The 55168-nt window shown below is 67.2% G+C and carries 57 protein-coding genes (2 of these 57 cut by a window edge); 38 read left to right on the forward strand and 19 right to left on the reverse strand.

Translation table 11 applies throughout. The annotated features are described in order from the left end of the window. Nucleotides 1-185, forward strand: the final stretch of a protein-coding gene (locus QOL57_RS17515) for a lytic transglycosylase domain-containing protein (protein ID WP_089238382.1). 592 nt of this gene lie to the left of the window's left edge; the window shows 185 of its 777 coding nt (coding positions 593-777); its start codon lies off the left edge, out of view; it ends in the stop codon at nt 183-185. A 7-nt stretch (nt 186-192) separates the two neighbouring features. Here the strand turns inward: QOL57_RS17515 and QOL57_RS17520 are convergent, their stop codons facing one another. Beyond that, nucleotides 193-1728 (reverse strand): hypothetical protein, encoded by a 1536-nt coding sequence (locus tag QOL57_RS17520; protein WP_089238383.1) that lies wholly within the window; start codon nt 1726-1728, stop codon nt 193-195. A 150-nt stretch (nt 1729-1878) separates the two neighbouring features. Here QOL57_RS17520 and QOL57_RS17525 point away from each other — a divergent pair, with 150 nt between their 5' ends. Further along, nucleotides 1879-3963, forward strand: a complete 2085-nt coding sequence (locus QOL57_RS17525) for an NHL repeat-containing protein (protein WP_089241158.1) — start codon at nt 1879-1881, stop codon at nt 3961-3963. Here the strand turns inward: QOL57_RS17525 and QOL57_RS17530 are convergent. Continuing rightward, nucleotides 3941-4348, reverse strand: coding sequence for a YciI family protein (locus QOL57_RS17530; RefSeq protein ID WP_089238385.1), 408 nt, complete (start codon nt 4346-4348; stop codon nt 3941-3943). The genes QOL57_RS17525 and QOL57_RS17530 overlap by 23 nt on opposite strands. Nucleotides 4349-5046: 698 nt before the next feature. Here QOL57_RS17530 and QOL57_RS17535 point away from each other — a divergent pair. The 13 genes from QOL57_RS17535 (at nt 5047) to QOL57_RS17595 (ending at nt 17604) form a co-directional block, all read left to right on the forward strand. Continuing rightward, nucleotides 5047-5463 carry a YciI family protein gene (locus QOL57_RS17535; protein WP_089238386.1) on the forward strand — a complete coding sequence of 139 codons (417 nt, stop codon included), beginning with the start codon at nt 5047-5049 and terminating at the stop codon, nt 5461-5463. Nucleotides 5464-5502: 39 nt separating this feature from the next. Continuing rightward, nucleotides 5503-5925: a VOC family protein gene (locus tag QOL57_RS17540; protein ID WP_089238388.1), complete on the forward strand. Its 423-nt coding sequence runs from the start codon at nt 5503-5505 to the stop codon at nt 5923-5925. Between the two features lie 37 nt (nt 5926-5962). Next, a complete protein-coding gene (locus QOL57_RS17545; protein ID WP_089238390.1) occupies nt 5963-6373 on the forward strand; it encodes a VOC family protein in 411 nt (136 codons plus the stop codon). A gap of 24 nt (nt 6374-6397) precedes the next feature. Next, nucleotides 6398-6754 carry a DUF1428 domain-containing protein gene (locus QOL57_RS17550; protein ID WP_089238391.1) on the forward strand — a complete coding sequence of 119 codons (357 nt, stop codon included), beginning with the start codon at nt 6398-6400 and terminating at the stop codon, nt 6752-6754. Nucleotides 6755-6799: 45 nt separating this feature from the next. Then, on the forward strand, nt 6800-8062 hold the full coding sequence (locus tag QOL57_RS17555; protein WP_089238393.1) for a sigma-70 family RNA polymerase sigma factor: 1263 nt from the start codon (nt 6800-6802) through the stop codon (nt 8060-8062). A 107-nt stretch (nt 8063-8169) separates the two neighbouring features. After that, entirely contained in the window at nt 8170-9366 is a 1197-nt protein-coding gene (locus tag QOL57_RS17560; RefSeq protein ID WP_025878385.1) for a hypothetical protein, read from the forward strand. Beyond that, complete coding sequence (locus QOL57_RS17565) at nt 9357-10457, forward strand: hypothetical protein (RefSeq protein ID WP_025878386.1); 1101 nt, start codon at nt 9357-9359, stop codon at nt 10455-10457. Before QOL57_RS17560 ends, QOL57_RS17565 begins: the two co-directional genes overlap by 10 nt. Nucleotides 10458-10590: 133 nt before the next feature. Next, nucleotides 10591-11268, forward strand: coding sequence for a hypothetical protein (locus QOL57_RS17570; protein WP_089238395.1), 678 nt, complete (start codon nt 10591-10593; stop codon nt 11266-11268). A 16-nt stretch (nt 11269-11284) separates the two neighbouring features. Continuing rightward, nucleotides 11285-12931 carry a CsgG/HfaB family protein gene (locus QOL57_RS17575; RefSeq protein ID WP_089238397.1) on the forward strand — a complete coding sequence of 549 codons (1647 nt, stop codon included), beginning with the start codon at nt 11285-11287 and terminating at the stop codon, nt 12929-12931. A 379-nt stretch (nt 12932-13310) separates the two neighbouring features. Further along, entirely contained in the window at nt 13311-14960 is a 1650-nt protein-coding gene (locus QOL57_RS17580) for a M28 family metallopeptidase (RefSeq protein ID WP_089238399.1), read from the forward strand. Between the two features lie 247 nt (nt 14961-15207). Further along, nucleotides 15208-16467 (forward strand): histidine kinase, encoded by a 1260-nt coding sequence (locus QOL57_RS17585; protein ID WP_089238401.1) that lies wholly within the window; start codon nt 15208-15210, stop codon nt 16465-16467. Continuing rightward, nucleotides 16457-17227, forward strand: coding sequence for a LytTR family DNA-binding domain-containing protein (locus QOL57_RS17590; protein ID WP_089238403.1), 771 nt, complete (start codon nt 16457-16459; stop codon nt 17225-17227). The genes QOL57_RS17585 and QOL57_RS17590 overlap by 11 nt, the downstream gene beginning before the upstream one ends. Nucleotides 17228-17259: 32 nt before the next feature. Beyond that, a complete protein-coding gene (locus QOL57_RS17595) occupies nt 17260-17604 on the forward strand; it encodes a hypothetical protein (protein WP_089238405.1) in 345 nt (114 codons plus the stop codon). A gap of 39 nt (nt 17605-17643) precedes the next feature. Here QOL57_RS17595 and QOL57_RS17600 read toward each other — a convergent pair whose 3' ends face one another. Next, complete coding sequence (locus tag QOL57_RS17600; protein ID WP_089241160.1) at nt 17644-18258, reverse strand: hypothetical protein; 615 nt, start codon at nt 18256-18258, stop codon at nt 17644-17646. A gap of 310 nt (nt 18259-18568) precedes the next feature. On the opposite strand from QOL57_RS17600, the gene QOL57_RS17605 reads away from it, so the two are divergent. Continuing rightward, the gene (locus QOL57_RS17605; protein ID WP_089238407.1) at nt 18569-19498 is read left to right on the forward strand and encodes an oxygenase MpaB family protein; all 930 of its coding nucleotides are present in this window, start codon (nt 18569-18571) and stop codon (nt 19496-19498) included. Nucleotides 19499-19679: 181 nt separating this feature from the next. Here the strand turns inward: QOL57_RS17605 and QOL57_RS17610 are convergent, their stop codons facing one another. After that, nucleotides 19680-20267 (reverse strand): TetR family transcriptional regulator, encoded by a 588-nt coding sequence (locus QOL57_RS17610; protein WP_089238409.1) that lies wholly within the window; start codon nt 20265-20267, stop codon nt 19680-19682. Nucleotides 20268-20400: 133 nt separating this feature from the next. Here QOL57_RS17610 and QOL57_RS17615 point away from each other — a divergent pair, with 133 nt between their 5' ends. Both QOL57_RS17615 and QOL57_RS17620 read left to right on the forward strand, forming a co-directional pair. After that, a complete protein-coding gene (locus QOL57_RS17615) occupies nt 20401-21612 on the forward strand; it encodes an MFS transporter (RefSeq protein WP_089238411.1) in 1212 nt (403 codons plus the stop codon). Continuing rightward, nucleotides 21609-22784, forward strand: coding sequence for an MFS transporter (locus QOL57_RS17620; protein WP_089238413.1), 1176 nt, complete (start codon nt 21609-21611; stop codon nt 22782-22784). The genes QOL57_RS17615 and QOL57_RS17620 overlap by 4 nt, the downstream gene beginning before the upstream one ends. A gap of 130 nt (nt 22785-22914) precedes the next feature. Here QOL57_RS17620 and QOL57_RS17625 read toward each other — a convergent pair whose 3' ends face one another. Further along, on the reverse strand, nt 22915-25026 hold the full coding sequence (locus tag QOL57_RS17625; protein WP_089238415.1) for a M13 family metallopeptidase: 2112 nt from the start codon (nt 25024-25026) through the stop codon (nt 22915-22917). Between the two features lie 174 nt (nt 25027-25200). Here QOL57_RS17625 and QOL57_RS17630 point away from each other — a divergent pair, with 174 nt between their 5' ends. Next, nucleotides 25201-28263, forward strand: coding sequence for an EAL domain-containing protein (locus QOL57_RS17630; protein WP_089238417.1), 3063 nt, complete (start codon nt 25201-25203; stop codon nt 28261-28263). A gap of 91 nt (nt 28264-28354) precedes the next feature. Here QOL57_RS17630 and QOL57_RS17635 read toward each other — a convergent pair whose 3' ends face one another. Then, entirely contained in the window at nt 28355-29236 is an 882-nt protein-coding gene (locus tag QOL57_RS17635; RefSeq protein WP_089238419.1) for a LysR family transcriptional regulator, read from the reverse strand. Nucleotides 29237-29330: 94 nt separating this feature from the next. Here QOL57_RS17635 and QOL57_RS17640 point away from each other — a divergent pair, with 94 nt between their 5' ends. From QOL57_RS17640 to QOL57_RS17655, 4 genes are all read left to right on the forward strand, one after another. After that, nucleotides 29331-29741, forward strand: a complete 411-nt coding sequence (locus tag QOL57_RS17640) for a DoxX family protein (RefSeq protein ID WP_089238421.1) — start codon at nt 29331-29333, stop codon at nt 29739-29741. Between the two features lie 43 nt (nt 29742-29784). Then, the gene (locus tag QOL57_RS17645; RefSeq protein ID WP_089238423.1) at nt 29785-30594 is read left to right on the forward strand and encodes a class III extradiol ring-cleavage dioxygenase; all 810 of its coding nucleotides are present in this window, start codon (nt 29785-29787) and stop codon (nt 30592-30594) included. Continuing rightward, on the forward strand, nt 30591-31247 hold the full coding sequence (locus QOL57_RS17650) for an alpha/beta fold hydrolase (protein WP_089238425.1): 657 nt from the start codon (nt 30591-30593) through the stop codon (nt 31245-31247). The genes QOL57_RS17645 and QOL57_RS17650 overlap by 4 nt, the downstream gene beginning before the upstream one ends. A 110-nt stretch (nt 31248-31357) precedes the next feature. Further along, nucleotides 31358-33001, forward strand: coding sequence for a Na+/H+ antiporter (locus tag QOL57_RS17655; protein ID WP_089238427.1), 1644 nt, complete (start codon nt 31358-31360; stop codon nt 32999-33001). Between the two features lie 110 nt (nt 33002-33111). On the opposite strand, the gene QOL57_RS17660 is transcribed toward QOL57_RS17655, so the two are convergent. Beyond that, nucleotides 33112-33363: a DUF3297 family protein gene (locus QOL57_RS17660; RefSeq protein WP_049466119.1), complete on the reverse strand. Its 252-nt coding sequence runs from the start codon at nt 33361-33363 to the stop codon at nt 33112-33114. A gap of 90 nt (nt 33364-33453) precedes the next feature. Between QOL57_RS17660 and QOL57_RS17665 the strand changes: the two genes are divergently transcribed. Further along, entirely contained in the window at nt 33454-33996 is a 543-nt protein-coding gene (locus QOL57_RS17665; RefSeq protein ID WP_089238429.1) for a hypothetical protein, read from the forward strand. A 103-nt stretch (nt 33997-34099) separates the two neighbouring features. On the opposite strand, the gene QOL57_RS17670 is transcribed toward QOL57_RS17665, so the two are convergent. The 5 genes from QOL57_RS17670 to msrB all read right to left on the reverse strand — a co-directional run bounded on the left by QOL57_RS17670 (nt 34100) and on the right by msrB (nt 37388). Beyond that, nucleotides 34100-34375, reverse strand: coding sequence for a DUF4031 domain-containing protein (locus QOL57_RS17670; RefSeq protein WP_089238431.1), 276 nt, complete (start codon nt 34373-34375; stop codon nt 34100-34102). A gap of 13 nt (nt 34376-34388) precedes the next feature. Then, nucleotides 34389-34898: a hypothetical protein gene (locus tag QOL57_RS17675; protein WP_089238433.1), complete on the reverse strand. Its 510-nt coding sequence runs from the start codon at nt 34896-34898 to the stop codon at nt 34389-34391. Nucleotides 34899-34986: 88 nt separating this feature from the next. After that, nucleotides 34987-35961 (reverse strand): flagellar motor protein MotB, encoded by a 975-nt coding sequence (gene motB / locus QOL57_RS17680; protein ID WP_089238435.1) that lies wholly within the window; start codon nt 35959-35961, stop codon nt 34987-34989. 3 nt (nt 35962-35964) lie between these two features. Then, on the reverse strand, nt 35965-36819 hold the full coding sequence (gene motA, locus QOL57_RS17685) for a flagellar motor stator protein MotA (RefSeq protein ID WP_089238437.1): 855 nt from the start codon (nt 36817-36819) through the stop codon (nt 35965-35967). A 101-nt stretch (nt 36820-36920) separates the two neighbouring features. Then, entirely contained in the window at nt 36921-37388 is a 468-nt protein-coding gene (gene msrB / locus QOL57_RS17690; protein ID WP_089238439.1) for a peptide-methionine (R)-S-oxide reductase MsrB, read from the reverse strand. Between the two features lie 137 nt (nt 37389-37525). On the opposite strand from msrB, the gene QOL57_RS17695 reads away from it, so the two are divergent. Both QOL57_RS17695 and QOL57_RS17700 read left to right on the forward strand, forming a co-directional pair. After that, the gene (locus tag QOL57_RS17695; RefSeq protein WP_089241162.1) at nt 37526-37900 is read left to right on the forward strand and encodes a classical arabinogalactan protein 4; all 375 of its coding nucleotides are present in this window, start codon (nt 37526-37528) and stop codon (nt 37898-37900) included. A gap of 412 nt (nt 37901-38312) precedes the next feature. After that, complete coding sequence (locus tag QOL57_RS17700) at nt 38313-38465, forward strand: lana protein (protein WP_089238441.1); 153 nt, start codon at nt 38313-38315, stop codon at nt 38463-38465. A gap of 57 nt (nt 38466-38522) precedes the next feature. Here the strand turns inward: QOL57_RS17700 and QOL57_RS17705 are convergent, their stop codons facing one another. Then, nucleotides 38523-39002: an Lrp/AsnC ligand binding domain-containing protein gene (locus QOL57_RS17705; RefSeq protein ID WP_089241164.1), complete on the reverse strand. Its 480-nt coding sequence runs from the start codon at nt 39000-39002 to the stop codon at nt 38523-38525. A 149-nt stretch (nt 39003-39151) separates the two neighbouring features. On the opposite strand from QOL57_RS17705, the gene QOL57_RS17710 reads away from it, so the two are divergent. Genes QOL57_RS17710 through QOL57_RS17720 form a run of 3 tightly spaced genes read left to right on the forward strand, consistent with a single transcriptional unit; the run spans nt 39152 to nt 41785 of the window. Beyond that, nucleotides 39152-40456: a D-amino acid dehydrogenase gene (locus tag QOL57_RS17710; RefSeq protein WP_025878410.1), complete on the forward strand. Its 1305-nt coding sequence runs from the start codon at nt 39152-39154 to the stop codon at nt 40454-40456. Continuing rightward, nucleotides 40435-41505: an alanine racemase gene (gene alr, locus QOL57_RS17715; RefSeq protein WP_089238442.1), complete on the forward strand. Its 1071-nt coding sequence runs from the start codon at nt 40435-40437 to the stop codon at nt 41503-41505. The genes QOL57_RS17710 and alr overlap by 22 nt, the downstream gene beginning before the upstream one ends. Before the next feature lie 43 nt (nt 41506-41548). Beyond that, complete coding sequence (locus tag QOL57_RS17720; RefSeq protein WP_089238444.1) at nt 41549-41785, forward strand: hypothetical protein; 237 nt, start codon at nt 41549-41551, stop codon at nt 41783-41785. On the opposite strand, the gene QOL57_RS17725 is transcribed toward QOL57_RS17720, so the two are convergent. Then, nucleotides 41769-42335, reverse strand: a complete 567-nt coding sequence (locus tag QOL57_RS17725) for a DUF3016 domain-containing protein (protein ID WP_089238446.1) — start codon at nt 42333-42335, stop codon at nt 41769-41771. The genes QOL57_RS17720 and QOL57_RS17725 overlap by 17 nt on opposite strands. Nucleotides 42336-42585: 250 nt before the next feature. Here QOL57_RS17725 and QOL57_RS17730 point away from each other — a divergent pair, with 250 nt between their 5' ends. Continuing rightward, a complete protein-coding gene (locus tag QOL57_RS17730; RefSeq protein WP_242629953.1) occupies nt 42586-44571 on the forward strand; it encodes an ATP-binding protein in 1986 nt (661 codons plus the stop codon). Nucleotides 44572-44630: 59 nt separating this feature from the next. Beyond that, nucleotides 44631-44924: a DUF3247 family protein gene (locus tag QOL57_RS17735; protein ID WP_089238450.1), complete on the forward strand. Its 294-nt coding sequence runs from the start codon at nt 44631-44633 to the stop codon at nt 44922-44924. Between the two features lie 85 nt (nt 44925-45009). On the opposite strand, the gene QOL57_RS17740 is transcribed toward QOL57_RS17735, so the two are convergent. Beyond that, complete coding sequence (locus tag QOL57_RS17740; RefSeq protein WP_025878415.1) at nt 45010-45273, reverse strand: hypothetical protein; 264 nt, start codon at nt 45271-45273, stop codon at nt 45010-45012. A 156-nt stretch (nt 45274-45429) separates the two neighbouring features. Here QOL57_RS17740 and QOL57_RS17745 point away from each other — a divergent pair, with 156 nt between their 5' ends. From QOL57_RS17745 to QOL57_RS17755, 3 genes are read left to right on the forward strand one after another with little or no spacing between them, the layout of a single operon-like run. Continuing rightward, nucleotides 45430-46500 (forward strand): class I SAM-dependent methyltransferase, encoded by a 1071-nt coding sequence (locus QOL57_RS17745; RefSeq protein ID WP_089238452.1) that lies wholly within the window; start codon nt 45430-45432, stop codon nt 46498-46500. Further along, nucleotides 46497-47198 (forward strand): pseudouridine synthase, encoded by a 702-nt coding sequence (locus QOL57_RS17750; protein WP_089238454.1) that lies wholly within the window; start codon nt 46497-46499, stop codon nt 47196-47198. The genes QOL57_RS17745 and QOL57_RS17750 overlap by 4 nt, the downstream gene beginning before the upstream one ends. Further along, the gene (locus QOL57_RS17755) at nt 47195-47878 is read left to right on the forward strand and encodes an HAD family phosphatase (RefSeq protein WP_089238456.1); all 684 of its coding nucleotides are present in this window, start codon (nt 47195-47197) and stop codon (nt 47876-47878) included. The genes QOL57_RS17750 and QOL57_RS17755 overlap by 4 nt, the downstream gene beginning before the upstream one ends. A 104-nt stretch (nt 47879-47982) precedes the next feature. On the opposite strand, the gene fabB is transcribed toward QOL57_RS17755, so the two are convergent. Continuing rightward, a complete protein-coding gene (gene fabB, locus QOL57_RS17760; protein WP_089238458.1) occupies nt 47983-49191 on the reverse strand; it encodes a beta-ketoacyl-ACP synthase I in 1209 nt (402 codons plus the stop codon). Beyond that, nucleotides 49191-49706, reverse strand: coding sequence for a 3-hydroxyacyl-[acyl-carrier-protein] dehydratase FabA (gene fabA / locus QOL57_RS17765; protein ID WP_025878420.1), 516 nt, complete (start codon nt 49704-49706; stop codon nt 49191-49193). The genes fabB and fabA overlap by 1 nt, the downstream gene beginning before the upstream one ends. 191 nt (nt 49707-49897) lie before the next feature. On the opposite strand from fabA, the gene dinB reads away from it, so the two are divergent. Beyond that, nucleotides 49898-50986: a DNA polymerase IV gene (dinB, locus tag QOL57_RS17770; protein WP_089238460.1), complete on the forward strand. Its 1089-nt coding sequence runs from the start codon at nt 49898-49900 to the stop codon at nt 50984-50986. Between the two features lie 318 nt (nt 50987-51304). Here dinB and QOL57_RS17775 read toward each other — a convergent pair whose 3' ends face one another. Beyond that, nucleotides 51305-52216, reverse strand: coding sequence for an MBL fold metallo-hydrolase (locus QOL57_RS17775; protein WP_089238462.1), 912 nt, complete (start codon nt 52214-52216; stop codon nt 51305-51307). 164 nt (nt 52217-52380) lie between these two features. Next, nucleotides 52381-53019: an NAD(P)H-binding protein gene (locus tag QOL57_RS17780; RefSeq protein WP_089238464.1), complete on the reverse strand. Its 639-nt coding sequence runs from the start codon at nt 53017-53019 to the stop codon at nt 52381-52383. Between the two features lie 105 nt (nt 53020-53124). On the opposite strand from QOL57_RS17780, the gene QOL57_RS17785 reads away from it, so the two are divergent. The 3 genes in view from QOL57_RS17785 to gph are tightly spaced (at most 50 nt apart) and all read left to right on the forward strand, a layout consistent with a single transcriptional unit that may run on beyond the window. Then, on the forward strand, nt 53125-54054 hold the full coding sequence (locus tag QOL57_RS17785) for a LysR family transcriptional regulator (protein ID WP_089238466.1): 930 nt from the start codon (nt 53125-53127) through the stop codon (nt 54052-54054). Beyond that, nucleotides 54051-54842, forward strand: a complete 792-nt coding sequence (locus QOL57_RS17790) for a class I SAM-dependent methyltransferase (RefSeq protein WP_089238468.1) — start codon at nt 54051-54053, stop codon at nt 54840-54842. The genes QOL57_RS17785 and QOL57_RS17790 overlap by 4 nt, the downstream gene beginning before the upstream one ends. Nucleotides 54843-54892: 50 nt before the next feature. Continuing rightward, nucleotides 54893-55168 carry the start of a phosphoglycolate phosphatase gene (gph, locus tag QOL57_RS17795; RefSeq protein ID WP_089238470.1) on the forward strand. It continues 393 nt past the right edge of the window, so the window shows 276 of its 669 coding nt (coding positions 1-276); the start codon lies at nt 54893-54895; its stop codon lies off the right edge, out of view.

The raw sequence follows: 55168 nt of genomic DNA on the forward strand, positions 1-55168 counted from the left end.
TGCGCCGCTACAACGGCGACCGCCCGCTGGCGGCGGCGGCCTACAACGCCGGCATCGGTGCGGTGGCACGCTACAAGGGCGTGCCACCGTATGCCGAAACCCTGGCCTACGTGGACAAGGTGATGGCCTTGTACACCCGCTATCGCGAGGCGATGGGCATCCGCATCGAAGTGCCGGCGAAGTAGCCAGCGCTCAGCGCGATGTGGTGCTGCCCACCAGGTCGTAACGCTCGATGCGACCGACGCGCGAGACTTCGGCCTGCACGTCGGCACGCTGCTTGAGTTCGCGCCAAGCCGCATCGATGCGTACATCGCCCGGCAACGAGGGATACACGCGCATGTCCTGCAGGCTGGCCAGCGCGTCGCTGCGTTCCAGCGGCGAGCGCAGCTGCTCGATCAGCACCGCTGCGGCACCATCCAGATCGCCTTCCTCCAGCAGCATCTCGCGGTAGAACAGGCGCGCGTCCTGGCGCTGGGCGACGATGACCGCACGTGCCGCGGCGGCAGCGCTGGAATCACCGCGCTGGCGGGCAGCGGCGAATTGGATCAAGGCCTGTGCGGCCTGGCCGTAGCCGCTCAGTTCGGTCAATGTGTGCATGACCGCGCCTGCTTCCTGCGTCTGGCCAAGTGAGTTGAGTACGAAGGCCAGGTTCATCTGGTGTTCCAGGCCATCAGGTCCGAGCGCGCCGATGCGGGCGGCAAGCTTTGCCGTCGCCAGCGCTTCGTCGGTGCGCCCCAGGCGACGCAGCGCGCCGATGCGGCTGTTGAGCAGCCACCCCAGCCACTCCGCTTTGGCGGCGGGTGGCGATTGTCCTTCCGCGGCGGCCTCGGCCAGGTCATTGGTCAGCGCCAGCACTTCCTCGTTGCGATCGAGCATCAACAGCGTGCTGCTGAAATCCACCAGGCGTGCATCCAGGTCACGATCGAGCAGGCCGGAGACGCGCAGGGCGTCCAGATGGGCCTGCGCGGCCTTGACCGGATCGAAGCGAGCATCGGTGCGGTCCACATAGCGGTCGAAGCGCTTGTCGCTGCGCAAGCGGATCAGTTCGGCCGGGGTGTCGATGCGGGCCAGCGTGGTCGGGATGGCGTCGCCGCGACCGTTGTCGGCCTGCAGCGTGGCCAGCGCCAGCCACAGGCCGGTGGGTTCGATGCCGCCACTCTTCCAGCCGTTGTCGAACAGCGCCTGCAGCAGCGCCATGCGTTGCACAGGCTGTTCGCGCAGGTCGTGCTGCAGGTAGCTGATGACGTGATGGTCGATCGGCAGCGGGCCGTTGGCACGCGCCAGCGCCTGTGTCAGATGCTCGACCGCCGCTGCCGGCTGGTCATCGTTGAGGTCCATCGACACCAGCGTGGCCAGGATCTGTGCATCGCCCGGCAATGCCTGCAGTGCCTGCTGCAGATAGCGCCGCGCCAGTGCGGGCTGCTTCTGCCTGGCTGCCGTCCAACCGGCGAAATGCGCGGCGCGGCCGCGGCGCTCGGCGTCGAAATCTGCCAGCAGTGGGCTCTCCATCAACCGTTCCATGGCGATCAACGCGGCCAGTGTATTGCCGCTGCTGGACTGCTCGATGGCCGTATCCCACTGCTGCGCGTACGCCGCATGCGCAGCGTCCATCGTCACATCGGACGGAGGCTGCGAAGGGGAGGTGGATGCGCGCGGCACGTTCGCCAAAGCGGTGGCGCTGGCCAGGGCGGTAAACAGCAGCAGGAAAAGTGGGGTACAGCGGGGCATGGTAGACCTCCGTCCATGGAACGGACATTGAACCCGCTGTGGCAGCGCAGGACAAGCGCTGTGAAAGGGCCCTGACCATCGGCCATGGCGCTGCACGGGCGCAGCGATTATCGTTCGTGCCTCTTCATGCAAGTACAGGCAAACGGGACGATGGCGCGGTGGCAAGGGAGGGCGGTGGGTGCGGTGGTGGTGGCAACAGCGGTGGCTCTGGCGGCAACCTGGTGGGAATTCCCCGCCTCCGGCCCGCAGGTGCCGGCTGGCCCCGTACCGACGCCGCTGGCGTGGACCGCACAGATCGAGCTGCTGGCCGGCGACGGTCATCCGGGTGATCGCGATGGCGCCTCGGCGCAGGCACGCTTCGCCGACCCCTACGCGCTGCTGGGCAGCGCCGATGGCAGCGTCTATTTCACCGATGCCGGTGACAACAACCGCATCCGCCGCCGCCTGCCCGATGGCCGTATCGAAACGGTAGCGGGGCAGGGCGAGGGGCGTGTTGATGGGCCTGCCCTGCAGGCAAGTTTCAACACACCTTCGGGTATTGCCGCCGATGCACAGGGCAATCTGTATGTGGCCGACACCGGCAATCATGCGATCCGGCGCATCAGCACCGATGGACAGGTGACGACGTTGGCCGGTGGCCAGCAGGGCTTCGCCGATGGTCCGGCTGCACAAGCGCGTTTCGATGGGCCGATGGGCATCGCCGTGGATGCGCAGGGGCAGGTCTATGTGGCCGATACCTGGAACGACCGCATCCGGGTGATCGGTACCGATGGCAACGTGCGTACGCTGGCCGGCGGCGACCGCCCGGGCTTCGCTGATGCACCGGGTGCTGACGCGCGCTTCGACACGCCGGTGGCGCTCGCCTTCGATGCGCACGGCGCACTGCTGGTGGCCGACCTGTTCAACAACGCGATCCGCCGTGTCGGTGCCGATGGCACGGTCAGCACCGCGGTCGGCAAGGGTGAGGTCATCAATGGTCCGCTGTCACTGGCCACCACGCATGACGGTGTGCTGTATGTGGGCGATCTGGACGGGCGCATCGTGCAGGTGACCCCGCAGGGCCATCAACTGGCGCTGCTGGGCAATGATCGCCTGCCGCGGCTGGCGCGGCCCAGTGGCCTGGCCGTGGAGGCCGACGGTGCTCTGCTGGTCGCCGACTCCGCAGGTTATCGCCTGCATCGCCTGCGCCCGCTGCCGGTGGGTGAACTGCCTGCACCGGCGCTGGTGGGCCCGGCCTCCGACGCGGCGCTGCCGGACAGCGGTGGGCGCTGGCCACTGGCACCACAGGACGGCTGGCATGAAGTGGTCGGCACGCTCGGCGAAGTGCGCGGCACCTTCCAGGGCGAGAGCCGCCACCACCTGCATGGCGGCTTCGATGTGCGCGGCGATGTCGGCCAGACCGTGCTGGCGATTGCCGAGGGCAAGATCAGCAGCCCGATTGCCGCCTGGAGCTTGGGCGGGCAGGCTGAGGGCTTGGCCGTGGACCGGTTGAAGTACATCCACATGCGTGTCGGTCGTACGCCACGCGGCGAACCGTTCGACGCGCGCTGGCAGCCGCTGTACGCCGAAGACGGCACGCTGGAGCGCATCCGCGTGCGGCGTGGCACGCGCATCCACGTAGGCGACCGCCTGGGCAGCATCAACAACCAGGCGCATGTGCACCTGGCCGTGGGCAACGGTGGTTTCGAGACCAACGCAGTGGCACTGGGATTCAAGGACTACGCTGACCACTTCGCGCCGCGCATCACCGACGTGGCGCTGCTGGACGACAACGACCAGCCACTGGCCGCCGGCACCGATGGCGTGGTGATGCTGGCCCGGCAGGGGCGCGGCGTGCAGATCGTGGTGGAAGCCTGGGACCAGGTGGACAACAACCTGCCGCGTCGCCGGCTGGGGCCGTACCAGGTGGGCTACCAGATCCTGGATGCCGCCGGGCAGCCGCTGCAGGGCTACGAGCAACCGCGCTGGAACATCGTCTTCAACCGCATGCCACCGCAGAAGCAGGCGGTGAAAGTGGCTTATGCACCGGACAGTGGTATCACCGTGCATGGCAGCGCGGTCACCCGCTTCCGTTATCTGGTGACCAACACCGTGCGCGATGGCCTGATGGAAACCGGTCGCTGGCAGCCGGCGGCGTTGCCGCCGGGCGAGTACATCGTGCGTGCCAGTGCGCGCGACTACAGCGGCAACGAAGGCGTAGGCCCGCGCGAGATCAGGGTACGGCTGCTGCCATAGCCGCAGCGGGGGCGCCGCAGCGTTCGCGCTCGGCGTCCATGTCTTCCAGCGGTCGCACCTCGATGCTGCCGAAGCGGGCCCACGGGAACCCCTGCGCGATACGCATGGCCTCATCGCGGTCGTGGGCGACGATGAGGTTGAAGCCAGCCAGCAGTTCGCGGGTTTCGGCGAATGGGCCATCGAGCACCCGGCTGTGGCCATCGCGCACGCGCAGGGTCTGCGCCGATTCGATCGGCTGCAGTTTCTGCGCGGCCAGCAACGTGCCTTCGGCCTGCAGTTTGTCGGCGTGGGCGAGGCAGTCGCGCATCAACGTATTGAAGTCGTCGATGGGTAGTGTGCGCAGCAGTGACGGGTCGATGTAGATCAGAAGCAGGTACTGCTGCATGGCGGAGTCCTGGCGGGGGGGCGGGGGCCCATGATCGCGCAGGTTTGCGCGGCGGCATGCTGCACTGCGAAAGGCAGAGCGGGGATCGGCGAACGGCGGAGCCCCTCCGTGGTGGAAGCTCAAGCATGGGTCATGGGATTGGCCGGGTGGGTAGGCGGGTCGGGGGACGCCGTGAACCCATCCCTGGGGGCTTGGCCGCGGCATCCATGCCGCGGACACCCCCGCCCCGCCTACCCACCCGACCTTGGACAGTTTCCTGCGGCGTCCACCACGGGAAATCACAAGCAAGAGCAAAAGCGGGTCGCTTCGCTCGCAAAGCCAAGGCAGCCAGCCGACTGCTTTCGCTGTTGCTGTTGCTTATGCCTTTTTTCTTGATCTTCACGTGGTGGATCGGAGGCAGGAACCTGTCCGTGGCCGGGCGGGTGGGTTGCGCAGGGGCGTAAGCGCCATGGATGGCGCGCCCGAGCCTACAGGGATGTATTCACGGCGTCCCCTGCGCAGCCCACCGGCCCGGCCAACCCGCAGAGATGCAGCTCTTCACGACAAACCGCCACCACGGAGGGGCCCCGCCGTTCGCCGATCCCCGCCGAAGGCGCGCTCTCCGCGACAAAAATAATTTCCCGGAACCTGTCGATCCCCGCACCCCTGGTTCGTTGTAAGAGGGAAGGGCACGCACCCGCAGCCCAGCGGAGACCGCAATGAAAGTGATGGTGATCGTCAAAGCCAACGCCGATTCCGAAGCCGGGCGCATGCCCAGCGAACAGGAACTGGCCGCCATGGGCGCCTACAACGAACAACTGGTGGCCGCCGGCATCATGCTCGCCGGGGAAGGCCTGCATGCCACCCAGCGCGGCCGGCGCATTCATTTCGGCAGCGGTGCGCCGCGGGTCGAGACCGGCCCGTTCGGCCCGGCCGGCGAGCAGATCGCCGGGTTCTGGCTGTGGGAGGTGCGCTCGCTGGACGAGGCCACCGAATGGGCCAGTCGTGCGCCCTTCAGTGCGGGCGGTGCGCTGGAACTGCGCCCGTTGATCTCCGCCGAAGACTTCGGCGAAGCCTTCACCCCTGAATTACAGCAGCAGGAACAGCGTCTGCGTGAGCAGCTCGACCGCGCCTGAGCGCAGCCGCCCATTCATCCCAATCGATGGAGCATTCCCATGAAACTGATTCCCTTCCTCGGCTTCAGCGGCCAGGCCCACGATGCAATGGCGTTCTATGCCAGGGCACTCGGCGGCCAGGTCACGTCGGAAATGAAGTACCGCGACATGCCGCCGTCCGACGGCTCGCCGGGCTGCAATGAGATGCCGGCCGACACGCTCGACCATGTGGCCCACAGCCAGTTGGAGATCGGCAGCGCGATCGTGATGGCGGCCGATGGTCCCGGCGGCGGCGACGGTGGTTCGACCACCATCAACGTCGACGTGGACAGCATCGAAGAAGCCGAGCGCGTGTTCGCAGCACTGGCTGACGGCGGCCAGGTGCAGATGCCGATCGCCGAAACCTTCTGGGCGCACCGCTGGGGCATGTTGACCGACCGCTACGGCAAGCCGTGGATGGTCAACTGCATGAAGCAGCCCTGATTCTCCTTTTCTCCATCCATCGCAAGGAACCGCACCGATGAGCGCACCGCAACCGCAGATGATCTTCGTCAACCTGCCCGTGCAGGATCTGGAAAAAGCCAAGACGTTCTTCGCCGCACTGGGCTACAGCTTCAACCCGGCCTTCACCGACGAGAACGCCGCCTGCATGGTGGTCAGCGAGAGCATCTTCGTGATGCTGCTGGTCAAGCCGTTCTTCCAGCAGTTCACCGCCAAGGGCATCGCCGATGCGCACACGCAGACCGAAGTGATCACCTGCCTGTCGGCCGACAGCCGCACGACGGTGGACACCATGGTGGACAAGGCGCTGGCCGCCGGTGCCAGCGAACCGCAGCCGGCGCGCGATTACGGCTTCATGTACCAGCGCGGCTTCCAGGACCTGGATGGGCATCTCTGGGAAATCGCACACATGGACGGCGAGCCGGGCTGACCGGTCGCCGCAGGGAGAATCCCCATGGCTTACGTGGATGCTTACGTGCTGCCGTGCCCGCAGGACAAGGTGGCGGCCTATCGCCGCCTTGCTCGCCAGGCCGGCGCGGTATGGAAGGACCATGGCGCGCTGCAGTACATGGAATGTGTGGCCGATGACGTGCAGCCCGGGAAATCGACGTCGTTCCCGCAGGCGGTGAAGCTCAAGTCGGGCGAAACGGTGATCGTGGCCTTCGTGGTGTTCCGCACGCGCGCGGCGCGTGATCGCATCAACAAGAAGGTGATGGCCGACCCGCGGCTGGCGCATATCGGTCCCAAGGACATGCCGTTCGATACCAAGCGCATGTTCTGGGGCGGCTTCAAGCCGATCGTGGACGCGTGAACGCCGGTGCTTGTGCAGGCCGGGCCCGCATGCTGTGATCGCCGCATGCACGAGCCCGCCCTGAGTCAGCGCTTGGACACCCTCTGGCGGATGGAATCGCCAGTGTTGATCGCGCGCCTGGCGCGGCTGCTCGGCGGTGATGTCGGCCGTGCCGAAGAGCTGGCCCAGGACACCTGGCTGGCCGCGCTGGAGCGTTGGCCGGTGCAGGGCATCCCGGACAATCCCGGAGCCTGGCTGATGACCACCGCGCGCAACCGTGCCATCGATGTGCTGCGCCAGCACCAGCGGGTGGCGCAGCAGCATGCGCAATGGGGAGACGCGCTGCATCCGGCCGCATTGCCCGCGCCCGACGACAGCCAGGCCCTGGAAGACGACATCGGCGATGACCTGCTGCGGCTGATGTTCGTGGCCTGCCATCCGGTTCTGCCTGCCGACGCACGGGTCGCGCTGACCCTGCGCCTGCTGGGCGGGCTGACCACGATCGAGATCGCACGCGCGTTCCTGCAGCCGGAGCCGACCATCGCCCAGCGCATCGTGCGCGCCAAGCGCACGTTGGCGCAGAAGCAGGTGCCCTACGAAGTGCCGCGTGCCGATGCATTGCCGGAACGACTGGCGTCGGTGCTGGAAGCGATCTACCTGGTATTCAACGAAGGCTACGCGGCCAGTGCGGGCGACGACTGGATGCGACCGGCACTGTGCGCCGAGGCGCTGCGGCTGGCGCGCATTCTGGCCCATCGGATGCCGGCGCCGCCGGTGCTGGGCCTGTTGGCGCTGATGGAACTGCAGGCCTCGCGCGCAGCGGCACGGGTGGATGCGCAGGGCGCGCCGATCCTGCTGGACCAGCAGAACCGGGCGCAGTGGGACTGGCTGCAGATTGAACGCGGTCAGCAGGCACTGACGCGCGCGGTGTCCGCAGGCGGCGGCGATGACCCCTACGTGCTGCAGGCACGGATCGCCTTCTGCCATGCCAGTGCGCGCCGCGCCGAAGACACCGACTGGGCGCGGATCGCCGCACTGTATGCGCAGTTGCTGCAGGTGATGCCGTCGCCGGTGGTGGCATTGAACCGGGTGGTGGCGGTGTCGCGCAGCGAAGGTGCGTTCGCGGCCTGGGCGCTGTTGCAGCCCTTGCTGGACGAGCCACGACTGCAGGGCTACGCACCGTTGATGGTGGTGCGCGGCGAACTGCTGCAGCAGCTGGGGCGGGAGCAGGACGCCCGTGACGCATTTGCCTCGGCAGCGGCCCTGAGCCAGAACCAGGCCGAGCGGACCCTGCTGCGGCAACGGGCCGGCCTGCCGCAGGAAAATTGAAGCCGGCAGGGTCAGCACTTGTCGGTTTGCCCCGGAGCGGCTATGTTTCGCGCCCAGCGGGCGTGTTCGCGCCTGTCTTTCGTGTGTCGTGACCGAGGAGCGGTTGGATGTTTTCAAGGACGAAGAGCGCACCGCGCGCTTTTGCGCGCCTGCTTGCCTATGCCCTGTGCCTGGCCGTATGGCCGCTGGCCAGCCAGGCCGCAGACAAATCGCAGCAGGCCTACTGGGCCGGTTTTGCCTATACCGCTGACGCCGCCGCCGTACAGGCGACCACTCCGCATGCGCATGCAGTGCTGGAGAAGCGTGGCCTGATTCCGCTCAACCAGACCCTGGCACAGGCGCTCAAGCGCCGCGCGCCGGCCAACCTGGAACTGATCGACCAGCCGGTGGCGATGCTCGACGGCACCACCAGTGCCGTGGTCCTGGCCGCCGCGCTGGACCGCGAACTGGTGTCGGTCGAACCGATCGGCGACCAGTACAAGGTGCTGGTGGAAGTGGCCCTGCAGGCGCTGTTCTTCGATTTCCGCGAGCGCCAGGTGATCGCCTCCTATCCGCTCACCCTGCAGCGTATCGACGTGCAGGAGTACCGCCCGGACAGCGACGATATCGACGCGATCGTCGCCGATCTGCTGTACGGCGGTGCCGATACCAGCCTGTCGCAGGTGCTGGCCACGACCCTGGCCCAGGCCAAGCTGCCGGAGGCGGCCACGCGTCGCCTGCAGGTGGGTGCGGTAACCCTGTCCGACGCCACGCTGGCCAAGCTGCCCGACCCGAAGTGGGCCGGTCCGCTGCGTGCCACGCTGGCCCATGAACTGTCCAAGACGCTGTCGTCCAATACCGGTGTCGGCCTGCTGCCGCCGGCCTCGGGCCAGGCGATCGGCGGTGCCATGGCGGCGCGGTTTGCCGACGGCAAGGTCTACCAGCTGAAGATCCCCGAAGCGGACTACGTCATCAGCCTGCAGGTGGATGCGCTGAAGAACGGCGTCATCAGTGAAACCCCGGCGATGAAGACGATGCTGTTCGGCGCCTTCTTCACCGCCAAGGTCACCGAGCCGTTCTCCGGCAAGGTGTACTTCGAACAACCGCTGCGCAAGGGCGCCACCAAGGTGGTGCCGGTCACGCAGTGGCAGGTCGACCAGTGGTCGGCCAGCTACGAAACCCTGCTGGCCGGCTTCGATGCCTTCGCCGGCGCCGCCGCCAAGCGTGCCGATTCGCGCGCCTGGCTGGACGAGCAGAAACCGGGCGGACGCCCGCTGCAGCAACAGACCCAAGCCCTCCAGGAGTTGATCAAATCATGTCGCTGATGCGTACCATCCTGCTCATCCTCATCGCCCTGGCGGTGGCCTCGCCGGTCGCCGCGCAGACCGCCAGCTCGCGCGGTACCGGTTCGGCCAGCTACAGCCTGCGCCTGAGTGCCGATACTCGTGCCCAGGCCCTGAACAAGGCCAAGGCCAATGCACTGGAGGCGTACATCGCCGAATCCGGTGCGGCCAAGCTGCGCCTGTTCGAATCGCGTCGCGCCGAATTCCTCGGCGAAATCGACCGCTACGTGCTCAGCGCCGTGCAGCTGTCGGACAACGAAGACAAGAAGGCCAAGACCTACAGCGTCACCGTCCGCGCCGAAATCAACACCACGCTGCTGCAGACCAAGCTGGATGCCGGTTCGGCCGTGGCCGGTGCGACCGCTGCACAGCGCTCGCTGCTGACCTTCCTGTTCATGGCGCGCTCGCAGGACACCGTGCAGTCGTTCCAGGACAAGGAATACCGTCGCGTCGATGCCAGCAGCAGCTACAGCGAGAACACCCGTGAAGGCGACAGCTTCCGCGGCAACTCGGTCAGCACCAACGGCAGCATCAACCAGAACGGCTCGGTGTCGGTCACCAGCGGCGGCAGCACCACCGCGCGCAGCGACAACATCAGCTGGAAGGTGGCCAACGCCGCCGAAGTCAACACGGCCATGACCGGTGCCTTCAGCGCCGCCGGCTACGAGGTGGTTGAAGCCGAATACGTGGAAGGCGAGTCGCGCGGCCTGCTCAGCATCGAGCGCATCCGCAAGGACTTCAGCACCGGCAACGATCTGTCCGCGGCCACCCTGCGTGATACCGCCAACGGCATCCGCGCGGCGAACATCCCGTACATCGCCGTCGGCACCCTCGACGTCGGCATGCGCGACCGTGATCCGGCCAGCGGCAACACCCGCGTGTTCGTCACTGTCACCGGCAAGGTGCTGGACGTGACCGGTCGCTTCCCGCGCACCGTGTCGTCGGTGGGCCCGGTGCAGTTCTCCGGTACCGGCCCGAACGAAACCGTCGCCCGTACCAATGCGCTGCAGCTGGCTGCCGAAAAGGCCGCCCAGCAGATGATCAACGAGCTGAACGTCAAGGCGGTCCGCTGACGTTACCGCTGCGCTCGCCGGGCATGGCCCGGCGCTACCGGCTCTGGTGGATGCCGAGCTTGCTCGGCATCGCCGCCAAATTCCCGTCTTTCCACGTGCCGCATCGCGGCCGTCTCTCCCAAAGGAATCTTCCATGATCCGCAATACCGCTCTCGTCGTTGCCATCGCGGCCGCTACCCTGTCGATGCCGGCGCACGCCCAGTTCGGCAAGCTGAAGGACATCGCCGGCGCCGCTACCGGCACCTCCAGCAGCACCAGCACCAGCGCTGCCGCCCCGGACGAAGCCGCGCAGGAAGCGCTGGTCCGTCGTTTCGTCAGCTCGCAGTCGCACTCGCTGCAGGCACAGACCTCCTTCGCCCGCGCCTTCGGCCTGGCCGAGCAGGTGCAGCTGCTGGAAGCCGAGCGCCAGGCACTGTCGTCGGGTTCGGTGAACGTTGATGCGATGAAGAAGTCGGTCTCGGTCAGCCAGGCTGCACAGGCCGCCATTGACGAGCGCCAGGCCGCACAGCCGGAACTGAACGCTGAATCCAAGCAGCACTACGCCGATGGCCTGGTCTCGCTGCTGTCCTCGGCTGCCGAAGCACAGAAGCTGAGCGGCGAAGCCAGCGGCTTTGCGGCCGGCATGAAGAACCTGGGCGCCACCCAGATGGCCACCGTTGGCCGCAAGCTGGCTGCGGGTGCCTGGGTTGCCAAGGAATCGCCGGGCTTCATCAAGGGCCTGTACGGCTCGACCAAGTCGGCCGTGACCTTCGCCAAGAAGAGCAAGGTAAAGGTGCCGTCCAACGCCGATTCGATGCTGGATTCGCTCTGATACGAGGCAACTCCGCATGCGTACGACGACTCGATTGATCGGCCTGGGCCTGGCCGCGGCCCTGCTGGCAGCCTGCGGCAAGCAGGATGCACCGGCAGAAGCCGCACCCGCCAAGGACAAGGCCGCCAGTGCACTGGCCAGCAACGCGCCGGTGCAGGAAGCGCCCCTGCGTGGCACGCCGGATTTCGGCGGCACCACCCAGGTCGCGCGCGAAGCCGACGGTATCGGCAGCACCCCGGAACTGGCGGTGCTGGCGGCATTGCAGTCGGCCGTGGCCCAGGTCAACGGCGTACGCGTGGCCAGCCAGATGCAGAGCCTGCGCGCAGGCCTGCATGTGGACGTGGACGGTGAACACGTCGGCGATATCCGCGCCGACGCGTTCTCCCAGCAGATGATTGCCGGCTCGCAGGGCGCGGTGCTGGGCTATGAAATCCTCTCGCAGGATGAAGTGAGCCAGCTCGACGAAGAAACCATTGCCCGCGTGCGCGCCAGCGACGAAGGCTGGAACTTCAAGGGTTCGGCCTCGGCCAGCGCCTCCGGCGAAGCTTCCGCCAAGGGCGGCTCGGCGTCGGCCAGCGTCAAGGAAAACTACGAAGAGCAGGTGAAGGTCGACGCCAAGCGCGGTGCCAGCTCCTTCGATTCGGACGTCACCCGGCGCAGCATGCGCAGCTACTGGAAGGTGCGTGTACGCGCGCAGATTGCCCAGTACCGTGCACCGGATGAAGAAGGCAAGCCGAAGATCGTGGTGGCCCTGCCGCGTACCAAGTCGGGCAGCTATGCGGTTGGCGATGGCCGGGTGAATGCCGACGAGGTCGCCCAGGCGATCCGCGCGCGGCTGTCCGACACGCTTACCCAGACCCAGCGCTTCATCGTGCTGGACCGCGAGTTCGGCGACGAACTGCAGGCCGAGATCGACCACATCAACAGCGGCAACGTGCGCCTGCAGGACACCGCACGCGTTGGCCAGCAGCTGGCGACCGACCTGATCCTGATTCCGACCATCGAACGTTTCGAGTACCCGCGCAGCGTGCGCAACCTGCGCATGTCCGATCGCCAGGTAACCTCGTATTCCGGTGGCGGACGCATCACCCTGCGCCTGGTCAGCGCCACCACCGGCCAGGTGGTGATGTCCGACAGCTTCGACCACCAGCTGGCCTCGACCGGCCCGAGCACGCTGCCGCGCGTGGTCAACGGCCGCAGCATGGCTGCCTCGATGATGGATTCGCTGTCCGGCCAGATCGGCAGCACGATCGTCACCACGCTGTTCCCGGTGTCGGTGGTGTCCGTCGATGGTGACCAGGTCGTGCTGAGCCAAGGCGGTGACACCGTGCAGGTCGGCCAGCGCTGGCAGGCCGTGCGCCTCGGCGAAGAGCTGAAGGACCCGCAGACGGGCCGCTCGCTCGGCCGCAGCGAGCATCCGTGCTGCACCATCCGCATCGACCGTGTTGCCGCGCAGACCTCCTACGGCACCCTGGAAGAGGGCGTGGACGCGATGCGCGGTGGTTTCCGCCCGGGCCAGATCGAACTGCGCCAGAAGCTGGGCAGCAAGCCCAAGGCAGCTGCCGGGGCAACCGCATCGGCCACCCCGGCCGCCGCAGCGCGCCCGGCCAGCAAGCCGAAGCCCAAGCCCGCCGCCGCCCCGGCTGAAGACCCGAACTGGTAAGAACCTCCAGTTCGATGCACGTGGGGGTCAGAGCCCTTTCCCGCCGGGAAAGGGATCTGACCCCTTCTTGTTTTCGTTCTCCATGGTGTCGACCAAGGTCGACACCTACCCGAGCAGACCGCCGTTCCGACAGACCGCGGGAGACTGTCGAAGGCGGGGTGGGTCCGGTTGCGGGGGTGTCCGCGGCATGGATGCCGCGGCCAAGCCCCCAGGGATGGGTTCACGGCGTCCCCCGCAACCGGACCCACCCCGCCATCCCACGGGTAGCCCGCGGTTGCTGTTGCTGTTGCTTCGGCTGTTGCCGTTGTTTCGGCGGGTCCCGGGCGCCGCCCGGGCGAACCCCTTACACTCCAGAACGATTTCCCTGCTGGAGAGAGCAATGAAGCGAGTAGTGCTGGGCGTGCTGGCCCTGTCGGTGTCGAGCGCACTGATGGCGGCCACTCCGAAATTCGATGGCGCGCGGATCTCCGCCGACGTCAAGGAACTGGCCTCCGACGCCTACGAAGGCCGCTCACCGGCCACCGCCGGCGAAGAAAAGACCATCGCCTTCCTCAGCAAACAGTTCGCCGACGCCGGCCTGCAGCCCGGTGGTGACCTGAAGGACGGCAAGCGCCTGTGGACCCAGGCCGTGCCGCTGCGCAAGGGCGACATCGTCGGCACCCCGCAGCTGTCGCTGCAGCAGGGCGGCAAGACCATCACGCTGGAACAGGGCAAGCAGATTGCCGTGCGTGCAGCCATGAACGGCGCCACCAACGTGGATATCAGCAAGGCACCGCTGGTGTTCCTCGGCTATGGCGTGAAGGCGCCGGAGCGCAACTGGGACGACTTCAAGGGCGTGGACCTGAAGGGCAAGATCGCCGTCGTGCTGATCAACGACCCGGACTTCGAAACCGGCAAGGGCGACTTCGATGGCAAGGGCATGACCTGGTATGGCCGTTGGCCGTACAAGTACGAAGAAGGCGCACGCCAGGGCGCACTCGGTGTGCTGATCGTGCATGAGACCGCACCGGCCTCGTATGGCTGGGCCACGGTGGCCGGTTCCAACACCAACACCATGTTCGACGTGGTGCGCGACAACCCGGCCGACAGCCACCCGCTGCTGGAAGGCTGGATCCAGCGCGACCTGGCAGTGGAGCTGTTCCGCGCGGCCGGGCAGGATTTCGAAGCATTGAAGAAGAAGGCGCAGCAGCGCGACTTCACTCCGGTAACGCTGACCGGCGCCAGCCTGGATGCGAAGTACGCGGTGAAGACCGAAGTGATCACCTCGCACAATGTGGCCGCGCGCCTGGAAGGCAGCACGCATGCGGACGAGACCATCATCTACAGCGCGCACTGGGACCACATCGGCGTGGGCGAACCGGATGCACGCGGCGACCGCATCTTCAACGGCGCGCTGGACAACGCCAGCGGCACCGCCTCGCTGATCGAACTGGCGCGCGGTTTCGCCAAGGCCCCGCGTCCGCAGCGTTCGGTCGTGTTCCTGGCAGTGACGGCCGAGGAGAAGGGCCTGCTGGGTTCGGAGTACTACGCAACGCATCCGCTGTATCCGCTGGAAAAGACCGTGGCGATGATCAACATGGATGGCATGGCGCCGTTCGGTCCGTCGCGCGATTTCGGCATCTACGGCGCGGCGCGCTTCGAACTGCTGGACCAGTTGAAGGAAGTGGCCAAGGGCTGGGACATCCGCTACACGCCGGACCCGAAGCCGGAGGCCGGCCTGTTCTTCCGCTCCGACCACTTCCCGTTCGCCAAGCGCGGCGTGCCGGCGCTGTCCTGGTCGGCAGGGCAGGACTGGGTGGACGGTGGCGTCGCGGCGGGCAAGAAGGCGTCCGAGGACTACACCGCCAAGCGTTACCACCAGCAGGGCGACGAGTGGCAGCCGGACTGGGTGTTCGCCGGCGCCGCGCGCGACCTGGAAGTGCTGTACACGCTGGGCAACCAGTTGGCCAATTCGCGTGCCTGGCCGAACTGGAGCAAGGACGAGGCGTTCCGCGCGGTGCGTGACGCCAGCGCTGACCAGCGCAAGTAAGGGAATGCGCCGGGTTCGCCCGGCGCCTCCCCGGTTGCCGGCCGCTGGCCGGCAACCCTGTGATGCCTGGTAGTGCCGGCCGCTGGCCGGCAACCCGGTGATGCTTCCGGAAGCAATGGGGAGCCGGCCAGCGGCCGGCACTACCAGAACCGGTTCCATCCACCCTTTCCCGGCCTTCGTCGCACATCGCTTGTTTGCCCGAAGGGCCGCTCTATGCTCGGCTCACCCCTTCCACCAAGGCGCCGCCGTGATCGCCAGCTTCTCCCTCATCATCCGTCACCTGTTGGCCTGGGCCGCGGCGCTGTTCGTTGCCGGCATGGTCTGGAGCGGCATCTTCAGCGGCATGCGCGATGGCCCGGGCTGGGTGTTCGGGCTGCTGGTGATGTTCCTGATGATCTCCGCGCTGGGCAGCGCGGTCACCCACGTGCGCCGGGTCTGGCTGGTGGCCGGTCGCCTCGATGGCGCCACGCTGTCCGGCCGCCAGCGCCGGCAGATCGAACTGCCGATGGATGCCGGCCAGGCGTTTGCGGTGGTCGAAGCGGCCGTGGGCGAACTGCCGCGGGTGGAAGAGGTGGAGAGCTCCGCCGGTAGCCTGCAGGTGCGCGCCTATGTGCGCCGCGTGGATGCCTGGAACGGCCGCCAGGCGTCGCGCTGGAACCTGCCGGCGCGGCTGGCGATCAAGCGCAACAGCGTGCTGGCCACGGTAACGCCGGGCCAGGGCACCAGCACCGTCACCCTGCTGTTCGAACCGGATGCTGGCTGGTGGGCCGATCTGCTGGCGCTGGATGAAGGCAGCAACTATGAGAACGCCGAAGCGGTGACCCGCGCGATCAGCCGCCGCGTGGCCGACCAGCGCCGCGACGAGCAGGCCGCCGCCGAACAGACCCAGGTGGAAAAGGAACTGTCGGTCGCGCGCTTGAACCTGCTGCACGCGCAGGTCGAGCCACACTTCCTGTACAACTCGCTGGCCAATGCGCAGGTGCTGACCCGCACCGACCCCGCGCGCGCTGACCAGATGCTGGGCCACCTGATCCAGTACCTGCGCAGTTCGCTGCCGCAGGTGGATGAGTCGGTGTCCACGCTGGGCGTGGAGCTGGAACGTACCCGCGCCTACCTGGAAATCCTGCGCATCCGAATGGGCGCCCGGCTGGCGGTGGAAGTGCAGGTGCCCACCGAACTGCACGAAGTGAAGTTGCCGGCGATGGCGCTGCAGACATTGGTCGAGAACGCGATCAAGCACGGTCTGGAACCCAAACCCGGTGGCGGTACGGTCTGGATCCTCGCGCGAGGATTCGATGACCACGTCACCGTGACCGTCGCCGACGATGGGCTCGGCTTCGGCCAGGGCACCAGCGGTACCGGCATCGGTCTGAAGAACCTGCGCGAACGTTTGCGCCTGACCTGCGGAGAGCAGGCTGGGGTGGCGATCGTGGCCAATTTCCCCAGCGGTGTAGCCGCCACCATGACCCTGCCGCAGTCGGCCAAGGAACCCCGCCATGCCGCTTGAAGCGTTGATCGCCGAAGACGAGGAGCTGCTGCGGCACTCGCTGGTCGAGCAACTCGGGCGGCTGTGGCCGGAGCTGAAGCTGGTGGCCGAATGCGAGGACGGTGCCAGTGCGCTTGAACAACTGGCCGAGAAACAGCCGGACATCGCGTTTCTCGACATCCGCATGCCCGGCATCAGCGGCATTGAAGTGGCCCGTGCATTGGCCGAGCTGAGCCCGCGCACCCAGGTGGTGTTCGTTACCGCCTACGACCAATACGCCATCGATGCCTTCGAGCAGGGGGCGATGGATTACCTGCTCAAGCCGGTCAGTGACGAACGGCTGCTGGCCACGCGCGATCGTATTCTTGCGCGGCTGCCATCCACGCGCCAGGACGATGCGGTGCTGGAGCGCCTGCTGCAGCGCCTGGGGGCAGGCCCGGTCGCCAACGATCGGCCACCGCTGGCCTGGATCACCGCCAGCAACGGTCGCGATACGCAGCTGATCATGCTCGACGACGTGATCTATTTCCGCGCTGACAACAAATACACCACGGTGGTCACTGCCGCCGGCGAAAGCCTGCTGCGCACACCGCTGCGCGAGCTGCTGGAAGTGCTCGATCCGCAGCACTTCCGCCAGGTGCACCGCTCCACCATCGTCAACATGAAGGCCGTCGCAGCGGTCAGCCGAGATGACACCGGCCGCGGTGTGCTGCGCCTGCGCCAGCGTGCGGAAACGCTGGTGGTCAGCCAGCCATTCATGAGCCTGTTCCGCGGCATGTAGCCGCAGCCTTCGCCATCCACCGAGGAACGAACATGCGCCGTATCCTGCTTGTAGGTGTCGCTGTGCTGGCCATCGCCGGCTGCGAAAAATCCAGCAACACCTCGATCACCCGCACCAATGCCAATGGCGTGGACACGCTGTACAGCAAGAGCACGGTGGTCGATGGCGTGGCGCGTTTTGAATGCATCGCCAGCAGCAGTGGGCAATGCCATTACCTGGTGCTGGCCCCGGGCTGCAGCACCGACGCCGCCTGTGCGACGCCACCGCTGCGCCATTTCGCGGTGGCCGCAGGCAAGACCGAGCAGGTCAGTGACCTGCCGAAGGACTTCCGCCAGTGCGTCAGCGACGTGCAGAAAGAACAATGCCACCGTGACTGAGCACGGTGGCATTGTGGCTCCCCCCGGATTGCGTTCGGCTCAGTAAGCCGGCTGCAGCGTCATGTCGTGATGGTGTTCGGTTTCACCGACATGATTCAGGCGACCCACCAGTTCGGAGTGCTGCTTCATGCGCCCGATCTCGGTCATGATGCGGATGTCCTCGTGGCGCAACTCGCGCTTGGCGGTGACCGCCTGCTTGTAGTCCAGCACTTCCGGATAGTGTTCAGCCAGGTCCAGCGCTTCGGCCACGTGCTCGACGCTGTCGGCCTTGGAGGTGATGCGGGCGCGGCTGTTGAAGGCCTTCATCCAGCGCTCGAAGCCGGCGGTGCGGTCGAACATGTTGGCCATGAACCAGATCACGAACAGGATCGAGATCCACGAGCCGAACACCACGACCACGCGGGTGAAGGTGATGTGGTAATCGTCGCGCCACAGGTAGTTGGTGATCAGGCCGAGGATCAGCAGCGAGGTCGCCTGCCATCCGACGATCGAAGTGATCAGCCACTGGCACTTGGCCTGGGCCAGCACCGCCACTTCATCGCGGATCTGCTGTTCGCTGAGGGTGCGCCAGTGCGCGACCTGTTTTTCGAACGGGCTGCTGTAGAGCTCGTTGTCGCGAAGCAGTAATCCCAAACCCTTGAACAAAGCAATCATGGCTGGCTCCTTGGTGGAACGTGCGGCGATCTGCAGTGGACGGTGTGGCGGGTTCAGTTCTAGCACTTCCAGCGAGCGGTGCAATGGCCTCAAGGCCACGCGGCACAAGGGTTCTGTCTGAACAGGTGAATATTGGTGCGGCGCAACATTGCTCGCGCGGCCTGCGACAAGATGTCGCAGGGTGAAACGTGCTGCGCGCGCACATGAAACCGATGCTGAGCGGCCGGGCTCGCCGTGCCTGTCGTGATCGCCCAGAATCGGGGTGGACCGCGCAGGACGCGGTCCGTCCCTCCGCCGATCTGGACCCGTGATGCCGCCGTTGCTGCACCGTCTTTCCCGCCCCGTCACCGCCCCGATCCGACGCTGGGTACTGGATGCGTTTCCGCGTGGCCAGAGCGGCATCGACTACGACCACCCGCTGGGCGATCCCGGCTGGTTCGGTGCGGACAGCGTGACCTGGCGGATGCACGCCGAACTGCCCTCGATGCTGGCCGGCGGCCTGTGTGCCCTGATGTTGCAGACCCTGCACCCGCGCGCGCTGGCCGGTGTCTACGATCATTCCAATTTCCGCCAGGACCTGGTCGGCCGCCTGCGCCGTACCACCGCTTTCGTGGCCGGCACCAGCTATGCGCCGGCAGGCGAGGTGGAAGCGCTGGTGGCCAAGGTGCGGCGCATCCACGCGCAGATCCGCGGCCATACCGCGCAGGGCGAGCCATATGCCGCTGATGATCCGCAGCTGCTGACGTGGGTGCATGTGACCGAGGCCTACGGCTTCCTGCAGGGCTATCGCCGCTACGGGCGTGAAGTGCCTGCCGCGATCGCCGACCGCTACTACGACGAATACCGCTGCGTGGCCGAAGCGCTGGGCGCGGTGGATGTGCCACGCAGTGCGGCGGAAGTGGATGCGTATTTCTGCGCGCGGCAGCCGGAGCTGGTGGTGGACGAACGCTCACGCGAAGTGCTGCAGGTGCTGTCCGGCGTGCGCCTGCCGGTGCCGGTGCCCGGCCTGTCACGCGAAATCTTCCTCGGTGCCGGTGCCGCGCTGCTGCCGGACTGGGCCGAGGGCATGCTCGAGCGCAGCACGCGCCAGCGTGCGCAGGCCGCAGCCTCGGCCAAGCTGATGCAGGGCATGGCGCCGCTGTTCCGCCGCGCGCTGCCCGATGGCCTGGCGACCCGCGCCTGCGCACGGGTGGGGGTGCCGGTGGACGTGTTGCGCGAGTGGCCGGCATTGCCCCGGTAGATGCCGACCTTGGTCGGCACGCCGCAGCGCGGCGCCGCATCCACGCATGGCGTGGATCTACTGTACGCCGGCACCATGCGCCGATGACATGGCGCATCCACGCCATGCGTGGATGGCCCACAGTAGATCCACGCCATGCGTGGCTGGCCCACAGTAGATCCACGCCATGCGTGGATAGGCCTTACCCGGTCGACTTCAGCCCACGCAACAGCATCTCCAGTGCCGCCGTTGCCTGGCGAAGGCGCGCATCGCCATCCTCGCCTTCGGCGATCCAGAACGCTGCTTCGGCCAGGCTGCCGTAGATCAGCGAAGCCAGTGCCTGCGCATCCACCGGCGCGACCACGCTCTGCGCGATCAACCGTTCGATCAATCGCTGCATCGAGTGCACGCAGTGCTGCTGCGATTCCGGTGATGCACCACCGAGCACCGCACGTGCGTCGCGCAGCACGATGCGCTGGATCTCCGGTTCCAGCGCCATCTCCAGGTAGGCACCACAGCGCCGCGCGAAGCCGTCCCAGGCATCGTTGGCGCCATCGCTGATCGCCTGCAGCCGCGCATCCGTCTCGGCGTCGAGCTGGGCGACTACCGCCGCCAGCAGCCCCTTCTTGTCGCCGAAGTGGTGATACAACGCACCGCGGGTCAGCCCAGCCTGGGCTGTCAGATCGTCCATCGAGGTGGCGGCATAGCCTTGTTCGCTGAACACGCGGCGGGCGGTGGCCAGCAGCTTGGCGCGGGTTTCTTCCATCTCGGCGCGGGTGCGACGGACCATCCGGAACTCCTTACATACGAGGTGCATGATTATTTACATACGTCGCGTATGAATGTAGGCTCTTATTCATACGCTCTGTATGTATTGTCGTGGCGCCGCGTGCGCCAGGCAAGTCGCTGCCTTGGAGATTTTGATGGCCACCCCGTACCGCGACCTGTTCGCAGCCCCCGGCACCACCGGCCTTGCCCTGGCCGGGCTGCTGGCACGCCTGCCCCTGCCGATGACCGGCATCGGCTTCATCACCTTGCTGTCGCAACTGCGCGGCAGTTATGCGTTGGCCGGCGCGGTGTCGGCCACCTTCGTGCTCACCTATGCATTGCTGTCGCCGCAGGTGTCGCGCTGGGTCGACCGCCATGGGCAGGGCAGGGTGCTGCCGTGGGCCACCGCGGCCAGCGCGACAGGCCTGCTGCTGCTGGCCTGTACGGTGCTGCGGGCGCCGGACTGGACCTTGTTCGCTGCGGCGATGCTGGCCGGCTGCATGCCGAGCGTGTCGGCGATGGTGCGGGCGCGCTGGACCGCGATCCACCGCGGCCGCCCGCAACTGCAGACGGCCTATTCGCTGGAGACGGTGTTCGATGAGGTCACCTTCATCGCCGGGCCGCCGTTGTCGGTCGGGCTGTCGGTGGCGGTATGGCCGCAGGCCGGCGTGCTGGCTGCCGCCCTGCTGCTGGTCGTCGGCGTGGCTCTACTGGTGCTGCAGCGTGGCACCGAACCGCCACTGCAGACCTGCGAGGGCGCCGCACCTTCGCGCTCCCTGCTGCGACAACCGGAGATCTGCCTGCTCGCATTGCTGATGCTGGCGATGGGTGTGATCGTCGGCACGGTCGACATCACCAGCGTGGCCTTTGCCGAACAGCGAGGGCAGCCACTGGCAGCCAGCGCGGTGCTGTCGGCCTACGCGCTTGGCAGCTGCGCGGCAGGCCTTCTGTTTGGTGCGCTGAAGCTGCAGATGCCGTTGCAGCGCCTGTTGCTGCTGGGTGCAGGAGCCACCGCGTTGACGACATTGCCGCTGCTGTCGGTGGGCACCCTTCCTGCACTGGCCGCTGCGGTGCTGCTGGCTGGGCTTTCCTTCGCGCCGACGATGATCGTGGCGATGTCGCTGGTGGAACAGCGCGTGCCCGAATGGCGCCTCACTGAAGGCATGACCTGGTTGCTGGCTAGCCTGAACATCGGCGTGGCACTGGGTGCTGCGTTGTCCGGGCAGAGCGTCGATGCCGGTGGTGTGCGCAGCGGCTTCTTCATCGCGCTGGTGGCAGGCAGTGTCGTGCTGCTGGTCGCCCTGCTCGCGCAAGGTGCGCTACGCACTTCTGCTTCGTCCACTCCCTCTGCAGGAATGGTCCCGTGAGTGCTTCATCGCTCCCGCACGCGGTGCCTGCGCCCCGTCATCCGTGGTGGGCGGTCTCCGCCGTCGGCCTAGCCACCTTCTCCGTGGTCACCACCGAAATGCTGCCGGTCGGACTGCTGACCTCCATCGCCGACAGCCTCGGCGCGTCCGTAGGCACCGCCGGCCTGATGATCTCGTTGCCGGCACTGCTGGCGGCGCTGTTCGCACCGCTGGTGGTGATTGCAGCCGGTGGCATTGATCGTCGCCGCATCCTGTGCGCGTTGCTCGGCCTGCTGCTGGTGGCCAACGTCGCCTCGGCACTGGCGCCAGGCATCGCATGGTTGCTGGCCGCGCGTGTGTTGGTGGGCTTCTGCATGGGCGGCATCTGGGCCATCGCCGGCGGACTGGCGGCGCGCCTGGTGCCGTCAGCGCGCATCGGCTTGGCCACCTCGATCATCTTCGGTGGCGTAGCCGCGGCCTCGGTGCTGGGCGTGCCGCTGGGTGCGTTGATCGGCGAGGCGCTGGGATGGCGTTGGGCCTTCGTGGTGATGGCCGCGTTCAGTGCAGCCGTCCTGCTGTTGCACCTGTGGGTGGTACCAGCGTTGCCCGTGGACGGCTCGGTGCGCGCGCGCCAGTTCGCGCAGCAGCTGGGCAACCGCGGCCTGCAGCAGGGGCTGCTGCTGACCCTGCTGCTGGTGGCGGGGCACTTCATCGCGTTCACCTACGTGCGGCCGCTGCTGACCACGCTGGCAAACATCGATGCGGCATGGATCGGAGGCCTGCTGTTTGCCTATGGCATGGCCGGCATCGTCGGCAACTTCATCGTTGGCCTGCTGGCGGCGCGACGTCCGCGCGGGCTGCTGCTGGCCATTGCGCTGGGGTTGCTGCTGACACCGCTGTTGTTCCTGTGGACCGGCGGCACGCCAGCCAGCGGTGTGGTGGTGTTGCTGTTGTGGGGCCTGGCCTATGGCGGGGTATCGGTGGGGTTGATGACGTGGATGATGACGGCGGCCCCCAAAGCCGTGGAGATCGCTACGGCGCTTTACGTGGGCGTGTTCAACATCGGCATCGCGCTGGGCGCGTGGGGTGGGGGACTGCTGCTGGATGGCATCGGGCTGCACGCCAATTTGTGGGCGGCGACCGGGTTCGCGGCGGCGGCGACGTTGGTCGTGGCGGGTATGCGCAGGCAATAGATCCACGCCATGCGCGGATGGCGGAAAGTGCCAACCAAGGTTGGCACCCACCAGCGGAAAAGCGCCAACCAAGGTTGGCATCTACCGATCCAAACGAAACGGGCGCCTTTTGGCGCCCGTTCGCGTTACATCACCAGACCTTGACCCGCTTGTCCGGGGCCAGGTACAGCTTCTGGCCTTCCTTCACGTCGAACGCCGGGTACCAGGCGTCGATGTTGCGCACCGTCAGCGCGCGGAACTGGCCCGGTGCATGCACATCAGTCAGCAGCGAATTGCGCAGCGCCTGCTCGCGGCTCTTGCTGCGCCAGGCCTGGGCGAAGCCGAGGAAGAAGCGCTGGTCGGGGGTGAAGCCTTCCAGGGTCTGGCCCGGCTTGCCCTGCAATGACAACTGGTAGGCGTCGTAAGCGGTGCCCAGGCCGGCGACGTCGGCGATGTTCTCGCCCAGGGTCAGCTTGCCGTTGACGTGCACGCCGGCGAACGGCTCGTAGCTGCTGAACTGCGCGGCCAGCGCATCACCGGCAGCGTTGAACTGCTTGAGGTCTTCGGCCGTCCACCAGTTGTGCAGCTTGCCGGTGTCGTCAAACAGCGCGCCCGCGTTATCGAAGCCGTGGCTGATCTCATGGCCGATCACCGCGCCGATCGCACCGTAGTTCACCGCGTCGTCGGCGGCGCCGTCGAAGAACGGCGGCTGCAGGATCGCCGCCGGGAACACCAGGCGGTTTTCCAGCGGTACGTTCATCGCATTGATGGTCTGCGGCAGCATCGCCCACTCGCTGTGGTCGACCGGCTTGCCCAGCTTGGCGATGTTGCGCTGGTACTCGAACAGTTCGGCGCGCTGTGCATTGCCCAGCGGATCATCACGGCGGATCTCCAGGCCGGTGTAGTCGCGCCACTTGTCAGGGTACCCCATGCCCACGGTCAGGCCGGCGACCTTGGCCTTGGCGCTGGCCTTGGTCTGCGGTGACATCCAGGCCAGTGCATCGATGCGCTTGGCGAAGGCGGCGATGATGTTCTTCGCCATCTCGTCGGCACGTTCCTTGGTCTTGGCATCGAAGTGCTTTTCGACGTAGCGCTTGCCGATGGCCTCGCCGACCGCATGGTTGGCGTCATCCACCGCACGCTTCCAGCGGTCGCTCTGCTGCGGCGTACCGCTCAGCGCGGTGCCGTGGAAGGCGAAGCGCGCATCGGCGAACTTCTTCGGCAGGTAGGCGGCGGCGCGGTCCAGCGCGTGGAAGGTCATGTAGTCCTTCCAGGCATCCAGTGGCTCGGTGGCCACCAGCTTGGACAGTCCGGCCACGGCCTTCGGCTGCCACACGATGAAGTCCTGCTGCTTGCCGAGTGCGGCTGCGTCCAGGAACGCAGCCCAGTCCATGCCCGGGGCCTTGGCGTTGAAGTCGGCCTGGGTCCAGGGGTTGGCACCCTTGGTCACGTCATTGGTTTCTTCCTGGGTGGCGTGCGCCTGCGCGATCTTCGTTTCCAGAGCGAGGATGCGCTGCGCCTTGCCGGCCGGGTCGGCCACGCCGGCCAGCTGCAGCACCTGCGCGATGTAGGCCTGGTACTGCTTGCGCAGGTCGGCCATGCGGCCACCCCCCAGGTAGAAATCGCGGTCCGGCATGCCCAGGCCGCCCTGCACCAGGTACGGCGCGGTGCGGTCGGGCTGCAGCAGGTCCACCGAGACCCAGAGGCCGAACAGGCGGTCGGTGTAGAAGTTGGTGGCATTGAGCAGGTCGACGTCGGCGCGCACGTCGCCGCCCAGGGCGCGGGCCAGGCCGGCCTTGTCAGCGATCGCATCGATGTTCTTCAGCTGTGGCTGCACCGGCGCCAGGCCGCGCTGCTCGATGCCTGCCTCATCCATGTAAGCGGCGTAGTAGTCGCCGATCAGCTTGTCTTCGCCGCTGGCCTGGGCGTTGCCGGCGGCGCCTTCCAGGATCGCGCGGGTGTCGGCCTGGGTCTTCTCGGCGATGACGTTGAAGCTGCCGAAGCGCGAGCGGTCCGCCGGGATCTCGGTGTTCTTCACCCAGCTGCCGTTGGCGAAGCCGAAGAAGTCGTCACCGGCGGTGACGCTGCGGTCCATGCCACTGGCATCGAAACCAAAGCTGCCCAGCATCGGCTTGGCGGCAGCGGGTGTCGCCTCTGCCGGTGCGGCGGTGCCGGCGGCCGGATCGGCCGGGCGGTCGCAGGCGGCCAGGGACAGGCTGGCAACGATGGCCAGTGCCAGGGTGGGGCGGCGCAGCTTGGACATGGACTTCTCTTGCGGCGGAAAACTCCAAGTCTAATCCGCTGCGGGCCGGCTGGACGTGCCCGGCAGGGCCAGCACTGTGCGTGATCTGGCTGAACACGCTGCAGCGACCTTCACGCGGTCATCGGCGTGGTGCATGCTGCGGGTTGGATGTCTGCAGCACCCGGGGGAGGGCGCATGCAGGACGGGTCGAGGCGTCAAGAATGGCGTCCGCCGGCCGTTGAGGTCGGGGATGTGGAGGAATCGTTCGCGCATGAAGCCAGCCGACTGCACAGGGAAGACCGATCGATGCCGGCGCTGAGACACGCGCTGGCCCGGCCGTTGCGTGCCATTACCTGGGGCGGCGTGGTGCTGGGCGTGCTGCTGGCGCTTGGCCTGGCCGCAATGCTGGCCAACGATTACCAGCGCCGGCTGGAAGCCGCGCAGCGGCAGAGCCGGGCGCTGGCGATAGGCAGCGAGCGCCTGCTGGCATTGGAGCTGCGCAACCTGGAGCGGGCGATGGGCGGCATCGCCGCCGATGCGGCCGAGCTGTTCCGCACGGTGCCTGCGCAGGCACCCACACTGCTGGACGCCGCCATTGCCGGCGTGCTGCGTCGGCATGCCGAGCTGCACAGCATCGTCGTACTCGATACCTACGGCCGCGCCCTGACGGCCGGCAAGGGCGACCTGCAGCTGCCGCTGTGGACCGATCCGCAGCGACGCGGGCAGGGAAGCGCGCTGTACATCGGGCCGCCGCAGCGCGCCAACGACGGCGGCTGGGTGGTGCCGCTGGCGCTGCCGATGGAGGGTGATCGCTGGCTGCTGGCGCGGCTGCGCTGCGGCGAACTGCAGCGGATCGTAGGCGGTCTGGATGTGGGGCCGAATGGCCTGGCCTCGATCAGCGACGCCGACGGCTACATGCTGGCCCGTGTCCCCGATCCGCGTGGCACCGTCGGCCGCCGCTACACGCTGCCGGCACGCAAGCTGCTGGGCCGGCAGGCCGTGGTTGAACTGGGCAGCATTCCCGGCGCGGTGGACCGCATACCGCGCATCTCCACCATCAGTACCCTGGAACGCAGCCCATTGGCGGTGCAGGTCGGCCTGGCCAACGAGGATGTGCTGAAGCCGTGGTGGCCGTATCTGCAGGCGGCGATCGTGATCGTGCTGGCGTACGTGGCGCTGCTGCTGGTGCTGCTGTACGCAGTGCGCCGCAGCACGCACCGGCAGCAGTCGATGGCCGAAGAGCTGCGGACCGGCCACGCCGAGCTGCGCCTGGCCCATCAGGTGGGCCGCGTATGCACCTGGTACGTCGACGAAGACGCTGCGCTGCTGCGCTGGTCACCGCTCGCGCGTGAGATCTTCGGTGTGCAGACCGATGCGTTGCCGGTGGCTGATTTCTTCGCCCGCGTGCACCACGATGACAGCGCACGCATGCAGCAGGCCTTTGACCAGGCCTTCGCCGGCACCGCGGTACTCGACGAAGAATTCCGTCTGGTGTTGCCCGGCGGTGCAGTGCGCTGGGTTGCCGCGCGTGGCCAGCGGGTAGCGGTGGCCGATCGGCAGCGGCGCATGATCGGCGCACTGACCGACCTCAGCGAGCGCTACCAGGCACACGAACAGATGCGCCAGGTTGAGCGCCGCTTCCGCCTGCTGTTCGATCGCAACCCCGCACCGTTCTGGGTGTTCGATCCGGACACGTTGCGCTTCATCGAGGTCAACGAGGCGGCCGTGCAGCAGTACGGCTACAGCCGTGATGAATTCCTGGCGATGAGCATCCTCGACATCCGCCCGCGCGAGGGCTGGGACGAGGTCAAGGGCGCCATCGCGCAGGTGCGCAGTGGTGAACTGCAGGACGCTGCGGTGCGCCTGCACCAGCGCAAGGATGGCACGGTGTTCGAAGTGCGCGTGCACCTGTCGCAGCTGGATTTCGATGGCCAGCCCGCATGCCTGGTGCTGGCCGAGGATGTCAGCGAGCGCCTGGCCTACGAACGCGACCTGGCCTATCACGCGCGGCACAACCCGGCCACGGGCCTGCTCAACGTGCGCGCGCTGAGCGAACAGCTGGACGAGCAATCCGGTGCCTACACCATCGCCTATGTGCAGCTGCGCGGCCTGCAGCTTGTGGCCGATACGCTGGGCCGCGAGATCGGCGATGCAGTTCTGCAGTCGATGGCCTCGCGCCTGGGCGGGCTGGGCGCGCGCTTCGGCCTGCTGGCCTTCCAGCCGGCGGAGGACTTCGTGCTGGCCATCGCCCCGGAACACAACACCCAGCGCGTGCTGGACGATCTGCTGCAGATCGTCTCGGCACCGATGCGCGGCCAGGATTCGCTGCACCAGTTCGAACCCCGCATTGGTGTGGCGGTACATGACGCCAATGCAGGCCACAGTGCGGAACAGGCGATCGGCATGGCCGCGCAGGCGGCGCACGCGGCCCGCGCCGAAGGCAACGTCGTGGCCTGGTTCGATGCGGCGGTGACCACCCGCCTGGCCGACCGCCTGCGCCTGGCCGGTCGTATCCACGCGGCCATCGACAACGAGTTCCAGCTGTACTTCCAGCCGATCCGGCACGCCAGCGATGGCAGCCCGGCGTCACTGGAGGCCCTGCTGCGCTGGCCGCAGGCCGACGGCAGTTTCATCCCGCCCAGCGAGTTCATCCAGTTGTGCGAGGACACCGGCCTGATCCTGGCGTTGGGACGCTGGGTGATCCGCGCGGCGGCACAGGCGCAGCGGCGTCTGGTGGAAGCGGGGTGGGGCGAGCTGTCGATCGCGGTCAACGTGTCGGCGGTGCAGTTCTTCAACAGCGATCTGGTGGCCGAGTTCGCCCGCGCGCAGCAGGATTTCGGCCTGGCCCGCGGGGCACTGCACGTGGAGCTGACCGAGAGCAGCCTGATGCGCAAGCCGGCACAGGCGATGCAGACCATGCAGCGCCTGCACGAGCAGGGCATCAGCGTGTCGCTGGACGATTTCGGTACCGGCTACTCGAGCATGTCCTATCTGCAGCACCTGCCGCTGGACATCCTCAAGATCGATCGCAGCTTCGTCGCCGACGTGGAGACCAATCCGCGCAACGCGTCGATCTGCCGGGCGCTGCTGTCACTGGGCCACAGCATGGGGCTGACGATCATCGCCGAAGGCGTGGAGACGCCGGGACAGCTGGACTGGCTGGCCGCACATGGCTGCGACCAGGTGCAGGGCTACCTGCTGGGGCGGCCGGCACCGCTGGAGAAGATCATCGCGCAGCTGGATGAGGTGGCTGCCTAGGCCGCGCTTCGCGCTCGCCGGGCGTGGCCCGGCGCTACCGTGTCATGGGCGCGCCTCGGGTAGCGCCGGGCCATGCCCGGCGGACGCACCCTCACACCCCGGTTTCCACCAGGTAGTCGATGAAGCTGCGCACCTTCGGCGCGAGGTGGCTGCGGCTGGTGTAGACGGCGAAGATGCCGATCGGCGCGGCTTCCCATTCGGGCAGGATGCGCACCAGGCGGCCATCGGCGAGGGCCTCGTGCAACAGGAAGTCGGGTTGCAGGATCACGCCCATGCCGGCAATCGCCGCTTCGCGCAGGACGTCGCCGTTGTTGGCGCGCAGCAGGGTGGTCACTGCCACCTTCACTTCGCCGCCGGGTCCCTGCAGTGGCCAGTGGTCGCCCGCTGCCCAATAGCTGTAGCCGAGGCAGGTATGCGTCTGCAGATCCTCGGGTGCCTGTGGTGTTCCGTGCGCGGCCAGGTAGGCCGGTGCGGCGCACAGGCTGATCCGCGATTGGCCCAGGCGCCGTGCGATCAGGGTCGGGCTCGGTTCTCGGGTGATGCGGATGGCCACGTCGTAGCCTTCTTCGACCATGTCCACCAGGCGATCGGACAGTGCCAGGTCCAGTTCGACCTGCGGGAAGCGCTCGCGGTAGCCGGCCAGCAAGGGACCGAGGCGGGCGATACCCCAGCTGACCGGTGCATTGATGCGCAGCATGCCGGACGGCTCCAGCGCCTGTGCGCCGATGCTGGCTTCCAGCGCATCGAACTCGGCCAGCAGGCGCACGCACTGCGCGTAGTAAGCGGCGCCGGCACTGGTCGGGCTGACCCGGCGGGTGGTGCGGTGGAGCAGGCGGGTGGACAGGCGTTTTTCCAGCGCGGCGACCTGGCGGGTGACCCCGGCCGTGGACATGTCCAGCGCCTGTGCGGCGGCGCTGAAGCCGTTGCGTTCGACCACCGCGACGAACACGCGCATGGCATCCAGGGTGTCCATTGTTGCGACTTTTGAAATAAACACGGTCGATTCATCGTATTTATCATTGAGGAAGAGCGCAATAACCTGTGCCTCGTCCCCACCGAGGTGCCCCATGAACGCTACCGCCGCTCCCCTGTCTCCTCTCGCCCCGTATGCCGCGACCCTGCTGCGGCTGACCCTGGGCGTGCTGTTCCTGGTCCATGCGCTGACCAAGCTGCTGGTGTTCACCCCCGCCGGTACCGCTGCCTTCTTCGAATCGCTGGGCCTGCCCGGCGTCCTGGGCTACTTCACCATCGCCGTTGAACTGACGATTTCCGCAGCGCTGCTGCTCGGCATCTACGCGCGCTGGATCGGCCTGCTCGGTGTGCCGCTGCTGCTGGGCACCATCGTGACGGTGCACGGCGCCCACGGTTTCAGCTTCGCCAACGCGGGCGGTGGCTGGGAATACCCGGCGTTCTGGGCGCTGGCCCTGGTTGTGTTGTTCCTGCTTGGCGATGGCCGCTGGACCCTGCGTTCGCGCTGATCGTCCCCCGGCCCGCTGCCTGTTCCTGTCATTGGAGAAGATCATGTCCCGCCTGCCTTCGCTGTATATCTCCCACGGCTCGCCGATGACTGCCCTGCATCCGGGCCAGGTCGGCGTGCGCTTGGCCGAGCTGGCCGACGACCTGCCCACGCCGCGTGCGATCGTCATCGCCTCGGCGCATTGGCTGGCCCGGCAGCCGCTGGTCGGCAACCATCCGCAGCCGCCCACCATCCACGATTTCGGTGGCTTCCCACGGGAACTGTTCGAGCTGCAGTACCCGGCGCCCGGTGATCCGGCATTGGCCGATGACGTGGCGGGCCGCATCGCCGCCGCCGGCCTGCCGGTGGCGCTCGATCCGCAACGTGGCCTCGACCACGGCGCGTGGGTACCGCTGCGCCTGCTGCACCCGCAGGCCGACATCCCGGTAGTGCCGCTGTCGATCCAGCCGATGCTGGGCCCGCAGCATCAGTTCGCGCTTGGCCGTGCACTGGCGCCGCTGCGCGAACAGGGCGTGCTGCTGATCGGCTCGGGCAGCATCACCCACAACCTGCACGACTGGGGCAACTACCAGGACGGCAAGGAAGCGCCCTACGTGCGTCCTTTCATCGACTGGGTGGAGCAGCGGCTGGCCGCCAATGACCGCGATGCCCTGTTCGATTACCGCCGACAGGCACCGTTTGCGGAGCGTGCGCACCCCACCGACGAGCATCTGCTGCCGTTGTACTTCGCGATGGGCGCGGCGGGCGAGGGCGGCTTTGGTGCCAAGCGCATCGATGCCGGTATCGATGCCGGCTTCCTGGCGATGGACCTGTACCGCTTCGATGGCGCCGATCGCGCTCAGGATGCGGCGTGAACCCGCTGCTGCAACCGGTGCTGGAGCGTCCTGCACAAGGAGACGCGCAGGGCCTGGTGGTGCTGTTGCACGGGGTGGGCAGCAATGAGCAGTCGCTGGTTCCGCTGGCCTCGGCCATCGACCCGCGCCTGCACGTGCTGCTGCCGCGCGGTCCTGTGGTCTTCGGGCCACAGGCGTTCGGCTGGTTCACAGTGCGCTTCGACGCGCAGGGGCCGGTGATCGATCCGGCGCAGGCCGAGACTTCGCGCCTGCTGCTGGCGGATTGGCTGGCCGGCCAACAGCAGCGGCTGGGACTGGATGCGCGGCAGACCGCGCTGGCCGGCTTCAGCCAGGGCGGCATCATGGCCGCCAGCGTCGCCCTGATCCAGCCGCAGCGGGTGACGTCCTTCGCGATCCTGTGCGGACGCATTCTGCCGGAGATCGCGCCGAGCATCCCGGCTGATGTGGGCCACGCCGGGCTGGACGCCCTGGTGGTGCACGGCTACGACGACGACAAGCTGCCCTTCACCTTGGCCGAAGCCGCATCGCACCGGTTGCAGGCACTGGGCGTGGCCCATCAGCTGCGTGGCTACCCGGTCGGTCATGCGTTGTCCGCGGACATGCAGCGGGACACGCTGGCGTGGCTCGAGCGGCGCTTGCTGTCGCGGTCCTGACGCGCATTCAGATGGCTGGCCGCAGTGGCGGCCTGCTGTGTTAAGTTTTTTCCCGTCCCCCGGTGCACTCCGGTTTTTCCGGCCCCACGCGCCGCTCCTGTGGAAGAAGCATGCACACCATCGAAGTCGTCCTGGCGATGTTGGTGGCCGTTGTCGCCAGCGGTTACCTGGTTCGCGTCCTGCCATTCTCGTTGCCGCTGCCGCTGGTACAGATCGGCCTCGGTGCGGTGATCGCCGGGGTATTCAACCGCGGCCACGCGCTGGAGCCGGAAGTGTTTTTCCTGCTGTTCCTGCCACCGCTGCTGTTCCTCGATGGCTGGCGCATTCCCAAGCAGGGCCTGTTCCGCGACAAGGGCGCGATCCTCGAACTGGCGTTCGGGCTGGTGGTGTTCACCGTGATCGGCGCCGGCCTGCTGATCCACTGGATGATTCCGGTGATGCCGCTGGCGGTGTGCTTCGCGCTGGCCGCGATCGTGTCACCGACCGACCCGGTGGCCGTCGGTGCGATCGCCGCCAAGGCGCCGATTCCCAAGCGCCTGATGCACATCCTGGAAGGCGAGTCGCTGCTCAACGATGCCTCCGGCCTGGTCTGCTTCCGCTTCGCGGTGGCGGCGGTGATGACCGGTACCTTCTCGCTGGCGACCGCCTCGCTGACCTTCCTGTGGGTGGCGGTGGCCGGCCTGGCCGTCGGCGTAGCGGTCACCCTCGGCGTGTCCACGTTCCAGCGCTGGCTATGGCGCCGCTTCGGCGAAGAGCCCGGTGCGGCGATGCTGGTCAACCTGCTGATCCCGTTCGCGGCGTACCTGCTGGCTGAAGAGATCAACGCCTCGGGCATCCTCGCAGCGGTCGCAGCGGGTATTTCCATGAGCTACGTGGAAATGACCGGCCGTGTCTCCGGCAGCATGCGCGTGCAGCGTGCCGGCGTCTGGAACATGCTGCAGTTCAGCTTCAACGGCATCATGTTCGTGCTGCTGGGCGAGCAGTTGCCGGGCATCGTCGAACGCGCCACCACCACCATGAACGAGAGCGGCCACCAGAGCGCATGGTGGCTGCTGGTGTACGTGCTGGTGATCAACGCGACGCTGATCGCGCTGCGCCTGCTGTGGGTGTGGCTGTCGCTGCGCTGGAACCTGCTGCGCGCGCGACGCCGCGGCCTGGAGCATGGCGAGGCACCGAACTGGCGCATCGTGGTGGCCACCTCGGTGGCGGGCGTGCGTGGTGCGATCACCTTGGCCGGTGTGTTGACGCTGCCGTTGTTCCTGCCCGATGGCAGCCCGTTCCCGGCACGCGACCTGGTGATCTTCCTGGCTGCCGCGGTGATCCTGTGCTCGCTGGTCGGCGCCAGCGTGGCGCTGCCACAGCTGTTGAAGGGCCTGCAGCTGCCGGCCGATTCGGGTGAGCGCAAGGAAGAGGATCTGGCCCGCAAGCTGTCCTCGAAGGCCGCGTTGGCGGGCGTGGAGCGCATGCGCCAGCAGCTGGTGCTGAACCAGAACACCGAGAACGTGCAGCTGTACAACGACGCCGCATCGCGGGTGAGCATGCTGTACCAGCGGCATCTGGACCGCGACAACCCCGACGTGGACCCGGAAAAGGTGAACCGGATGGAGGTCGGCTACCGCCAGCTGCGCAGCGCCGGCCTCAACGCCGAACGCGAGGAACTGTTCCGGCTGACCCGTCGTGGGGTGGTGTCGGACGAGATCGCACGGCGGCTGATCCGCAACCTCGATCTGCTGGAATCGCGCAAGCGCGAATGACCGGTCTGTTGTGTAGAGCCGAGCCCACGCTCGGCTGAGCTTTCCGTCCAGGTTTCATGACACCTGAGCAGACAGCAGCCGAGCGTGGGCTCGGCTCTACCAAGCAGCCGTCAGGCTTCCGGCTTCTGTTCCAGGAAGTAAGCCTCGACCTTGCCCTTGACCTTGATGGTCATCGGGTTGCCGCGACGGTCGCGGGCCTTGCCGGCCTGCACGCGGATCCAGCCTTCGCTGACCGAGTATTCCTCGACGTTGTCGCGCTCGACATCGTTGAAGCGCACGCCGACGCCGCGCTCCAGGGCCTGCGCATCGTGGAAGGGGCTGGCCGGGTTGATCGCCAGGTGGTCGGGAGGGGTATCGCTCATCGCTTCATTCACAGTGACGGCCACCACGGCCGGCTTCAGCGGTACAGGATAAACCGTAGAATGCCCACCTGCTCCCGAGGATGTTCCGCCATGCCTGACAACAGCGACTATTTCGACTTCGAGGAAGACGCCCACGATTTCGACGAGGACGACTTCGAGGCGCGGGTCTGGAATCTGCTCGTGCTGATCAATCCGGGCGACGAAGAGCTGGCCCTGCAGCAGTTCAACCGCTGGCGCGAGCATCTGTCCGAGGACGGCCAGCCGCTGGAAGCCGACAGCGATTGGCTGCCGGCGCTGTTCACCGCCATCGCCTGGCAGTCCGGCTTCGAGGTCGAGCGTGATGACTTCGATTCGCTGCAGTCGGCGGTGAACGAGCTGTCGGCGCGCTTCAACCTGCAGCTGGACTGGGGTGGCGACCTGGACGATGAGGACTTCGCCGCGGACCTGGACGGCGTGCAGCTGATGAGCACCGCCTTCGACCGCCTGCGCGAGCACAACTACACGCTGTGGAGCGTGGATGCCGGCAACGAGGGTTTCAGTGGCTGGATGGCGCTGACCCGCGATGACGACGCCCTGCTGGCGCTGTGCTCGCTGCTGAACGTGGAAGTGCGGCTGGGCAGCGACCCGTTCTGAGGATGATGGGTGGGTGCGGACCTTGGTCCGCACGATCCACGGCTGATGTGCGGACCAAGGTCCGCACCCACCACGGGCATGGCCCGGCGCTACCCGTACCCGCCTACGGCCGGTACTGCGCCCTGGCGTTGGCGATCACCGCTTTCACCTGCACGCGATCCACGTGCCGGGAAATGGCCACCGCGCCCAGCGCGAGCGCCTGCGCACGCAGCTCGGCGGTGACATCGTAGTGCGCTCCGCTGGCCTTGTTCTGGAAGGCTCGCGGGGGAATGCCGAGCTGCGCCGCCATCGCGTGCAGCTCGGCCAGGGTATCGGCCATCAGGTGCGCCCAGCGCTGACCGCGCCAGGGATGCACCGCGTCATCGACGTAGACCGACACCGCCGCCGCCGGATCAGGCCTGCGGCTTGCCGTCGGCGTCGGCGGCCGTAGCGGCCTCCGCGTCGGCAGCGCCTTCGGCGCCGGCAGTGTCCGCAGCAGCTTCGTCGGCAGCTTCGCCTTCGGCCGCTGCGTCTTCAGCCTGCTCGCTGGCGAACTCGGCCACCAGCTTGTCCAGGTACTCCTCGCCGGTCTGGCCTGCTTCTTCGGCCAGGGTGTCGAGCAGCTTCTGCATCAGCTCGGAATATTCCAGGGTGACCTTGCGGCCTTCGGCTTCCTGCACGTTGGACAGGTGCTTGAGCATGGCCAGCATCGGCACCGGATTGTCGGCGTTGCCCATGGTCTGGCCGCCGATGGCCAGCAGCCACTCGCGACCCTGCAGGCCGATGGCGGCCACGGCCTGGCCGTCTTCGTTGACCAGCACGGCATGGTTCTGCACCTGCTGCTGGGCGTTCAGACGGAGGAACGGACGCTTGGCCTGCTGCTTCTTGCGCTTGTCGCGCTTGGCCTTGGAGGACTGGGACATGGGGGTGTGATCACCTGGAGTCGGAAAGACCGCCATTGTACTGGGTGCCGCGCTGCGCGCTCGCCGGGCCATGCCCGGCGGAAACCGGTCAGGGGGCAGAGCCCTTTCCAGCAGAAAGGGATCCGACCCCGGCCTGCCCCTGCGCAGCCTGCACGTCCGGATCCACGGTGGTCGCCGACAGGCCCACCTGCGGCCCGGCACCGGCCAGCGCGGCTTCTTCGGCGGCCTTGGTCATCACCACGATGCTGATGCGGCGGTTGATCGGGTTCTGCGGGTCGGCCTTGTCGAACAGCACCGACGAAGACAGGCCGACCACGCGGGTGATCTTGCTGTCGTCCATGCCGCCATCGATCAGTGCGCGGCGCGCGGCATTGGCGCGGTCGGCGCTCAGTTCCCAGTTGCCGTAGCCGCGTGCGGCCGAATAGGCGGTGATGTCGGTGTGGCCGGTCAGGCTGATCCGGTTCGGCACGTGGTTCAGGTACTCGGCCAGCTCGTGCAGGATCTGCTGCGTGTACGGCTTCAGGGTGGCGCTGCCGAGGTCGAACATCGGCCGGTTCTGCTTGTCCACGATCTGGATGCGCAGGCCTTCCGGGGTCAGGTCCAGCAGCAGCTGGTCCTTGAACGGTTCCAGCGCCTGGCTGCGGCTGATCGCCTCCTGCAGCTCCTTCATCAGCGCTTCCAGCTGCTGCTTGTCGCGCTGCTGTTCGTCCACCGGCTGCGGTATCGCCTTCTGCTGGTTCTGGAAGGGATCGTTGCTGTTGCCGCGCGAAACATCGGTGGCGCCGCCCAGCTTGATCATCGAAGTGCTGGCGCCGCCCGGCCCGGCCATGCCCGGTGCCGGCGTCGCGCTGGAGCCGACCAGCGGGCTGGGGTTGCGGAAGTATTCGGAAATGGCCGCGCGCTCGGGCTTGCTGGTGCTGGCCATCAGCCACAGCACCAGGAAGAAGGCCATCATCGCGGTCACGAAGTCGGCATAGGCCACCTTCCACGAACCGCCATGGTGGGCGGCGTGGCCGGCTTTCTTGACCCGGCGGACGATGACGGTGGGCTTGGTCTCGGCCATGGCTTACTTGACCGTCTTCAGGTGCTGCTCGAAGTCGGAGAACGCCGGGCGCACGTTCGACGGCAGCGTCTTGCGGGCGAACTCCAGCGCGATCTTCGGGTTGTAGCCGCGCAGGCAGGCCAGCAGGGCAGTCTTCACCGACTCATAGATGCGGCTGTCCTGCTCGGCACGGGCTTCCATCGCCGACGCCATCGGGCCGACGAAGCCATAGCCCAGCAGAATGCCGAGGAAGGTACCGACCAGCGCGCCGGCCACATGGCCACCCACTTCAACGATGTCGCCGCCGATCGAGCCCATGGTGATGACGATGCCCAGCACCGCCGCCACGATGCCGAAACCGGGCAGGCCGTCGGCGACCTTGTTCATCACCTGCGACGGTGCCATCGCTTCGGCGTGGTGCTTTTCCAGCTCCAGCTCCAGCAGTGGCTCCAGCTCGTGCGGCTCGATGTTGCTGCCGATCATCAGGCGCAGGCAGTCGGTGATGAAGTCGATCAGGTGGTGGTCGGCCTGCACCTTCGGGTAGTTGCCGAACAGCGCGCTTTCGGCCGGGCGCTCGACGTGGTCTTCCAAGGCCATGAAGCCTTCACGGCGGGCCTTGTTGAGCAGTTCGTACACCAGGCTGAGGACATCGATGTAGTCCTGCTGCTTGTAGCGCGGGCCCTTGAACACGCCGACCATGGCCTGCAGCGTCTGCTTGACCGTCTTGGCCGGGGTGCCGACCAGGAACGCACCCAGCGCGGCACCGCCGATGATGACCAGTTCGTAAGGCTGCCACAGCGCCCCAAGGCGGCCGTGTGCGCCGAGGTAGCCGCCCAGCACGCTGATGATGACGACCAGGAATCCAACGATGATGAGCATGGCGCGACGCAAGGAGGGGGGATATCTCCTTGTCGGCCTGACACCGGTGTTTCTGAAGAGGGAATTCTGTGAAGTTGGTCAGCGGGCCATTCCGGCGCGTGTCAGCCCGCCACGCCGGCTTCCGCGCCGCCACGCTGCAGCGGATCGGGCCAAGGCTCGCCGTTGCCGGTGAATGAAAGTGAGACCGAGTTCAGGCAGTGGCGCTCGTAGGTGGGCGGCGGACCGTCCGGGAATACGTGGCCCAGGTGGCTGCCGCAGCGGGCGCAGGTGATCTCGGTGCGGACCATGCCGTGGCTGCTGTCGCGGATCTCGCGCACGTGTGCCGGGTCGAACGGGGCGAAGAAGCTGGGCCAGCCGGTGCCCGAATCGAACTTGGTGCTGGAGCGGAACAGCGGCAGCGCGCACAGCCGGCAGCAGTAGACGCCCTCACGCTTGTTGTCGAGGAACACACCGCAGAAGGGCGCCTCGGTGCCGTGCTGCAGCAGCACGCGGCGCTCCTCGGCGCTGAGCCCGGCGACCAGTGCTTCGGTCTGCGTGGCGGTGGGGGGCGTCAGATCGAAAGCGCTCATGCCGGCTCTCCGTGGGGTTGTGGCCTGGGATGCCGCAGACGTGGGGGTGTCGGCACGCGCTTGCAAGTGTGATGGCCGTTCATGGCCGGCACACAGGGGCAGGCGCAGGGTAAATGTGGACCACCCTGGAGCGCGCCATGAAACCCCGCCTGGTTCTACTGTTGACGGCCCTGCTGCCTCTGCTCGCCCAGGCGCAGGTGCCCACCGGCAATCCGACCGCCACCCGCAGCAGCTCGACGGTGGCACCGCCGCCTGTAGCCCCGCCACCGCAGGCATCGCGCCCGCAGCCGCAGGTGCTGCCCTCGCCGCAACCGGCCCAGCCGATCCGCTCGACCGGCCCGGCCCAGGTGACCCCCACGCCCGCACCGACGTTGCCGGACAAGGTCTACGACCGCAACGGCCGCATCGTTCCGGGCGTCAAACCGGTCGGCCCCAACCGCGTGTTCGACTCGCGCACCGGCCGCTACTACGACAGCGTACCCACCGGCGACGGCCAGCAGATCAAGCGCTGACCCCCGCGCCCGCAACCAATCGCGCAACCCAAAGAGAGCGCAGCGACCCGCTGTCGCTCTTTTTTCTTTTCCGTGGCTGGCGCCCGCATGAACCTGTCAGAGGCCGGGCGGGTGGGGGCAGGCGGGGTGTCCGCGGCATGGATGCCGCGGCCAAGCCCCCAAGGACGGGTTCACGGCGTCCCCGCCTGACTCCACCCGCCCGGCCAACGCGCAGCGCCGCACCAGGCCCCAGCCACGAGGGGCTCAGCCGTTGGCAGGAATCCCGCCACCCACATGAACGCCGGAAAACAGCCCCCGCCCTGCACGCCCCGCATCACCCGTTTTTCGCCTGCGATTAACCGCAGCAGGACCACGGTGGACCTGCGCCGGCATCCCCGCCGTCGCGCTTCCCTCGTCCCCTTGGAATACGATCATGGCCAACCAGCAGAACCGTCATCCCGGCAAGGAACAGCAGGGCAAAACACCGCAGGACCAGCAGCGCCAGCAGCAACAGCAACAGCAGCCGAACGAGCAGCAGAAGAAGAATCCGCAACAGGGTTCCATGAAGAATCCGCAGCAGCGCTGATGCAGCCAGGGGCCAGAGCCCGTCCCACGGGGTCTGGTCCCGCTGCCGCCCGCCGACTCAATCGGGAATCGGCAGCGACCAGGTCTCCTTGACCTCTTCCATCACGATGTAGCTCTTCGATTCACGCACATGCGGCAGGGTCAGCAGGGTGCTGCCAAGCAGCTTGCGATACGAGGCCATCTCGCTGATCCGCGCCTTCAACAGGTAATCGAAATCGCCTGACACCAGATGGCATTCCAGTACGTTGGGCAGCTTCAGTGCCGCACGCCGAAACTCCTCGAAGATGTCACCGGATTTGTAGGCCAGGCTGATCTCCACGAACACCAGCAGGCTCGCCTTCAGCGCCGACGGGTCCAGGTGCGCGTGATAGCCGGTGATCACCGCTTCGCGCTCCAGCCGGCGCACGCGCTCGGTGCACGGGGTGGTCGACAGACCGACCCGTTCGCCCAGCTCGGTGAAGGAAATGCGGCCTTCGCCCTGCAGGATGCGCAGGATCTTGCGGTCGATCTTGTCCAGTTCGCGGGGGCGGGTGGTCATGGCCGTCAACCTCGGGGAATGAATCAGAGGAAAATATCCTGCCTGCATTCCTAAAATCAGGCAAATCACCTAGGAACGGAAGAATATACTTCCCCGATTATGGCCCCTGCGCACCCAAATGCAGGGAATGATCGGGTTGGAGAATTTCCATGCGAGTCCTAGTTCTCGGCAGCGGCGTGATCGGCACCACCAGTGCCTGGTACCTGCGACAGGCCGGGTTTGAAGTCACGGTCGTCGACCGCCAGCCCGGTCCCGCGCTGGAAACCAGCTTCGCCAATGCCGGCCAGCTGTCCTTCGGCTACACCTCACCGTGGGCCGCCCCGGGCGTGCCGAAAAAGGCCATCGGCTGGCTGTTCGAAAAGCACGCACCGCTGGCGATCAAGCCGGGCATGGACCTGGCCCAGTATCGCTGGCTGTGGCAGATGCTGCGCAACTGCACCCACGAGCGCTACGCGATCAACAAGGCGCGCATGGTGCGCATGTCCGAGTACAGCCGCGACTGCCTGAACGAGCTGCGCGCGCAGATCGGCATCGATTTCGAAGGGCGCGACCTGGGCACCACCCAGCTGTTCCGCACCCAGCAGCAGCTGGATGCATCGGCGCAGGACATCGAAATCCTGGCCCAGTACGGCGTGCCGTACGAAGTGCTGGATCGCGCCGGCATCATCAAGGCCGAGCCTGCGCTGGCCCACGTCGATGGCCTGGTGGGCGCGCTGCGCCTGCCGCGCGACCAGACCGGCGATTGCCAGCTGTTCACCCGCCGCTTGGCGCAGATGGCGGCCGAAGCGGGTGTCGAGTTCCGCTACGACCAGGACATCACCGGCGTGGAATTCGACGGTGACCGCATCACCGGCGTGCGGATCGGCGGCAAGCTGGAAACCGCGGACCGCTTCGTGGTCGCACTGGGCAGCTATTCACCGGGGCTGGTCGCGCCGCTGGGCATGCGCCTGCCGGTGTATCCGCTGAAGGGCTACTCGCTGACCCTGCCGATCACCGACCCGGCGATGGCGCCCACCTCGACCATCCTCGATGAGAGCTACAAGGTTGCGGTGACCCGCTTCGACAACCGCATCCGCGTCGGCGGCATGGCCGAAGTGGCTGGTTTCGACCTGTCACTGTCGCCGCGTCGCCGCGAGACGCTGGAGCTGGTGGTGCGCGATCTGTACCCGAAGGGCGGCGACCTGGCCAAGGCCGAGTTCTGGACCGGCCTGCGCCCGGCCACGCCGGACGGCACGCCGGTGATCGGCGCCACGCCGTTCCGCAACCTGTTCCTCAACACCGGCCACGGCACGCTGGGCTGGACCATGGCCTGCGGCTCGGGCCGCTACCTGGCCGACCTGATGAGCGCGCGCCAGCCGCAGATCAGCACCGAAGGCCTGGATATCTTCCGCTACGGCCAGTACCGCCACGCCCCGCAACATGAGAACCGCACATGCGTCCTGCCCGCGCGCTGATCGATCTGGGCGCACTGCGCAGCAACTACCGCCTGGCCCGTGAACTGGGCGGTGGCAAGGCGCTGGCGATCATCAAGGCCGATGCCTATGGCCACGGTGCGGTGCGCTGCGCACAGGCACTGGAAGGCGAGGCCGACGGCTTCGGCGTGGCCACCATTGAAGAGGCGCTGGAACTGCGCCAGGCCGGTATCCGTGCACCGATCCTGCTGCTGGAAGGGATCTTCGAGCCCAGCGAAATGGCGCTGGTGGCCGAGCATGACCTGTGGTTCTCGGTGGGTTCGTCGTGGCAGCTGGAAGCGCTGGCCGCGTTCGACAGCCCACGCCCGCTGACGGTGTGGCTGAAGCTGGACAGTGGCATGCACCGGCTGGGCCTGGACGTCGCCGGTTTCCGCGCCGCGCACGCACGTTTGTCTGCACTGCCGCAGGTGGCGCGCATCGTACTGATGACCCACCTGGCACGTGCCGATGAGCTGGACAGCGAGCGTACCCATGAGCAGGCCGCGACCTTCGTCGAGGCCATCGAAGGCCTGCAAGGCGAGACCAGCGTCTGCAATTCGCCGGCGCTGTTGGGCTGGCCCGATGTACGCAGTGACTGGGTGCGCCCGGGCCTGATGCTGTACGGGGCAAACCCGCTGCCGGACAACAGCGAGCTGACCGCGCGCCTGCGCCCGGTGATGACGATGCAGTCCAAGGTGATCGCCGAGCGCTGGATCGAGGCCGGTGAGCCGGTCGGCTACGGTGCGCGTTTCGTCGCCAAGGCACGCACACGCGTGGGCGTGGTCGCGCTGGGCTATGCCGATGGCTATCCGCAGTTCGCGCCCAACGGCACCCCGGTGCTGATCGATGGCCAACCCGGTGGGCTGATCGGCCGCGTGTCGATGGACATGCTGACCGTCGACCTGACCGCGCATGCGCAGGCCGGCGTCGGCAGCGTGGTGGAACTGTGGGGCACAGCGCCGACCCTGTCCGAGCTGGCCCCGCGCTGCGGTGTCAGTGCCTACCAGCTGCCGTGTGGCGTCAAGCGCGTGGCACGCGTCTACCAGGATTGACCGGCCGCTGGTAGCGGCCGACCTTGGTCGGCGCCGTGAATGTGTGTCGACCAAGGTCGACACCTACCGGATCGATCCGGCGTTGCGTACGGTTCTGGTAGCGGCCGACCTTGGTCGGCGCTTTGAATGTGTGTCGACCAAGGTCGACACCTACCGGATCGATCAGGCGCTGCGCGCGGTTCTGGTAGTGGCCGACCTTGGTCGGCGCCGTGGATGTGTGTCGACCAAGGTCGACACCTACCGGTGGGTCGCGCTGCGCGGGATTACCGCGCAGCGGTAACGCGCGAGGTCAGCTGGCGCTTCACCCAATCATCGATCAGGCGCTTCTCATAACGCAGCGGATCGGTGTCGCTCTTCAGGCCGATGTTGTGCAGGTAGCCGCTGTCGCTCAGGCGGGCGTCGCCTTCATCGATGATGCGCCCGCTGGCGTCCTTCAGCGTGTACTGCAGGGTGATCCGCGGCGGGTAGATGTCGCGCATGATCCGGATATCGCTGCCACGCGGGCCGTGCCACGGCTCGTAGTCGCCCGCGCGCTTGATATCGACCAGGGTCACGTCCAGCGTCTGCCCGGCCTGCAGGGGCTTGGCGGCGCTGGTCTGTACGTAGCGTGCCAGCTGCTGCACCCAGTCACCGCGTTCAGCCTCGAAGCGGTTGCTGCTCTGGCGGAGCTCGGTGAATTTCGCCGGATCGTCCCACTTCACGCTGACCGGGCCATCGGCCTGCAGCGCGCGCGGCGCGTCGGGCGCCGTTACCGTCCGCGGCGCGGCGGCCACGCTGCCCACGGCAAGCATGCCGGCCAGCAGCAGGGCGGTTGAAAGCGAACCTTTCATGGCAGTCTCCTGCGTCCCCGAAGCGGGGAGGATGATGATCTCGGATCGAGTGTGATCCCGCCGTAGGGCCGCAGCAATGGCCAAGAGCGTCAAATGCGTCAACAGTTGCCGCCAATTCATGGTCGTCAACCCTGACTGACGGCGCTTGACGCTGTGAATACGCGCTCTGGAAGATGCTGTACCTCCATCCGGTCTTTTCTTCCCCACGCCCTTGTCCACATTGCCGCCCCTCGTGGAGCGCTCACCTTTGATGGTGCCGACGCCCGAACCCGACCTGCACCATGGCGTGCTTGAGCGCATCCACGCAGGTTTCTGTGTGATCCAGGTGCTGTTCGACGGCGACGAGGCGATCGATTACCGCTTCCTCGAGGTCAACGATGCCTTCGAGCGTCATACCGGCTTGAAGGATGCCTGCGGCAAGCGCATGAGCACGCTGGAGCCACAGCACGAAGGCGACTGGTTCCGGATCTACGGCGAAGTGGCGCGGACCGGGCGACCGGCGCAGTTCGAGATGGATGCCCGTGCCTTGGGGCGCTCGTTCGCGGTGGATGCGGTGCGTATCGGCCGGCCGGGAGATGACTTGGTGGGCGTGCTGTTCTTCGATGTGACCGCGCGCAAGCAGATGGAAGTGGAGCTGGGCGAGAGCGAGGCCCGTTTCAGTGCACTGGCCGATGGCCTGCCGATGCCCGTGTGGGTGCTGGACGAGCGCGGCCACGCCCGCTTCGTCAACAGTGCCTTCAGCGAGTTCTTCGGCGGCGACGAGAACCGCGTGCCGGAAGATGTCTGGCGGGGCCTGGTGCATCCCGACGATGCGTCGGTGTTCGAGTACGAACTGCAGGAAGCCCTGAAAGCGCAGCGTTCGATGCACGCCCTGGTGCGTGCCCGCCGCGCCGATGGACAGTGGCGCTGGCTGGAAATGAACGCCCGTCCGCGCTTCTCACGGATGGGCCGTTTCATCGGTCTGGCCGGCAGCAGCCCGGACGTCACCGAGCGCCGCGAGATCGAACTGGCGCGTGAGGAGCTGCTGCAGTCCGAGCGCGCCGCACGCAGTGCCGCGGAGAACATGGCGCGGCTGAAGGATGAATTCCTGGCCACGCTGTCGCATGAGCTGCGCACGCCGCTGACCACGATCCTGGGCTGGAGCGAACTGCTGCTGCAGCGCGTGGATTCCACCAGTCCGCTGTACAAGGGCCTGGGCGTGATCGCCAACAGCGCCACCGCGCAGAAGCGGTTGATCTCGGACATGCTCGATCTCAGCAGCATGCTGCTGGGCAAGGTGCAGCTGGAAGTGGAAGTGCTGGATCTGCGCGATCAGTTGAACGAAGCGATGGGCGCGCAGGAGCTGGTGGCCGAGGGCAAGGCGCTGGACGTCACCCTGCAGTTGCCGGCGCAGGCCTGCCAGGTGCTGGGCGATGCCACCCGCCTGCAGCAGGTGTTCTGGAACCTGCTGTCCAACGCGATCAAGTTCACCCCGGCCGAAGGCCGCATCGACGTGCAGCTGCAGGCCGATGGCAATTATTGGACGATCACCGTGCGTGATACCGGCGACGGCATCGCACCGGAGTTCCTGAACCATCTGTTCAGCCGCTTCCGCCAGGCCGACGGCACCACCACCCGCCGCCATGGCGGTCTGGGCCTGGGCCTGGCGATCGTGCAGCAGCTGGTCGAACTGCACGGCGGTACGGTCAGTGCGGCCAGCGATGGCCATGGTCACGGCGCCACCTTCACCGTGCGCCTGCCACAGCACCTGCCCGATGCCGAACGGCGTCCGCTGCGTGAGGTCGTCAGCGGTCCGATCCTGGAACCGATGGTGGTCGAACCGTACCCGCTGCGCGGCCTGCATGTGCTGGCGGTGGAAGACCAGCCAGAAGTGCTGGAGTACCTGCGGCGCATGCTGGAAGAGCAGGGCGCCAGCGTGTCTGCGGCCAGCTCTGCGGGCGAGGCGCTGGCGCTGCTGGCCGACAATGGCCACCTGCAGTACCACGTGCTGCTGACCGACATCGGCATGCCGGGCATGGATGGCTATGGCCTGGTGAGCACGCTGCGCGAGGACCTGGGCGTGGATGCCGCGGCATTGCCAGCGGTGGCGGTGACCGCGCTGGCGCGTGCCGATGACCGTCGCCGTGCGTTGGCCTCAGGCTTCCAGGAACATGTGGCCAAGCCGTACTCGGTGGCCCAGTTGGTGGGGGTGGTGCGGCGCGTACAGGCAACGCGCGGGGACAGCCTGCTGCACTGAGCATTCACGGCCAATCGACGACCCTGCACGCCTGCACGCCTGCACGCAGGAGGTTGTCGATGTCCCGTATTGCTCCCCGGATCCATACCGATGCCGCGCAGATCGCGCGTCTGGAAGCCCTGCTGCCGCAGTTGCACGGGGAAACCGAAGTGCAGCTGACCCTGCATGATGGCCGCCGCCTGCTGGGCACGGTTGCGGTGCAGCCGACGCTGCAGCAGTACCGCAACGAGGCCGGCGACGAAGGCAGCAACGGCCAGCTGCGGCTGGACGATCTCGATACGCCGGTGCAGCAGCATCACGTGTGGCTGGATGAAATCGCCAGCATCCGCGAACTGCCGCCCACGGCGCCTTGATCCGATGTAGAGCCGAGCCCATGCTCGGCTGCCGTCCGCGCGGCTGCGCCGCCGCCCGAGCATCGGCTCGGGCGCTACAGGCCTATCAATGCTCGAACAGCGTTGCCGTCGCCTCGAACCTGCGCGCATAGGCGCGCTCCTCGGCTACCCGGGTCACTTCATCGTCTGCCAGGTCCGGCGCGCCATAGACGGCGTAGGCCACGCTGCCATCGGCGCCGTGGCCGACCTGGTGCAGGCGGTAGCGGGAATGGCCGCCGCCGGTGTCCTCCGGGTAATGCACGGGGGGATGGCTGCCTTCCAGGTCCATTTCACTGTTGTCGACAACACCTCCGACGAACAAGGCACGCATGCAGGATCTCCAGGAGTTGCGGGGGAGCTTCTACCCTGAACGCTGGCATGTTGCTGCGGCATCAAGGCAACGTTGAAGTTTCGCAAAGCGGCGGCCGGGGCCGGGCCGGACAAGCCGGTACAATGGACGGCCCTCACGCTTCCAGTACCCGCGCCGATGGCATACAGCGACGACGCCCCCCTGCAGACCCTGTTCCTGCCGTTCTCCAGCGGCGCCCTGCGCTGGCCGGAGGGTCCGGTGGCCTTCCTGCGCGCCCGTGACGGCTGGCCCCTGCGCGAGCAGGCCGGCGGCCGCGAGGTCGACTGCGAGCAGAGCTTCGCCCCGTTCGCGCAGCCGCTGCAGCAGGCCGCTGGCTGGACCGTCAGCGGCCAGCTGGATGATGTTGCCGGCCGCGGCCGTTACCCGCTGGTGCTGGTGCTGCCGCCGCGCCAGCGCGAGGAAGCCCGCGCGCTGTTCGCCCGCGCCCTGGCGCTGGTCGCCGAGGGTGGCCGCATCGTGGCCTGCCAGCACAACAACGAAGGCGCCCGCTCCGGCGAAGGCGATCTCAAGCAGTTGGCCGGCCTCGGCGGCAGCTTGACCAAGAACCACTGCCGCGTGTTCTGGACCGCGCCGTTGCAGGGCCAGCACGATGCGGACGTGGCCAAGCGCTGGGGCAGCTTGGACGCGGTGCGGCCGATCGTCGGCGGCCGCTTCCTCAGCCGCCCGGGCGTGTTCGCCTGGGACCGCATCGACCCGGCATCGGCGCTGCTTGCCGAACATCTGCCGGCCGACCTGGCCGGGCGTGCGGCGGACCTCGGTGCCGGTTACGGCTACCTGTCGCGCGAGCTGCTGGAGCGCTGCCCGAAGATCACCGCGCTGGACCTCTACGAGGCCGAGAAGCGCGCGCTGGACCTGGCCGAACTCAATCTGGCACCGCCGCCGCGCCCGGTGCCGTTGCGCTTCCTGTGGCGCGACGTCACCGCCGGCATCGAGCCGGACTACGACGTCATCATCAGCAACCCGCCGTTCCACACGCCCTCGCGTGCGGACCGCCCGGACATCGGCCAGCGCTTCATCGCCGTGGCCGCGCAGGCGCTGCGCCCGGGCGGGCGCCTGTACGTGGTGGCCAACCGCCACCTGCCGTACGAGTACACGCTCAACGAGAGCTTCGGCGCGGTGCGCGTGATTGCCGAGCGCGATGGCTTCAAGCTGGTCGAGGCCGTGAAGGGCAAGGAGAAGGGCCGGTGAAACTGGTCAAGCACATCGCCAACCTCGGCTACGGCAGCCGCAAGCAGGTGCAGTGGATGTTCCGCGAAGGGCGCGTCACCGACGCCGACGGCGAGGTGCTGTATGCCGACGACCAGGTGCCGCATGAAGCGGTGCGGGTCGATGGCGAGCCGCTGGACCCGCCGGTGGGCCTGTCGCTGGCGATGTACAAGCCGGCCGGCTACACCTGTTCGACCAAGGACAAGGGCCGCCTGATCTACGACCTGCTGCCGCCGCGCTTCCGCGACCGCGACCCGGTGCTGTCCACCGTCGGCCGCCTGGACCGCGAGACCAGCGGCCTGTTGCTGCTGACCGACGACGGCAACCTGCTGCACCGGATCATCTCGCCGAAGTCGAAGCTGCCCAAGGTCTACGAAGTAGAGCTGGCTGAAGACCTGCGCGGTGACGAGATGGCGCTGTTTGCCAGCGGCACGCTGATGCTGGAAGCGGAGAAGACGCCCCTGCTGCCGGCTGAACTGCAGGTGCTCGGGCCGCGCAAGGCGCGCCTGATACTGCACGAAGGTCGCTACCATCAGGTACGCCGCATGTTCGCTGCCGCAGGCAACCACGTGCAGGCACTGCACCGCAGCCGTGTCGGTGGCCTGGACCTGCAGGGACTGGCCGAAGGGCAATGGCGGCTGCTGACCTCCACCGATCTGGATACGCTGTTCGCTCCATGACCTCCATCGCTGCGCTGCCGTTCCTGCCTGACGCCGTCATCTTCGACATGGACGGCCTGATGATCGACAGCGAGCGTGTGTCGCTTGCATGCTGGAGCGAGGCCGCAGAGGAGTTCGGCCTGCCGCTGGATGCCAACTTCTTCGTGCGCATGGTCGGTCTTGGCGACCGCGACAGCCAAGCGCTGCTGCGCCAGCAGGGGATCGAAGACAGCGTGATCGAGGCGATGGCGGCGCGCTGCCATGATCTGTACGAGGAACGCACGCAGACAGGGTTGCCGCTGCGCCCGGGCATCCTGGAACTGCTTGAGTTGTTGAAGTCGCACGCGGTGCCGCGTGCGGTGGCGACCTCGACCCGGCAACCGCGGGCCAACCGCAAGCTGGCCGCGACCGGGCTGCTGCCGTACTTCGATGCGGTGGTTGCCGGTGATGACGTGGCGCGGGCCAAGCCGGCACCGGACATCTACCTGCTGGCCGCGCAGCGGCTGGGCAAGGCACCGGAACGCTGCCTGGCGCTGGAGGATTCCCCGGCCGGCACGCGTGCCGCACTGGCTGCGGGCATGACCGTGATCCAGGTGCCGGACCTGGTGCATCCCGATGAAGAACTGCGCGCGCTGGGCCACCGCATCGTCGGCTCGCTGGTGGACGCCCACGCGCTGCTGCTGCCGCTGTTGCCGAGGTAGCTGCCAACCTTGGTTGGCACTGAGCCGAGCATGGGCTCGGCTCTACATCCATGGCAACCGCTCTGGTAGGTGCCAACCTTGGTTGGCACGCTTTCAGATCACACTCACACCCTGCCGAACACCAGCGCCGCGTTGGTGCCACCGAAGCCGAAGCTGTTGGACATCACCGTGTCCAGCTTCTGCTCGCGGCTTTCGCGCAGGATCGGGAAGCCTTCAACCTTCGGGTCCAGCTCGCCGATGTTGGCCGAACCGGCCACGAAGCCGTCGCGCATCATCAGCAGGCAGTAGATCGCTTCATGCACGCTGGCAGCGCCCAGCGAATGGCCCGACAGCGCCTTGGTCGAGGACAGCGGCGGAATCGCATCGCCGAACACCTCGCGGATCGCACCCAGCTCGGTCACATCGCCCAGCGGGGTCGAGGTGCCGTGGGTGTTGAGGTAATCCAGCGGACGGTCGACATTCTGCAGTGCCATCTTCATGCAGCGCACGGCGCCCTCACCGGACGGCGCGACCATGTCGGCACCATCGGAGGTCACGCCATAGCCGATCAGCTCGGCATGGATGTGCGCGCCACGAGCCACGGCGTGGTCGTAATCCTCCAGCACCAGCATGCCACCACCGCCGGCGATGACGAAGCCATCGCGGTCCTTGTCATACGGGCGCGAGGCGCTGGCGGGGGTGTCGTTGAAGCTGGTGGACAGGGCGCCCATCGCATCGAACATCACGCTCATGGACCAGTGCAGGTCTTCACCGCCGCCGGCGAACATGATGTCCTGGGCGCCGTGACGGATGAGGTCGGCAGCCGCGCCGATGCAGTGTGCGGAGGTCGCGCAGGCGGCCGACAGCGAGTAGCTGACGCCCTTGATCTGGAATGCGGTGGCCAGGCAGGCCGACACGGTCGAGCACATCGTGCGCGGCACCATGTACGGACCGACCTTGCGCACGCCGCGGCTGCGCAGCAGATCGACCGCACCCACCTGCCATTCGCTGGAGCCACCGCCGGAACCGGCGATCAGGCCGGTGCGCAGGCCACTGACCTGTTCCGGGGTCAGGCCCGCATCGGTGATGGCATCGGCCATCGCCAGGTAGGCGAAGGCGGCGGCATCGCTCATGAAGCGCTTCTGCTTGCGGTCGATCAGCGCGTCCAGGTCGAGGTCGACGCGACCGCCGACCTGGCTGCGCAGGCCGGCTTCGGCGTGGTCGGCCAGCGCGGTGATGCCGGCGCGGCTCTCGCGCAGGGCGGCCGAAACGGTATCCAGATCATTGCCGAGGCAGGACGTGATGCCCATGCCGGTGATGACGACGCGACGCATCAGAAGCTCCCGGTTTCAGTGAACAGGCCCACGCGCAGGTCGCGGGCGTTGTAGATCTCGCGGTCGTCCACGTACATGCGCGCGTCGGACTGGGCCATCACCAGCTTGCGGTTGATGACGCGGCTGATGTCGATCTCGTAGCGCACCAGCTTGGCATCGGGCAGCACCTGGCCGGTGAACTTCACTTCGCCGCAGCCCAGGGCGCGGCCCTTGCCGGGCGCACCCAGCCAGGTGAGGAAGAAGCCGGTCAGCTGCCACATCGCATCCAGGCCCAGGCAGCCGGGCATCACCGGGTCGCCGATGAAGTGGCAGCCGAAGAACCACAGGTCCGGGCGGATATCCAGTTCGGCGCGTACCATGCCCTTGCCATGCGGTCCGCCGTCCTCGCGGATTTCGGTGATGCGGTCGAACATCAGCATCGGGTCGTTGGGCAACCGGCCGGCGGCAGCGCCGAACAGTTCACCGCGTGCGCTGGCCAGCAGCTGGTCGCGGTTGAACGCGTGGAGACGAGTCATGGAAAGCGCAATCCTGGAAGCGAAAACAAGGCAACGAGTTCCCGAGGATGCACGACGGATCAGGCGGATATCAAACCGCGTCTCCGTACGCGTGCGTAGTGTTTTCAGCTGAAACCACGCATCCCGTTGATGCACAACGACCATACTTCGGCGTCTGGACGGGTACGGTGCAGGTATCATGTGGGCCAACCATGAACGCACTGCGCAAGATCATCCACGTTGACATGGACGCCTTCTACGCGTCGGTGGAGCAGCGCGACGATCCGTCACTGCGCGGCAAGCCGGTGGTTGTGGCATGGCGCGGCGCGCGTTCAGTGGTGTGCGCCGCCTCGTACGAGGCGCGCGTGTTCGGCGTGCGTTCGGCGATGCCGGCCCTGCGCGCCGAGCGCCTGTGCCCGGACGCGATCTTCGTGCCGCCGGACTTCGCACGTTACAAGGCGGTGTCACGCCACGTGCGCGAGATCTTCCTGCGCCATACCGACCTGGTCGAGCCGTTGTCACTGGATGAGGCCTATCTGGATGTCACGGTGCCGAAGAGCGACATCGAACTGGCCACCGACATCGCCCGCACCATCCGCGCGCAGATCCGCGAGGAAACCCAGCTGACAGCTTCAGCCGGGATCGCGCCGAACAAGTTCCTGGCCAAGATCGCTTCGGACTGGCGCAAGCCCGACGGCCAGTTCGTGATTCCCCCGCAGCGGGTGGATGCGTTCCTGCTGCCGCTGCCGGTGAATCGCGTGCCCGGCGTCGGCAAGGTGATGGAAGGCAAACTGGCAGCGCGCGGCATCGTCACCTGCGGCGACCTGCGGCAGTGGACGCTGCCGGACCTGGAAGAAGCCTTCGGCAGCTTCGGCCGCAGCCTGTACAACCGCGCACGCGGCGTCGACGAGCGGCCGGTGGAGCCTGACCAGCAGGTGCAGTCGATCTCCTCCGAAGACACCTTCGCCGAGGACTTGTTGCTGGAAGACCTGGCTGAAGCGATCGTGCAGCTGGCCGAGAAGACCTGGCATGCCACGCGCAAGACCGAACGCATCGGCCACACCGTGGTGTTGAAGCTGAAGACCGCGCAGTTCCGCCTCCTCACCCGCAGCTTCACCCCGGAACGCCCGCCGGAATCGATGGCCGAACTGCGTGATATCGCGCTTTCATTGCGCGCCCGTGTAGATCTACCCGCAGACACCCGCTACCGCCTGGTCGGCGTCGGCCTCGGCGGTTTCCGTGAAAAGGAGCCGGTGGTGCAGGGCGAATTGTTCGAGCACACCCCGACCGATCATTCCTGATCGTTCATCCACGCATGTCTGGATCTGCGTGTCGACCAAGGTCGACACCCACCAAGAGCAGGACATGCAGTCCAGACAGGTTGCGAAGACATGCCATCCAGACAGATTGCGGAGATCTGTCGAAGGCGGGGTGGGTCCGGTTGCGGGGGCGTGAGCCGCATGGATGCGGCGACCGAGCTTACATGGACGTACTTGCAGCGTCCCCCGCAACCGGACCCACCCCGCCAACCTACGGAATGCCCGCTTTTGCTGTTGCCGTTGCCGTCGCCGTCGATTCGGCAGGTGCAGGGCGCAGCCCTGCAAAAGAAAACCCCTACCTTACGGCCACTGCATCTCGCCCTTGGCCACCTTCGCACTCAACTCCAGCGACTCCACGCCCGCCAGCTTCGGATAGCGCGCCTGCATCGCCTTCACCAACGCCGCACTGTCCTTGGCCTTGGCCGTTTCAACATCGAAGGCGCGGATGTACTCCGCCGTGAAGCGCAGCGCACTGGCATCCAGTGCCGCACCCTCCGCGTAATGACCGGGCACCACCACCTTCGGCTTCAACGCCTGCAGCTGCTGCAGCGTGCGCAGCCAATCGGCATGCGACTGCGGCGTCTGCGTATCGGCCATCCACACATGCTCGCCGGCCACCACCGGAATGCCACCGACGATCGCGCGCAGTGACGGCACCCACAGCACGCTGCGGTCCGGCGTCGGTCCATCCAGGCCGATCAACGGCAGGCGCTGGCCTTCCAGCTGCAGTGCATCGCCTTCCAGTACCGCCGGCACCACGATGCGTGCGGGAACGTCGGCGCCCATCTTCGGCCCCCAGTACGCCAGCTTGCCGGCCTGGGATTCACGGATATGCGCCACGGTCTGCGCGGTGGCGACGATGCGCGCCTGCGGGAACGCGTCCTGCACGGTGGCCAGGCCGAAGTAATAGTCCGGATCGCCATGGCTGATGTAGATGGTGGTCAGCTGCTTGCCGCTGGCGCGGATCTGCTCGACCAACCGGCGCGCATCGCCGGCAGCGAACTGTGCGTTGACCAGGATCGCATCGTTGCGCCCTTCGATCAGCACCGAGGACACCGAGAACATCGCCTGCGGGCCGGGATGGAAGGTCTGCAGGCGCAGTTGGGATTTCGCGGCGCTGGCAGGCGCAGGCGCGGCCGGTGCGGCCAGCAGCGGGGTGCTGGCGAAACCTGCAGCCAGCGCGAGGGGGAACAGCAGGGCAGCGGTACGCATGGGGAATTCCTCGTGTAGAGCCGAGCCATGCTCGGCTGCATGTTTGCGTTGAGCCGAGCGTGGGCTATGCCGGGCGTCCTTGCCCGGCCCCCTGCGGGCCGTCGCAAGCGACGTTGGCAACGGCTCCTGCCGTTGCCTTCGGCTCTACAGAACAAGCGTGTCGATCAATATGCGGCAGTGATGATCTGCTTCGGGTACTTGCGCGCTTCCAGTTCGGCGACGAACGCGGCGCCGTAGTCGGCGTAGCTGATACGGCTGTGGCCGCTGGCATCGGCGAGGAAGGCCTTGGGCTGCACGCGATACTGCCCACGCTCTTCCCCCGGACCGATTTCGGCCGCCGGCGAGAAGAAGGTCCAATCCAGGTCATCCACTGCCTGCAGGCGGTTGAAGGCTTCACGGTGGGCCAGCGCGTAGGGCTTGTAGGCCTCCGGGAAGGTGGGGGTGTCGACCAGCTGCACGCCGGGGGCGACTTCCAGGCTGCCGGCACCGCCGACCACCACCAGGCGCGGCACGTTGGCCTTGCGGGCGGCGTCGGCCAGCTGCGCGGCAACCTCGCCGACGCGGCCGATGTCGTCGCCCGGGCGCGGGCCGTAGGCGCTGGCCAGCACATCGTGGCCGGCAATGGCGGCGACCAGGGCATCCTGGTCATCGAGCGAGGCGATGACCGGATGGGCGCCGGCCAGCTCGGTCGGCAGGTCCTGCGCGCTGCGCACGATGACGGTCAGTTGGTGGCCGTTGGCCAGCGCGTGGCGGGCGATCTGGCGGCCGATGTTGCCGGTGGCACCGACGAGGGCGATCTTCATGGCAGGACTCCGTGGGGTAGGGCGGGGGAATGAGGCCACTGTAGGCCGCTGCAGTCGCTCGAAAAACAGCGTATAACGCGCTTGTTTGTTGCATGGATCGAGCAGATGGACCGATTGACCGCCATGACCGTATTCGTCGAAGTTGCCGAGCGCGGCAGCCTGACCGCCGCCGCCGAGGTGCTGGACATGTCACGGGCGATGGTCAGTCGCTACCTCGCCGAGGTGGAGGGCTGGCTGGGCGCGCGGCTGCTGCACCGGACCACGCGGCGGGTCAGCCTGACCGGGGCCGGTGAAGCCGCGCTGGCGCGTTTCCGGCAGATGCTGGCGATCGGCGAGGAACTGCAGGGCGAGCTGGCCAGCGACGATCCCGAGCCACACGGAACGCTGCGCATTACCGCCAGCGTGTCGTTCGGGCAGAGCCATCTGGCGCGCGCGGTGGCCGCGTTCGTGCAGCGCCATCCGGCCGCACGCATCGAACTGCTGCTGGTCGACCGCATGGTCAACTTGGTGGAGGAGCGCGTCGACCTGGCGGTGCGCATCGCAAGGCAGATCGATCCCAGCCTGATCGCACGTCGGTTGGCGATCTGCCGCTCGGTGCTGTGCGCGACGCCGGCCTATCTGCAGGCACGTGGCACGCCGACTGCACCCGAACATCTCGCCGCGCACAACTGCCTGACCCATCACTACGTCGGCAAGAGCCTATGGCAGCTGCATCGCGAAGGGCGTTCGTTGTCGGTGGCGGTGGGCGGCAACATCAGTGCCAATGAAGCATCGCTGCTGCTGGAGGCCGTGCGTGCCAATGCCGGCATCGCCATGTTGCCGACCTACCAGGTTGCACCGTTGCTGCGCAGTGGCGAACTGATCGAACTGCTGCCCGAGTACAGCCTGGACGAGCTCGGCATCCATGCGGTGTACGCGTCGCGTCGACAGCAGCCCGCTATCATGCGGCGATTCCTGGACTTCCTCGCCGAATGCTTCGCGAGCCCGGCCTTCCAGGATCTGGACTGGCGCCCTTCGGGCAAGGAGAACACATGAACCATGGACAGGCGTTGATCGACCACAACCGTGCTGCCTGGGACCGCCAGGCCAGCGAGGTACGCGAGTGGTCGCGACCGGTGGACGCCGCAACGATTGCCGCCGCCCGCGAGGGGCGTTGGCAGGTGCACCTGACGCCGCGTGCGCTGCCGCTGGATTGGCTGGGCGATGTGCGGGGCAGGCGCATCCTGTGCCTGGTCTCGGCCGGTGGCCAGCAGGCGCCCGTGCTTGCTGCGGCAGGCGCCGAGGTGACCGTGTTCGATCTTTCCGACGGGCAGCTGGCGCAGGACCGCGCCGTGGCCGACCGCGATGGTCTGTCGCTGCGCACCGTGCAGGGTGACATGCGTGATCTGCAGGCCTTTGCCGACGACAGCTTCGACGTGGTGTTCCATCCCATCTCGAACCTGTACGTGCCCGACGTGCGCCCTGTGTGGGGCGAGTGCCAACGGGTGCTGGCGCGCGATGGCCTGCTGATGGCCAGCTTCTACAATCCGGTGGTGTTCGTCGCTGCGCGTGACGCACAGTTGAGCGAGCAGGGCCTGATCCGCCCGCAGTACGCGATTCCCTATTCCGACCTGGAAGACCTGGACCCGGCCGCACGCGAGGCCAAGCTGGCCCGTGGCGAAGCGCTGACATTCGGCCACAGCCTGGGTGATCTGATCGCCGGGCAGCTGGATGCAGGGTTCGTCATCGATCGCTTCATGGAAGACTGGCAACCGCAGCCGCGTTTCCTGATCGATCGCTACTTGCCGACCTTCCTGGCCACCCGCGCACGCCGGGTCGGCTGAAGGCGCGGGCGTACAATGGACGGCCCCACGTTGCACGAGTGAGCCGTCCCTTGTCGTATCCCTATCCGCTGGTCGTGTTCGACCTCGATGGCACGCTGGTCGACAGCGCCGCCGATATCGCCGAAGCACTGAACCGCACGCTGGAAGACATCGGCCTGGCGCGCGTACCCCAAGCCACCGTGCTGGGCTGGATCGGCGACGGCGTGCGCCGGCTGGTCGAACAGGCGGTGCAGGCTGCCGGGCGCGAGATCGATCTGGCAGCGGTGATGCCGACCTTCATGGTCCACTACCGCGAATGCCTGCTGCGCAGCCCGCAGCTGTTCGAT

It is taken from the genome of Stenotrophomonas sp. yr243, from assembly GCF_900184195.1.
GTDB classification, from domain to species: Bacteria; Pseudomonadota; Gammaproteobacteria; order Xanthomonadales; family Xanthomonadaceae; genus Stenotrophomonas; species Stenotrophomonas lactitubi.

Excerpts from the sequence above, each read along its gene's own strand:
- QOL57_RS17695 (WP_089241162.1), top strand. The coding sequence starts at position 37,526 with ATGAAACCCCGCCTGGTTCTACTGTTGACGGCCCTGCTGCCTCTGCTC.
- QOL57_RS17665 (WP_089238429.1), top strand. The coding sequence starts at position 33,454 with ATGCCTGACAACAGCGACTATTTCGACTTCGAGGAAGACGCCCACGAT.
- alr (WP_089238442.1), top strand. The coding sequence starts at position 40,435 with ATGCGTCCTGCCCGCGCGCTGATCGATCTGGGCGCACTGCGCAGCAAC.
- QOL57_RS17790 (WP_089238468.1), top strand. The coding sequence starts at position 54,051 with ATGAACCATGGACAGGCGTTGATCGACCACAACCGTGCTGCCTGGGAC.
- QOL57_RS17560 (WP_025878385.1), top strand. The coding sequence starts at position 8,170 with ATGTTTTCAAGGACGAAGAGCGCACCGCGCGCTTTTGCGCGCCTGCTT.
- QOL57_RS17540 (WP_089238388.1), top strand. The coding sequence starts at position 5,503 with ATGAAACTGATTCCCTTCCTCGGCTTCAGCGGCCAGGCCCACGATGCA.
- dinB (WP_089238460.1), top strand. The coding sequence starts at position 49,898 with ATGAACGCACTGCGCAAGATCATCCACGTTGACATGGACGCCTTCTAC.
- QOL57_RS17610 (WP_089238409.1), bottom strand. The coding sequence starts at position 20,267 with ATGGTCCGTCGCACCCGCGCCGAGATGGAAGAAACCCGCGCCAAGCTG.
- QOL57_RS17755 (WP_089238456.1), top strand. The coding sequence starts at position 47,195 with ATGACCTCCATCGCTGCGCTGCCGTTCCTGCCTGACGCCGTCATCTTC.
- QOL57_RS17590 (WP_089238403.1), top strand. The coding sequence starts at position 16,457 with ATGCCGCTTGAAGCGTTGATCGCCGAAGACGAGGAGCTGCTGCGGCAC.
- QOL57_RS17780 (WP_089238464.1), bottom strand. The coding sequence starts at position 53,019 with ATGAAGATCGCCCTCGTCGGTGCCACCGGCAACATCGGCCGCCAGATC.
- motA (WP_089238437.1), bottom strand. The coding sequence starts at position 36,819 with ATGCTCATCATCGTTGGATTCCTGGTCGTCATCATCAGCGTGCTGGGC.
- QOL57_RS17775 (WP_089238462.1), bottom strand. The coding sequence starts at position 52,216 with ATGCGTACCGCTGCCCTGCTGTTCCCCCTCGCGCTGGCTGCAGGTTTC.
- QOL57_RS17705 (WP_089241164.1), bottom strand. The coding sequence starts at position 39,002 with ATGACCACCCGCCCCCGCGAACTGGACAAGATCGACCGCAAGATCCTG.
- QOL57_RS17575 (WP_089238397.1), top strand. The coding sequence starts at position 11,285 with ATGCGTACGACGACTCGATTGATCGGCCTGGGCCTGGCCGCGGCCCTG.
- QOL57_RS17565 (WP_025878386.1), top strand. The coding sequence starts at position 9,357 with ATGTCGCTGATGCGTACCATCCTGCTCATCCTCATCGCCCTGGCGGTG.
- fabB (WP_089238458.1), bottom strand. The coding sequence starts at position 49,191 with ATGCGTCGCGTCGTCATCACCGGCATGGGCATCACGTCCTGCCTCGGC.
- QOL57_RS17545 (WP_089238390.1), top strand. The coding sequence starts at position 5,963 with ATGAGCGCACCGCAACCGCAGATGATCTTCGTCAACCTGCCCGTGCAG.
- QOL57_RS17615 (WP_089238411.1), top strand. The coding sequence starts at position 20,401 with ATGGCCACCCCGTACCGCGACCTGTTCGCAGCCCCCGGCACCACCGGC.
- QOL57_RS17520 (WP_089238383.1), bottom strand. The coding sequence starts at position 1,728 with ATGCCCCGCTGTACCCCACTTTTCCTGCTGCTGTTTACCGCCCTGGCC.
- QOL57_RS17635 (WP_089238419.1), bottom strand. The coding sequence starts at position 29,236 with ATGGACACCCTGGATGCCATGCGCGTGTTCGTCGCGGTGGTCGAACGC.
- QOL57_RS17630 (WP_089238417.1), top strand. The coding sequence starts at position 25,201 with ATGCAGGACGGGTCGAGGCGTCAAGAATGGCGTCCGCCGGCCGTTGAG.
- msrB (WP_089238439.1), bottom strand. The coding sequence starts at position 37,388 with ATGAGCGCTTTCGATCTGACGCCCCCCACCGCCACGCAGACCGAAGCA.
- QOL57_RS17710 (WP_025878410.1), top strand. The coding sequence starts at position 39,152 with ATGCGAGTCCTAGTTCTCGGCAGCGGCGTGATCGGCACCACCAGTGCC.
- QOL57_RS17600 (WP_089241160.1), bottom strand. The coding sequence starts at position 18,258 with ATGATTGCTTTGTTCAAGGGTTTGGGATTACTGCTTCGCGACAACGAG.
- QOL57_RS17535 (WP_089238386.1), top strand. The coding sequence starts at position 5,047 with ATGAAAGTGATGGTGATCGTCAAAGCCAACGCCGATTCCGAAGCCGGG.
- QOL57_RS17525 (WP_089241158.1), top strand. The coding sequence starts at position 1,879 with ATGGCGCGGTGGCAAGGGAGGGCGGTGGGTGCGGTGGTGGTGGCAACA.
- QOL57_RS17730 (WP_242629953.1), top strand. The coding sequence starts at position 42,586 with ATGGTGCCGACGCCCGAACCCGACCTGCACCATGGCGTGCTTGAGCGC.
- QOL57_RS17700 (WP_089238441.1), top strand. The coding sequence starts at position 38,313 with ATGGCCAACCAGCAGAACCGTCATCCCGGCAAGGAACAGCAGGGCAAA.
- QOL57_RS17625 (WP_089238415.1), bottom strand. The coding sequence starts at position 25,026 with ATGTCCAAGCTGCGCCGCCCCACCCTGGCACTGGCCATCGTTGCCAGC.
- QOL57_RS17740 (WP_025878415.1), bottom strand. The coding sequence starts at position 45,273 with ATGCGTGCCTTGTTCGTCGGAGGTGTTGTCGACAACAGTGAAATGGAC.
- QOL57_RS17655 (WP_089238427.1), top strand. The coding sequence starts at position 31,358 with ATGCACACCATCGAAGTCGTCCTGGCGATGTTGGTGGCCGTTGTCGCC.
- QOL57_RS17785 (WP_089238466.1), top strand. The coding sequence starts at position 53,125 with ATGGACCGATTGACCGCCATGACCGTATTCGTCGAAGTTGCCGAGCGC.
- QOL57_RS17640 (WP_089238421.1), top strand. The coding sequence starts at position 29,331 with ATGAACGCTACCGCCGCTCCCCTGTCTCCTCTCGCCCCGTATGCCGCG.
- QOL57_RS17580 (WP_089238399.1), top strand. The coding sequence starts at position 13,311 with ATGAAGCGAGTAGTGCTGGGCGTGCTGGCCCTGTCGGTGTCGAGCGCA.
- QOL57_RS17595 (WP_089238405.1), top strand. The coding sequence starts at position 17,260 with ATGCGCCGTATCCTGCTTGTAGGTGTCGCTGTGCTGGCCATCGCCGGC.
- QOL57_RS17555 (WP_089238393.1), top strand. The coding sequence starts at position 6,800 with ATGCACGAGCCCGCCCTGAGTCAGCGCTTGGACACCCTCTGGCGGATG.
- motB (WP_089238435.1), bottom strand. The coding sequence starts at position 35,961 with ATGGCCGAGACCAAGCCCACCGTCATCGTCCGCCGGGTCAAGAAAGCC.
- QOL57_RS17550 (WP_089238391.1), top strand. The coding sequence starts at position 6,398 with ATGGCTTACGTGGATGCTTACGTGCTGCCGTGCCCGCAGGACAAGGTG.
- QOL57_RS17645 (WP_089238423.1), top strand. The coding sequence starts at position 29,785 with ATGTCCCGCCTGCCTTCGCTGTATATCTCCCACGGCTCGCCGATGACT.
- QOL57_RS17605 (WP_089238407.1), top strand. The coding sequence starts at position 18,569 with ATGCCGCCGTTGCTGCACCGTCTTTCCCGCCCCGTCACCGCCCCGATC.
- QOL57_RS17735 (WP_089238450.1), top strand. The coding sequence starts at position 44,631 with ATGTCCCGTATTGCTCCCCGGATCCATACCGATGCCGCGCAGATCGCG.
- QOL57_RS17570 (WP_089238395.1), top strand. The coding sequence starts at position 10,591 with ATGATCCGCAATACCGCTCTCGTCGTTGCCATCGCGGCCGCTACCCTG.
- QOL57_RS17725 (WP_089238446.1), bottom strand. The coding sequence starts at position 42,335 with ATGAAAGGTTCGCTTTCAACCGCCCTGCTGCTGGCCGGCATGCTTGCC.
- fabA (WP_025878420.1), bottom strand. The coding sequence starts at position 49,706 with ATGACTCGTCTCCACGCGTTCAACCGCGACCAGCTGCTGGCCAGCGCA.
- QOL57_RS17660 (WP_049466119.1), bottom strand. The coding sequence starts at position 33,363 with ATGAGCGATACCCCTCCCGACCACCTGGCGATCAACCCGGCCAGCCCC.
- QOL57_RS17530 (WP_089238385.1), bottom strand. The coding sequence starts at position 4,348 with ATGCAGCAGTACCTGCTTCTGATCTACATCGACCCGTCACTGCTGCGC.
- QOL57_RS17745 (WP_089238452.1), top strand. The coding sequence starts at position 45,430 with ATGGCATACAGCGACGACGCCCCCCTGCAGACCCTGTTCCTGCCGTTC.
- QOL57_RS17675 (WP_089238433.1), bottom strand. The coding sequence starts at position 34,898 with ATGTCCCAGTCCTCCAAGGCCAAGCGCGACAAGCGCAAGAAGCAGCAG.